Annotated in this window: 50 protein-coding genes and 3 pseudogenes; 1 reads left to right on the top strand and 52 read right to left on the bottom strand. The window is 34.2% G+C overall.

Features of this window, described 5'->3' with window-relative positions; all coding sequences use genetic code 11:
* Nucleotides 1-172: 172 nt before the first annotated feature.
* Both RT412_RS02565 and RT412_RS02560 read right to left on the bottom strand, forming a co-directional pair.
* Nucleotides 173-334 carry a hypothetical protein gene (locus RT412_RS02565; RefSeq protein WP_312578866.1) on the bottom strand — a complete coding sequence of 54 codons (162 nt, stop codon included), beginning with the start codon at nt 332-334 and terminating at the stop codon, nt 173-175.
* Between the two features lie 10 nt (nt 335-344).
* Nucleotides 345-605 carry a heavy-metal-associated domain-containing protein gene (locus RT412_RS02560; RefSeq protein ID WP_313371015.1) on the bottom strand — a complete coding sequence of 87 codons (261 nt, stop codon included), beginning with the start codon at nt 603-605 and terminating at the stop codon, nt 345-347.
* A gap of 191 nt (nt 606-796) precedes the next feature.
* Here RT412_RS02560 and RT412_RS02555 point away from each other — a divergent pair, with 191 nt between their 5' ends.
* A complete protein-coding gene (locus RT412_RS02555; RefSeq protein WP_312652578.1) occupies nt 797-1,573 on the top strand; it encodes an Mrp/NBP35 family ATP-binding protein in 777 nt (258 codons plus the stop codon).
* Between the two features lie 78 nt (nt 1,574-1,651).
* Here the strand turns inward: RT412_RS02555 and RT412_RS02550 are convergent, their stop codons facing one another.
* From RT412_RS02550 to RT412_RS02310, 50 genes and pseudogenes are all read right to left on the bottom strand, one after another.
* Nucleotides 1,652-3,007 (bottom strand): HAMP domain-containing sensor histidine kinase, encoded by a 1,356-nt coding sequence (locus tag RT412_RS02550; protein ID WP_313339965.1) that lies wholly within the window; start codon nt 3,005-3,007, stop codon nt 1,652-1,654.
* Between the two features lies 1 nt (nt 3,008).
* Nucleotides 3,009-3,698 carry a response regulator transcription factor gene (locus tag RT412_RS02545; protein ID WP_312578862.1) on the bottom strand — a complete coding sequence of 230 codons (690 nt, stop codon included), beginning with the start codon at nt 3,696-3,698 and terminating at the stop codon, nt 3,009-3,011.
* Nucleotides 3,699-3,968: 270 nt separating this feature from the next.
* On the bottom strand, nt 3,969-4,373 hold the full coding sequence (locus tag RT412_RS02540) for a NusG domain II-containing protein (protein ID WP_313371013.1): 405 nt from the start codon (nt 4,371-4,373) through the stop codon (nt 3,969-3,971).
* A gap of 358 nt (nt 4,374-4,731) precedes the next feature.
* The gene (locus RT412_RS02535; RefSeq protein ID WP_313339963.1) at nt 4,732-5,469 is read right to left on the bottom strand and encodes an amino acid ABC transporter ATP-binding protein; all 738 of its coding nucleotides are present in this window, start codon (nt 5,467-5,469) and stop codon (nt 4,732-4,734) included.
* A complete protein-coding gene (locus RT412_RS02530; protein WP_313339962.1) occupies nt 5,470-6,180 on the bottom strand; it encodes an amino acid ABC transporter permease in 711 nt (236 codons plus the stop codon). It abuts the gene before it with no gap.
* Nucleotides 6,181-6,196: 16 nt separating this feature from the next.
* Nucleotides 6,197-7,018 carry a transporter substrate-binding domain-containing protein gene (locus RT412_RS02525; RefSeq protein ID WP_313339961.1) on the bottom strand — a complete coding sequence of 274 codons (822 nt, stop codon included), beginning with the start codon at nt 7,016-7,018 and terminating at the stop codon, nt 6,197-6,199.
* 71 nt (nt 7,019-7,089) lie between these two features.
* Nucleotides 7,090-7,896 (bottom strand): SDR family oxidoreductase, encoded by an 807-nt coding sequence (locus RT412_RS02520; RefSeq protein WP_313339959.1) that lies wholly within the window; start codon nt 7,894-7,896, stop codon nt 7,090-7,092.
* Nucleotides 7,897-7,900: 4 nt separating this feature from the next.
* Nucleotides 7,901-8,425, bottom strand: coding sequence for a hypothetical protein (locus tag RT412_RS02515; RefSeq protein ID WP_313339957.1), 525 nt, complete (start codon nt 8,423-8,425; stop codon nt 7,901-7,903).
* A 262-nt stretch (nt 8,426-8,687) separates the two neighbouring features.
* A pseudogene (locus RT412_RS02510) lies at nt 8,688-8,906 on the bottom strand (sensor histidine kinase); the annotation flags it as partial.
* A 198-nt stretch (nt 8,907-9,104) separates the two neighbouring features.
* On the bottom strand, nt 9,105-9,362 hold the full coding sequence (locus RT412_RS02505; RefSeq protein WP_312578930.1) for a helix-turn-helix domain-containing protein: 258 nt from the start codon (nt 9,360-9,362) through the stop codon (nt 9,105-9,107).
* A gap of 14 nt (nt 9,363-9,376) precedes the next feature.
* Nucleotides 9,377-11,215, bottom strand: a complete 1,839-nt coding sequence (locus tag RT412_RS02500; protein WP_313339956.1) for a VirD4-like conjugal transfer protein, CD1115 family — start codon at nt 11,213-11,215, stop codon at nt 9,377-9,379.
* 55 nt (nt 11,216-11,270) lie between these two features.
* A complete protein-coding gene (locus RT412_RS02495) occupies nt 11,271-12,674 on the bottom strand; it encodes a DUF3991 and toprim domain-containing protein (protein WP_313339954.1) in 1,404 nt (467 codons plus the stop codon).
* 233 nt (nt 12,675-12,907) lie between these two features.
* On the bottom strand, nt 12,908-15,664 hold the full coding sequence (gene mobP3 / locus RT412_RS02490) for a MobP3 family relaxase (protein WP_313339952.1): 2,757 nt from the start codon (nt 15,662-15,664) through the stop codon (nt 12,908-12,910).
* Between the two features lie 20 nt (nt 15,665-15,684).
* Nucleotides 15,685-16,107, bottom strand: a complete 423-nt coding sequence (locus RT412_RS02485; protein WP_312578852.1) for a hypothetical protein — start codon at nt 16,105-16,107, stop codon at nt 15,685-15,687.
* Nucleotides 16,108-16,514: 407 nt separating this feature from the next.
* On the bottom strand, nt 16,515-16,769 hold the full coding sequence (locus tag RT412_RS02480; protein WP_313339951.1) for a DUF6103 family protein: 255 nt from the start codon (nt 16,767-16,769) through the stop codon (nt 16,515-16,517).
* A gap of 69 nt (nt 16,770-16,838) precedes the next feature.
* Complete coding sequence (locus tag RT412_RS02475; RefSeq protein WP_313339950.1) at nt 16,839-17,237, bottom strand: DUF6103 family protein; 399 nt, start codon at nt 17,235-17,237, stop codon at nt 16,839-16,841.
* Between the two features lie 12 nt (nt 17,238-17,249).
* Nucleotides 17,250-17,630 (bottom strand): DUF3846 domain-containing protein, encoded by a 381-nt coding sequence (locus tag RT412_RS02470; RefSeq protein WP_313339949.1) that lies wholly within the window; start codon nt 17,628-17,630, stop codon nt 17,250-17,252.
* Between the two features lie 12 nt (nt 17,631-17,642).
* Complete coding sequence (locus tag RT412_RS02465; protein ID WP_313339947.1) at nt 17,643-18,221, bottom strand: DUF6329 domain-containing protein; 579 nt, start codon at nt 18,219-18,221, stop codon at nt 17,643-17,645.
* Between the two features lie 12 nt (nt 18,222-18,233).
* On the bottom strand, nt 18,234-19,343 hold the full coding sequence (locus RT412_RS02460) for a C40 family peptidase (protein ID WP_313339945.1): 1,110 nt from the start codon (nt 19,341-19,343) through the stop codon (nt 18,234-18,236).
* A 6-nt stretch (nt 19,344-19,349) separates the two neighbouring features.
* Nucleotides 19,350-19,877, bottom strand: coding sequence for a gamma-glutamylcyclotransferase family protein (locus RT412_RS02455; RefSeq protein ID WP_312216773.1), 528 nt, complete (start codon nt 19,875-19,877; stop codon nt 19,350-19,352).
* Nucleotides 19,878-19,886: 9 nt separating this feature from the next.
* Complete coding sequence (locus tag RT412_RS02450; RefSeq protein ID WP_313339943.1) at nt 19,887-20,933, bottom strand: amidoligase family protein; 1,047 nt, start codon at nt 20,931-20,933, stop codon at nt 19,887-19,889.
* Nucleotides 20,934-20,945: 12 nt separating this feature from the next.
* Nucleotides 20,946-21,458 (bottom strand): hypothetical protein, encoded by a 513-nt coding sequence (locus RT412_RS02445; RefSeq protein WP_313339941.1) that lies wholly within the window; start codon nt 21,456-21,458, stop codon nt 20,946-20,948.
* Nucleotides 21,458-23,278, bottom strand: coding sequence for a helicase HerA domain-containing protein (locus RT412_RS02440; RefSeq protein ID WP_313339940.1), 1,821 nt, complete (start codon nt 23,276-23,278; stop codon nt 21,458-21,460). The genes RT412_RS02445 and RT412_RS02440 overlap by 1 nt, the downstream gene beginning before the upstream one ends.
* Before the next feature lie 213 nt (nt 23,279-23,491).
* Entirely contained in the window at nt 23,492-23,689 is a 198-nt protein-coding gene (locus RT412_RS02435; RefSeq protein ID WP_313339939.1) for a hypothetical protein, read from the bottom strand.
* 178 nt (nt 23,690-23,867) lie between these two features.
* Nucleotides 23,868-24,737, bottom strand: a complete 870-nt coding sequence (locus tag RT412_RS02430) for a hypothetical protein (protein WP_313339937.1) — start codon at nt 24,735-24,737, stop codon at nt 23,868-23,870.
* Nucleotides 24,738-25,100: 363 nt separating this feature from the next.
* Entirely contained in the window at nt 25,101-26,465 is a 1,365-nt protein-coding gene (locus tag RT412_RS02425; protein ID WP_313339935.1) for an SPFH domain-containing protein, read from the bottom strand.
* Nucleotides 26,466-26,636: 171 nt separating this feature from the next.
* The gene (locus RT412_RS02420) at nt 26,637-27,578 is read right to left on the bottom strand and encodes a zinc ribbon domain-containing protein (protein ID WP_313339933.1); all 942 of its coding nucleotides are present in this window, start codon (nt 27,576-27,578) and stop codon (nt 26,637-26,639) included.
* Nucleotides 27,579-27,591: 13 nt separating this feature from the next.
* Nucleotides 27,592-28,053, bottom strand: a complete 462-nt coding sequence (locus tag RT412_RS17150; protein WP_313370459.1) for a TM2 domain-containing protein — start codon at nt 28,051-28,053, stop codon at nt 27,592-27,594.
* A gap of 70 nt (nt 28,054-28,123) precedes the next feature.
* Entirely contained in the window at nt 28,124-28,474 is a 351-nt protein-coding gene (locus tag RT412_RS02410) for a hypothetical protein (protein WP_313413089.1), read from the bottom strand.
* Between the two features lie 79 nt (nt 28,475-28,553).
* Nucleotides 28,554-28,766, bottom strand: coding sequence for a helix-turn-helix transcriptional regulator (locus tag RT412_RS02405; RefSeq protein ID WP_313339929.1), 213 nt, complete (start codon nt 28,764-28,766; stop codon nt 28,554-28,556).
* A gap of 331 nt (nt 28,767-29,097) precedes the next feature.
* Nucleotides 29,098-29,688 (bottom strand): hypothetical protein, encoded by a 591-nt coding sequence (locus RT412_RS02400; protein WP_398438754.1) that lies wholly within the window; start codon nt 29,686-29,688, stop codon nt 29,098-29,100.
* Nucleotides 29,689-29,690: 2 nt separating this feature from the next.
* The gene (locus RT412_RS02395; RefSeq protein ID WP_313339925.1) at nt 29,691-29,948 is read right to left on the bottom strand and encodes a hypothetical protein; all 258 of its coding nucleotides are present in this window, start codon (nt 29,946-29,948) and stop codon (nt 29,691-29,693) included.
* A 2-nt stretch (nt 29,949-29,950) separates the two neighbouring features.
* Nucleotides 29,951-30,256: a DNA cytosine methyltransferase gene (locus RT412_RS17145; protein ID WP_398438766.1), complete on the bottom strand. Its 306-nt coding sequence runs from the start codon at nt 30,254-30,256 to the stop codon at nt 29,951-29,953.
* A gap of 9 nt (nt 30,257-30,265) precedes the next feature.
* Nucleotides 30,266-31,679, bottom strand: a pseudogene (locus RT412_RS02390) (DNA cytosine methyltransferase); the annotation flags it as partial.
* A gap of 5 nt (nt 31,680-31,684) precedes the next feature.
* Complete coding sequence (locus RT412_RS02385) at nt 31,685-32,041, bottom strand: DUF4406 domain-containing protein (protein WP_313339923.1); 357 nt, start codon at nt 32,039-32,041, stop codon at nt 31,685-31,687.
* A 20-nt stretch (nt 32,042-32,061) separates the two neighbouring features.
* Nucleotides 32,062-32,964, bottom strand: coding sequence for a conjugal transfer protein TrbL family protein (locus RT412_RS02380; protein ID WP_313339921.1), 903 nt, complete (start codon nt 32,962-32,964; stop codon nt 32,062-32,064).
* Between the two features lie 125 nt (nt 32,965-33,089).
* Nucleotides 33,090-34,367, bottom strand: a complete 1,278-nt coding sequence (locus RT412_RS02375; protein ID WP_313339919.1) for a PIN domain-containing protein — start codon at nt 34,365-34,367, stop codon at nt 33,090-33,092.
* Nucleotides 34,368-34,572: 205 nt separating this feature from the next.
* The gene (locus RT412_RS02370) at nt 34,573-34,914 is read right to left on the bottom strand and encodes a DUF3852 domain-containing protein (protein WP_313339917.1); all 342 of its coding nucleotides are present in this window, start codon (nt 34,912-34,914) and stop codon (nt 34,573-34,575) included.
* 28 nt (nt 34,915-34,942) lie between these two features.
* On the bottom strand, nt 34,943-36,634 hold the full coding sequence (locus RT412_RS02365) for a hypothetical protein (protein ID WP_313339916.1): 1,692 nt from the start codon (nt 36,632-36,634) through the stop codon (nt 34,943-34,945).
* Between the two features lie 63 nt (nt 36,635-36,697).
* Nucleotides 36,698-37,264 (bottom strand): DUF6550 family protein, encoded by a 567-nt coding sequence (locus RT412_RS02360; protein ID WP_313339915.1) that lies wholly within the window; start codon nt 37,262-37,264, stop codon nt 36,698-36,700.
* A gap of 96 nt (nt 37,265-37,360) precedes the next feature.
* Nucleotides 37,361-37,906 carry a hypothetical protein gene (locus tag RT412_RS02355; protein ID WP_313339991.1) on the bottom strand — a complete coding sequence of 182 codons (546 nt, stop codon included), beginning with the start codon at nt 37,904-37,906 and terminating at the stop codon, nt 37,361-37,363.
* 8 nt (nt 37,907-37,914) lie between these two features.
* Nucleotides 37,915-38,310 (bottom strand): DUF4320 family protein, encoded by a 396-nt coding sequence (locus tag RT412_RS02350; RefSeq protein ID WP_313339914.1) that lies wholly within the window; start codon nt 38,308-38,310, stop codon nt 37,915-37,917.
* A gap of 11 nt (nt 38,311-38,321) precedes the next feature.
* Complete coding sequence (locus RT412_RS02345; protein WP_313339913.1) at nt 38,322-39,194, bottom strand: secretion protein F; 873 nt, start codon at nt 39,192-39,194, stop codon at nt 38,322-38,324.
* A gap of 6 nt (nt 39,195-39,200) precedes the next feature.
* Nucleotides 39,201-40,130: a hypothetical protein gene (locus tag RT412_RS02340; RefSeq protein WP_313339912.1), complete on the bottom strand. Its 930-nt coding sequence runs from the start codon at nt 40,128-40,130 to the stop codon at nt 39,201-39,203.
* Complete coding sequence (locus RT412_RS02335; RefSeq protein WP_313339910.1) at nt 40,127-41,734, bottom strand: CpaF/VirB11 family protein; 1,608 nt, start codon at nt 41,732-41,734, stop codon at nt 40,127-40,129. The genes RT412_RS02340 and RT412_RS02335 overlap by 4 nt, the downstream gene beginning before the upstream one ends.
* Nucleotides 41,728-42,540 (bottom strand): AAA family ATPase, encoded by an 813-nt coding sequence (locus RT412_RS02330; protein WP_313339908.1) that lies wholly within the window; start codon nt 42,538-42,540, stop codon nt 41,728-41,730. Before RT412_RS02330 ends, RT412_RS02335 begins: the two co-directional genes overlap by 7 nt.
* 1 nt (nt 42,541) lies before the next feature.
* Complete coding sequence (locus RT412_RS02325) at nt 42,542-43,384, bottom strand: RcpC/CpaB family pilus assembly protein (protein WP_313339907.1); 843 nt, start codon at nt 43,382-43,384, stop codon at nt 42,542-42,544.
* A gap of 12 nt (nt 43,385-43,396) precedes the next feature.
* Nucleotides 43,397-43,825: an A24 family peptidase gene (locus tag RT412_RS02320; protein WP_313339905.1), complete on the bottom strand. Its 429-nt coding sequence runs from the start codon at nt 43,823-43,825 to the stop codon at nt 43,397-43,399.
* Nucleotides 43,815-44,045 (bottom strand): DUF6133 family protein, encoded by a 231-nt coding sequence (locus tag RT412_RS02315; protein WP_313339904.1) that lies wholly within the window; start codon nt 44,043-44,045, stop codon nt 43,815-43,817. Before RT412_RS02315 ends, RT412_RS02320 begins: the two co-directional genes overlap by 11 nt.
* Nucleotides 44,046-44,059: 14 nt before the next feature.
* Nucleotides 44,060-44,838: pseudogene (locus tag RT412_RS02310) on the bottom strand (S-layer homology domain-containing protein); the annotation flags it as partial.

The raw sequence follows: 44,838 nt of genomic DNA, 5'->3' as shown, positions 1-44,838 counted from the left end.
AAGTGACCTAAAATTAAATGACCTTTTGACCTAATTTTCAGTTGACAAATACAACTATCTTACTGTTTAAATAATTCTTAAGTTATTCCAGGGACTTAAGAATGATATCAAAAGCTTGTGGAGATACTGTGGAGAACAATTAAAAATATTTATTAAAATACAAATATCTGTTTTATTCAATCATTCGTATAATATTTTTTAGTCTAGCTAATTCATTTAAAGATTGTAATAATATGATTAATAACGTTAAATCTAGACTTAAAAGCAATCCAGTTAATTTATATCTGAATTTATCTTTATTTGAAATTGAACTATTTCCATTTCTATAATCCATAATGTATCCCCTAACTTTCTCTATAAGCTCTATTATCAATATATATTTTTTTGCCTACTTTTCCGTGTACTATTGAATCATTTATAATTTCTCGAATTACTTTTTTTGATAATTTATCATTTTCATAAGTAATCTTAACCAATTTTTTATCAAGATTTACATTTAATTCTTGTATACCTTCTATAAGGCTGAGAGCTTTAACTACATTTGTTAAACACCTGTTACAAAGCATATTACTTTGTTTTAATTTAACCGTATGAATAGTATTCAATATAAAACCTCCTTTACCACCCCACCTCTGCGGTGATATTTAAATACTAGCAAACAATTATGAAGATTGTATCAAGATTATTAAAAAATATATATATATATCTTTATAAGTTTTACTTCTCCATATAAATAACATAATTTTATGTTATTTATAAATATAGGTACAAAAATATCAAAAATAAGGAGTAAGTTATGAGTGTAAATAATAAAAAAATAGATTTTACCGAAAAGCCTCACGAACTAAGCAGTATCAAAAAAGTAATTGGTATAGTAAGCGGTAAAGGCGGTGTTGGCAAATCTCTTGTGACATCTATGATGGCTGTAACCATGAACAAAAGAGGTCATAACACAGCAATACTCGATGCTGATATAACCGGTCCTTCAATACCTAAAGCTTTTGGAATTAATACAAAAGCAGTGGCAAATGAAAATGGACTATTGCCTGTCACAAGCAAAACCGGTATTGATATAATGTCTATTAATTTAATATTGGAAAACGACACGGATCCAGTTATTTGGAGAGGACCCGTCTTAAATAATGTTGTTAAGCAATTTTGGAAAGAGGTAATTTGGCAAGATATTGATTATATGTTCATAGATATGCCTCCTGGAACCGGAGATGTTCCGCTTACAGTATTCCAATCTATACCCTTAGATGGAATTATAATTGTTACCTCCCCACAGGAACTAGTTTCAATGATTGTATCTAAAGCAGTTAAGATGGCAAAAATGATGGATGTTCCAATCATTGGCTTAATTGAGAATATGTCATATTTCAAATGTCCTGATTGCAATAAAGAATATCATATTTTTGGAGAAAGTCATATTGAAGAAATTGCTAATAAGCATGATATAAAGGTTTTGGCAAAGCTTCCAATTGACCATAAAATAGCTTTAGCTGTTGATAATGGATTAATTGAATTTTATGATAACAGTTTGTTTAATAATATAGCAAAAATACTGGAATAAAATACAAACAATAATACATCGGGCTAAAAAAATACCCCTTATAACTAATTTTGATTTATTAGTATAAGGGGTTATAATTTATCTATTAAATTCCACTATTACGTTAGTTCCCTTTCCAACTTCACTATCGATTTTAATAGTTCCTCCATGTGCTTCTACCAATGCCTTTGTAATTGTAAGTCCAATACCAGTTCCCCCGGTATGACGATTCCTTGATAAATCGCTTCTATAAAACCTTTCAAAAATATATTTTAAATCTTCTTTTGGGATTCCAATACCTGTGTCCTTTACAATTATTTTAATTTTATCTTTTATTTGCTCTAAAGAAACACTGACAGACCCATTTTCATTTGTATACTTAATTGCATTAGAAATAATATTAACGAAAATACGTTTTAGATAATCAATGTCTCCCATAAAATTAACATCATTTTGAATATTTTTATCTATATTAATATTTTTATCTAAAAACATAGGCTCATAGCTTTCTATTATATTATTCAATGTTGAAGATATATCTACATTGCTTAATTTCAGGTTTATCTCATCATCTTCCACAATTGATAATTCAGATAATTCATTAATTAATTTTGTTAACCTTATTATTTCTCCATGAATAACAGATAGCTTTTCATCATTAGGTTCCCATACTCCATCCAGAAAAGCTTCTATATGACTTCGAATTGCAGCCAAAGGTGTTCTCAGCTCATGAGCTATATCTGTAGTCATTCTTTTTCTTAGAGATTCTTGGCTATTCAACCTTTCTGCAAGTTCTTTAACTGATATGGATAATTCATATAACTCAACAGTGTTTGTTTCTACTTCCTTTAGGTTTTTATATTTTCCTTGTTCAATTAGTTTTGCATTTTCCTTAATAACATATATAGGATTTAAAAACTTCTTAGATATACTATTACTTGAACGAAAAGCAATAATCAATGTCAAAATTGATGCAATTGCAAAAATACTGTTTATTGTAATTAAAAACTTTTCATCTTCTATATTAGATATAATGCTTTTTGGTCGTCCAACATCTATAGTTCCTATTTGTGAGTTATTGTATGTCAAAGGATAACTTCTAAACGAAAATTTACCTTCATCACTGCTGTATTCATCTACCATCCCATACATTATTCCAAATGTACTACTGTTCCAACTTATATTATTATTCTTGTCCCTTATTTGAATTACAACATCTTCACTGAAAGCATAATGCATTATATTCATTAAAGAATGAGAATTTAATTCTTTATAATCGCTGAATACACGTTCCACATACTGAACTACTTTTAAATCATCTCTGCTTCTTGAATCCCTAATATAATCTGAAAAAAAATAATTTATACTAAGATTTGAAGTAATTGTAATAAATGCAATTGATAATATTGAAATTGTTACAAAATACTTTCGTAACTGTTCGCTTATTTTTATCATCTTATTCTCCCTCAAACTTATATCCGACACCATAAACAGTTACAATATATTTAGGTTCTTTTACATTATCCTCAATTTTTTGTCTCAAATTTTTAATATGAGTATCAACGGTACGATCAAATCCTTCAAAATCATAGCCAAAAGCTAAACTTACCAAATGACTTCTAGTGAAAACTTTCTGTGGATTTTGCGCTAGGGTCAATAATACCTTAAATTCATTTGGTGTTAAACTTACTTCTTGTCCTGCCTTTTTAACTATGTGTTTAGGAATATCAATAAACAAATCTTTATCATTAAATTCTAAAGCATCAGTTAATTCAGAATTGCCTTTAGTTCTTCTAAGAATTGCTCTTACTCTGCCAACCAGTTCTCTAGGACTGAAAGGCTTTGTCAAATAATCATCTGCGCCTATATATAAACCTGTAACTTTATCATCTTCACTGCTTTTTGCTGTTAACATTAAAATAGGCACATCCGATTCCTTTCTGATTAATTTGCATATTTCCTCGCCTGAAATATCCGGAAGCATTAAATCAAGAATTATAAAATCAGGTTCTATTTCATGAAATAGCTCTATAGCCTTATTTCCTCGGCTTGCAGTAAAAACTTCATAGGTTTCTCGCAAAAGATAATCTTTTATGACATTTAAAAGGTTAATCTCATCATCAACAACTAATATTTTCTCATTCATTTTTTTCACCTTATAATTTTCTTTTTAATCTAATATTTGATACTACCAAAATTATATGATATTTGGTTATATTATACACTATTATTTTAATAATAAATCATGTAGTTATTATGAAGAAAATTTATATGTTTAATGTGTTTTTCTTCATAATTTCTCCATAATTATTATGTACAATTAATTTAAGGATTTCGAATTGTTATAATTATTAAGCAATTTAGTCCCCCGTAAAGATATAACCAATGAAAAAATAAGACCTAAGAGGTCTTATTTTTATGCAATCACATCTATGTCGTTATCTTTTTCTTTATTTTCATTATTCTTTATGTTAACACTTATTCCATTGGGCATACAAACAATAGTTTCATACTCTTCCTTTATCCACCCCGTTTTTGAACATATACCTTCAGGGCATATGTCTTTATCCATTTCTAACATCCTTACTGCACCATCCTTAACTTCTATATACCCAGTGTTTTCTTCAAATTCAAAGCTGTAGATATTTGAAGTATCTTCAGTTAAAGATAATTTTTCTACCATATTTCCATATACTTTAATTTCAACAATTTTTGTTCCTTCTTTTGTATTAAATAATACAGATAAACCTAACCATGCAAAACTTATTATAATAAGTGAGCAGACTAATATTTTATCCCATAATGTCATTTTGCTTAACATCTTACTTTACCTTTCAATTTATTAAGTTATATAATTAACATGTAATATATAATAAAAATGTGGAGAACTTATGTAAGTTTTATATGATTATGATATAACAATTATATAAAAGGATAATGAGTATCTCTTCTTCCAAATCTGTACATATAATTAAGTTCTCTATCTAAAGAAATAGCAACATGAGTATATTCATCATAATCTGGATAAGCTTGGGCATAACATTATTGGTTCCTGTTAATAGAATAATAGAAAATTGAAAATTTCCAATTAAATAAAAAAGCTGACAATTGATATCTTAAATTACTTTATCAGCTTATAAATTTAATTCAATTAAAGGATAGTGTAAATATGAGGAGATTTAAACTCTTCTAAATCTTTCTAGAAACTGTTTTGTTCGTTCTTCTTTAGGTTTGTTAAAGAAATCTTTTGAGTTATTTTCTTCAACAATTACTCCGTCTGCCAGGAAAATAATCTTATCGGCCACATCCCTTGCAAATTCAAGCTCATGAGTTACAATTATCATGGTAATTTTTTCTTTTGCAACATTTTTTATAACCTGAAGTACTTCATCTACGAGTTCTGGATCTAATGCAGAAGTTGGTTCATCAAATAATATAACCTTTGGATTAATTGCTAGCGCTCTTGCAATAGCTACACGCTGCTGTTGTCCTCCAGATAATCCAGATGGAAAATGATCTGCTCTATCAGAGAGTCCAACTTTTTCTAACAATAATTCACTTTGTTTATATGCTTCCTTCTTAGATATCTTTTTTACTACAATTAAGGCTTCTGCTATATTTTCAAGTGCAGTTTTATTAGCAAATAAATTATAATTTTGAAAAACCATTCCTGTATTTTGCTGAACCTCATGTATACTCTGCTTAGTTATTTTATGTGCATTAACTACAATATCATCTAAATAGATTTCTCCGTCCGTTGGTGTTTCTAACAGATTAATACAACGAAGCAAAGTAGACTTTCCTGAGCCACTAGGGCCTATTAATGCTACTGTGCTACCTTCTTCAACCTTAAGATTAATATCTTTTAAAACATGATTCTTTTTGTAATATTTATTTAGGTTTTTTATTTCAATCATCTAAACACCTCTTTCAAACTTACGGAATCTATTTTCAAGATATACGAGCAATCTTTCGAAAACAATACAAATTCCCCAGTATATAAGTGCTGCAACGATGTAAACTTCAAAGAATTGTGAAGTTCTACCTGCAATTATCTTTGCTTGCCCTATAATTTCTGGAACAGAGGCTGCAAATGCTAAAGAACTATCTTTTAATAATGATACAAAATGGTTACCAATATTAGGCAAAGCAACTATTACTGCTTGTGGTAAAATTATTCGTCTTAAGCCTTGTGATGTTGTCATGCCTACTGAGTGACAAGCTTCCATCTGACCCTTATTAACCGCTTGTATAGCTGATCTAATAGTCTCTGAAAGGTATGCACCTGAATTTAGTGAGAAAGCAACATAAATAAAGTATATTGCTGGAATATAGGAAACATCCCAGTTGAGGCTATATCGAGAATTAATATAACGTATTACTAATGGAATGCCATAGTATGATAAAAATATTTGCACTAATAATGGGGTACCTCTTATAAATGATACATATAAGCTAGAAATTTGATATAGAACTGGCACGCGATAAATCTTAACTAATGCAACAAAGAGTCCAATAATAAGCCCTATAAAGAATGCAACCAAGGCTATGGCTAAGGAAATTGGAATTCCCTTAGCGATAGCAGGAATTGATTCTATCATATAAGAGAAGTCCAATAACTTATCCATTCACATCGCCCACTTTCTATTTTGTATAGTCTACTCCGAACCATTCAATTGATAATTCAGCTAAAGAACCATCGTCTATAATATTCTTTAATGCTGCATCTACTTTGTCTCTTAATTCTTTACCATCTTCATCTTTTCTAAATATAAAGTAAGTTGGATCTGCTGCTATTCTTTCTCCTACAGGTTCAACAGCCAATCCCTGAACCTTTGCTTTATCTCTTGCAACAATAGGATCATTTACTGTTGCATCAATTCTACCACTTACAAGATCCTGTAGAATTGTTTCAATACCTTGCTCATAGTAAACTATTGTTAAGATGTTGCCATTTGCTGTATTCCAATCTTCAACTAGTCTTGTGAAGGAATCTCCTACTGTAAGACCTATTTTCTTTCCTTCAAGGTCTTTTAAAGAATTTATTCCAGTCGTTCCTTGTCTAACAATGATTTCTGCAACACAAGTGAAGTATCTATTCTGAGTTAAGTAGTATTTAGCTTCTCTATCAGGGTTTGTGGTAATCTGGTTTGCTAGCATTTGAAACTTATTAGAATCTAAACCAACAAATAAGCTATCCCAAGGTGCTGCAACGAATTCAAATTTTAAACTACTATCTTGTTTTTCAAGTAGTCTTAAAACTTCTAAGTCATATCCTGTTAATTTTCCGTCTTTGTCTTCAAAACTAAATGGGTTATAAGTACCCATTGTACCTACTTTTATCGTTTCTGTTTTTTCAGTCTTATCTCCACTTACAACTTCTTTATTTTCAGTAGCGCAAGCGCTTAAAGCAAATGTTAATATTAATACTAGAATTATACTTAAGATACCTTTTTTATTTTTCATGTCTATCTTCCTCCAAAAATTATTGTCATTTTATTAGTGTTACATTTTATTTTTAATTGAGCATAAGGTTATTATCTTGTTAACAATCCCGCATCTAGTAGATATTGGCTTCCAGTTATATATCTTGCTTTATCACTTGCAAGGAATAATACCGAATTTGCCACATCTTCTACTTCAACCCAAGGTACTGGTATAAGGTTACCTGCAGACCTTTCGGCGATTTCTATTGGTGTAGATCCTTCCATTTCAGCTAAACCATCATTCATTGGTGTATTAACCCCAGTTGGATGAATTGTTAATACTCTCACTCCATGTGGAGCTAGTTCAATAGCTTGTGATTTAGCGAGTCCTACTAATGCATGTTTTGAAGCTGCATAGTGAGAAATACGATTCATTCCTCTTAAACCGGCAACTGATGAATTATATATAATAACTCCACTTTTTTGCTTTAAAAAATATGGAATTACATATTTTGATACTAGCCAGCTACCCTTTAGATTGATATCAATCATTGTATCCCATTCATTTTCTGTTAATTCATGGGATAGACCATAAGCACAGATACCTGCATTACTAAATAGGATATCAATTGTCCCAAAAGATTTCACACCATTTTCTACTGCATTTTGAACATCCTTAGCCTTTCTAACATCGCCTGCAAAGATTTCAATTTTACCTCCTAGTGCAATAACTTCTTCCTTTAGTACTTCAAGTTCTTCATTAGAAGATCTATTATAAGCTGGGTATTCAATCTTCTCTCCAAGATCAAAGGCAATAATATTTGCACCTTGTTTTGCAAATGCAAGTGCGACTCCTTTACCTTGCCCTTTTGCTGCTCCTGTTATAAATACTGTTTTATTTTCAAAATCTCTTGTCATGTCATTACCCCCTAGTATATGGAACTAAAATATCATCTAGTTCAACTTTTAAAGCTGTATTTATAAGATTTGTTGCGATCATCATGCTTCCAAAGGCTGTTAATAATACTATTTGCTCCTCTGTATATCTCTTTTTTAGTTTATCAAATAATTTATCTGGTATATTTCCTGGATCTTTTACTAAATACTGACCGTATTCAATAATATCGGACTCTTCTTCTGTAAATGAGAAGTTGTCAAAGTCTATATCTAAATCTTCTAAAATCTTACCAAAGAAAGTAGAGCAAATCAAACAGCTATTCTGTGTTGAAATTGCATAGCTATAGAAATTTACAGCTCTCTTACCTAAGAACTTTTCAACTTCTTCAGCTAGTGTATACCATTCCATTAATGTATGAAATGCTGGTAAGGAATGTAAAAGTGTCTTTTTCATGTTAGTAATTCTACCATGTCTCCTTATTTGATCATTAAATTGTTCTTTTACGTCTGGGGAAGCATTTTCATAATTTACTTGTGTAATATGTGCCATTTTGTTCGCTCCTTTAATTACATACTATTCATATATGTTTTATATATTTAACTCATTGTAATATCGTTTATTATATTTGTCAAAAAATTTTTTAATTATTATATTAAGTTTATACTTAGATGATTTGTACATTTAATCTGCACATAATAGCATCTTCACTATAAGAATTACAGATAGCTACAATGTATAGATAAAAAACAGAGTAGAAATAATTACATAGTGATTCTGTTTTACAAAGAATTTGTATAATATTAATAATAATTTATATATTAAATTCAACTATTACGTTAGTTCCCTTTCCAACTTCACTATGGATTTTAATAGTTCCTCCATGTACTTCTACCAATGCCTTTGTAATTGTAAGTCCAATACCGGTTCCCCCGGTTTGACGACTCCTTGATAAATCGCTTCTATAAAACCTTTCAAAAATATATTTTAAGTCTTCATTTGGGATTCCAATACCTGTGTCCTTTATAGTTATCTAAAATATATTTATTATTAACGCCAGAACAGGTAAACATATATAACAGATATATTATTATTTCTCTGTTGTTAAATAAATTATTAGAGTGATTCCTTCTGGTAAGTTCATAGTGAACTCCAACTCAGTCCACAAAAAAAGCATAATAGTACCTTGGCGGAAAACTATCCCTTCCACATAGACATTGTATACTCTTTTTTATTTTTTCAAAAAATATTGGTTTGAAGAATTACTGCCATTCTCCCGATAGCGTGATTCCTTTGTTAATAAACCGCAGTGTATTAAATCTGCTATGGCTCTTTTTACTGTACTCTTTGACAACGAAGTATCTTTTGCAATGGTTTTAATAGCCGGCCAACATTCTCCCTCTGCATTGCTTCTGTCTTTCAAATACATATAAACAATTTTTGCACGAGAAGGAAGTTCCTCTCGATATAAATTTCCAAAGAAACTCAAACTTCAACACCTCCCTATGTTCTTATCATTGTCTTGCGTTTAGAAATAGATTCTTTTGATTGCTCCATAGTAGTAGAATGTAACGTACCACCTCGTTTGCTTTCTTCTGCTGTTTCATCTTCTTCCTCTATTTCCAAAGCCATTGTTTGCCTCATAATGTTTTCTTCTAATTCCTCTTTATTAGCATAATAAACTTTACGATGTGATTTTTCTTCTGTTTCATATGGTTTTTCAAAGGTAATTCCCCAATCTAAAAACAATCTGAGTCTTGTTTTCATTGGATGTACACCTGTTTTCATCACTACAAAGTTACCTTTTGGAAGTGACTTGAGTTCATCTGCAGTAAGCAGTGGTCTTTCTATCATCTGTAAACTTTGTGATGGATCACTTTTCCCTCTACTGATACTTCCACTCATAACTGTTCTGCTACCAAGTGCTTTTGACAGTACCTGTGCAGTTTCAGAATTTGGAGCAAATCCTCCAAAGATTGTCAACTGACAATTATCAGTTATTATTTCGCTACCTTCCTTTCCATAATTTTTATCGAGCTGTGCAAAGGATTGAATAATCGGTATCACGGAAATTCTACGTGATCTACCTGCAGATAGCATCATTTCAAAAGATTCTATTTTAGGAATTGTTCCGATTTCATCTGCATAAATCATTACCCTATTAGGGAGCTTACCACCATTCTCGTCTGCCACAGTGAGCATTTCACGATATAACTGTTGTAAGAACAGTGATACCATAAAATACTTGGTGTTATCTTCCTCCGGGAGTATAAGAAAGATTGCAGACTTTTCTTTACAGAAAGTCTCCGCATCTATAGCAGTATCAAAACAAAGTATCTGCTCCATCTCGGAATCAAGAAAAGCATTAAGCCTAGAAAGCACTGTCGAAAGAACAGATGCCATTGCTTGTTCAGCAGAATTAAGAGCTGCTCCAGCAAACCACTTTGCCTTATGGTTAGGCGGAAGCTTATCCATCAATAATTGGAATTGACTTTTCCCTTTAATATTACTTGGTGCCATTAAATCTTGAACCATTTTAAAAACAGAAATAATGTGTCTTTTATCTACCACATGTCCATCCTCCTCTACTGGTGGAAGATATTCTGCAATTAAAAGAATCACCGCAGTAAGGAGTCCTTCGGCTGCATCATAGAAAAATGCATTTTGCCCCATCGCCGCATTATTTCCATCGGTTGAGATAATTGTTTTAGATATAATTTTTGCATATTTCTCGGCTTTTGCTTTTGCAGAAAAACTATTGTTATCTGCTCGGTATAAATCCATATATTTATTTACAAGATGCAAAAGATTATTTCCATCACTTCTTGTAGGGTTTCTTAAATCAATGACCGCAATATTGTATCCGTAATTCTCTTTTGCTATAGTTCCGTAATTTCTTGCAAGGTCACCCTTAGTATCAGTAGTAATAAAAGACATACCGCTTACGCAGGCATACTCAAGGTTTGGGTATAGAAAAAATGCTGTTTTTCCAACACCAGCAGCACCAATCATAAGGCAATGTACATCACCTGTGTCAATTAGTCCGGTAACAGATCCTTTATTTCCTTTACAGCCCACTACCAAGCCTTGTATCGCATTTCCTTTTTCATCTACAGGAAGATGCATTCCACTCCTCCAGGCTTTAACATCAAATGGAATGTGCTGATAAGTTTCTTCAATTTCTTTTTTTGTAGAAAATCTTGCAACACCATGTTGTCCATCTCCTACAGTCTTCGATTTAATTCCGTTTAGGGTATAATAATGAGCAAGCAAAGATAATCCTCCAATAACTGAAAACATAATAGCCGCAGCAGCCATTAACATATATACTTGTGAATTCATCTTACACGACCTTTCTATAAAATAAGGCACAGGAATATACCCTATGCCTCGTATGTTACGCCATTTTGAATGCCGGATTTTGGACTTGTTTTTGGTGTTCTAGTTCTAACCTGATAGTTGACTTTAAAAGTTCCAATGCTATCTTCTCATACTTTTTGGCAGTTAAAGCTTTATCTGATTCAGAAAAAATTCCATTTTGATTTTTGAATGTCGACAGTTCGGTTTCTACATCAAAAAGTGTTAAATAATACTTGCGCCTGTTTTGATATGCGCGAAACTCTTCACTCATTTTCTGAATAATTCCTTCCGAAGTCATAGTAATTCCAAGTTGTCTGAATTCTTTTAATGTAAGACATAAAAAAACAGCTGATGCCATTTTCATAGCTTCAGCCTGTAATACATTTGTTTTTTGAGTCTTTTGAAAAGCCTTTAAGCCATCCTCATACTTCAATTCAATCTTTTCTAATTCTTTTATAATTTTCAATATTTCATTACAAATTTCATCTTTTATAAGATGCTGTGGATGTTCTTCTGAAGGAATTGCAGTTAAATTTTGCCCTGCTTTCAAATCCTCATTCCAATCCTTTTGTTTGGAAAGTAATCTATTATAACCAACATTTTTTTCTTTCAACATATCTACTATTTTTTCACTTGCCTCAATTCCGGCAGTATCATGATCTAAGCATAAACTAACATGACTTAAATTAGGATTGATTTCAAGCATTTTAAATAATGCTTGCTCAGACACTCCACAAAGAGCAACATAGCTGTGCTTTTTCCAATCTTTATCTTTATGTATCGTAATAAAGGAAAGCATATCAATAGGTGCCTCAAATACATAGATTCTATCACTAATTCCGAGATAATGAAAACTATAACAAGGATTGCTACTGTTAATATTCCCTTTATAACTTTTTCCCTCTGTGTAAATACCTCTTTTATGGGCATGACAAGGAATACCATTTTCATCATAACCTACAAAAATGGCATTATGATACTCTTTGATTCTATCTTTTGATTGCTCTTTACTTTCATAGATGAGTTTTTCCTTTACAAAAAAGCTAACCACATCTCGATCAATGAGTCTGTGCTTAATCAAATAAGCAAACACTCTACGCATTTCATTGTTCTTAGGTGGTAATTCAAACGGTTTTCTGACTTCTTCTTTCTTCTTTACTATAGAATATACTTCTCCTTGTTCTCCGCCAAGTAGCATTGTTACTGCATCTGGGAAAGCTAATCCATAAAAACTCTGAACGAAATCAATAGCAAGACCACCTTCTTTTGTAGCATGGTCAAACCATTCGTTTCCTCGAATCGTAATACTATGATTACTTTTTAGTCTTTTTTCTCTGCCTGATGGAAGTAGTGTTTCACCCTGCATTCTTAGAAATTCTTCAAGATCAACACTATTTGCTTTTTCTTTTTGTTCCTTTGTAAAATGAATATATATACCCATATGCTTCCTCCTTATTGTTTTCTATTCCCAATACGATGAAATGCTGCCCTTTTGACAGGACAGCATTTCATATAAGGTTTAATATTCTGTTTTAAATTATATAAACTCTTTTTCTTAATAAAGTTTTTCTTCATAATGATATCCCTCATTTTTTGAATTTAGATATAAAAAACAGCCTTTCATTAATAGAATCGAAAGACTGCTTTTATTTAGAAATTTATAGGTTATTTTTATTAAAGAGTCATCCTCTCTTCATGATCATCTCTCTTATGTCCTTGAGCTATTTTCTTTCCTTTAAGCTTTCTAAGTAGTTTACTATCAATTTTTAATCCTACCTTAGATTTATTAAGCGGTATATTATCCTCAAATATTTTACTCATATGATGAAGCACTCGAGATGTACATAACCCTACTGATGGTTCTCGAAACTTATCTATGTTTTCAAGAAAAAATTTTGCATACTCATTTCCTTGCTCTGCCGATAGAGTAAAAAATTTTACTGCTGTTTCTTTATCTTTCGGAACATCCTTTCCAATCAGAAATAACTTTCCAAGAACATACTGAGCAAATTGATTTCCCTGTTCTGCTGACTTTGTAAGATACTCAATCGCTTTTTCGGTATCCTTGGGAATATCCACGCCCATCAAGTACAATTTTCCTAGCTGATAACTTGCCCATTCATTATTTTTTTCAGCTGATTGCGTTATAAATGCAATTGCTTTATTTATATCCTTTGTAACTTCTTCATCTTTTAAATAAATCATTCCTAACTTATATGCTGCAAACTCATTATCTTGTTCAGCCAATAAAGTTAATAATGTTATTGCTTTATTAATATCTTTCGCGGTATGTTTACCCTCCAGATAAATTCTACCGAGAGAGTATTGTGCGAACTTATTCCCACTGTTTGAAGCTATATGCATATAATCAATTGCTTTTTTCACTTCTTCATTAGTTGGTTTATCTTCTTCAAGTATTATCTTAGCTAATGAATAACAGGCAAAAATGTTTCCAAATTTTGCAGACTTACCAAAATACTCTTTTGCTTTTGCAATATCTCTATTTGTACCAATTCCATTTTGAAGCATCCATCCCAACCTGTATTGTATCTTATCATCACAACCTTGCTTTTCTAATTTTTCAAAACCTACAAAGGCTTTTTCAAAATAATGATTACTTTCATTTGCATCTTTATCAATACCAGTACCGTCACGATACATTTTAGCAACTTCAAAATCTGCATAAGGAAACCCTTGATTTGCTGATTTTAAATACAATGAAAAGGATGTTTGAAAATTTTGTTCCACTCCTTGCCCACGGTAATATAAACCACCAAGAGAATACTGAGCATACTTATATTTCTTTTCTGCAGATAAATTAAACCAATAAGCTGCTGTTTTTAAGTCTTTCTCTGTTCCAAGACCTTGCGCATACATCTTTCCAATACGATACTCTGTATATTCCCATGCTTTTTGTGATTCAACTTTTTGAAATCTAGAAAGAGCCTTTTTATAATAATTATTAGCTTTGTCCATATCGATTTCTACACCAAGACCATCCGAATAGATTCTACCAATATCAAACATCGCAAGAGCATTACCTTTTACTGATTCTTCCGTAAATAATTCTAGTGTTACTTTAAAATTCTGTTCTATTTCATCTGTACCAAACAAATACTCACGAGCCATTTTATACTCGTTAGTCCATTTCACATAAATGTGTCCTGTATCTAACCCGTCAGCATTGTTATCTTCCATTACCTCAAAATCTACAGTATCTTCAACAACTTCAGGGTTATCTGATTCTGCAAAATCATTGTTATAAAGAAAGGTATCAATATTCTCAATTTCAACAAAACTAATTTCTCCTTTGCTAAGTTTATCTGCCTCAGCAATAATTATATTTTTTATGGATTTAAATTCCTTCTGCTTTGATAATGGTAGTGGCTCTGAAGGTTCATCCATATAACTGTTCAGCACTTCGTTTCGCATTTCATACCACAGTTCATAAGCTTTAGACACTTTTTCTTCTTTGGAAAGTTCATCTGCAATTTCATCAACAATTGCTTTCACACTTGGTTGCAAATATCCATACACTCTTTTGCCTTTGGTATGTTTCAACCTCTCTGTCAAATTTAAAAATAATTTCTCTATTTGTGTATTCTGAATCGTTCCTATTTTCATCTCCTGAATAAGCTGTAAAAGCATTTCTTTACTCTCGGCTTTTACCCTATCTCGTCTTTGGCTCTGTTCAGCATAAATTAATTGCATCTCATTTTTGAAGATATTTTTTACAAGACCTGACTTCATTTTTTCAATGCCCTTTTTCGTTAGATATCCATCTATCGGGTTAACGGAATAGCAAATCATATGAATATGTGGATGGTGACTCTCATTATGAAAAGCTGCATACCACCTAAAGTTTTCAACAGGAATTTTCATACTTTCCGCAATCTCTGGTGCATAATAGGATAACATATTGTGCCAGGCTTCAGCGTTATCAAATCCTGTACGTATGGCATCATCTCGCCTTAATGAAATTATGGGAGTCCACACATTTCCTGTGTGATTAGCAACTTCTTCTGAAATTCTGCTTAGTACAATTTCATCATCGCCACCTGTAAACAAGCCATGCGTACCCATTCTTTCAACCCTTGGCCGGTTTGCAATATAATCGACATAGTTTTCTCGCTTATTAATTTTATCAAGGTTTTGTTCTAATGCAATTGAAATAAAATCCGATGCATTTTCAATGGTTCTGTTCTTAACATAATCTTCGTATTCAAATATGTTTTTGGTATTTGGAAATTCATTTATAATCTGATTTATAAGCTTCTCTTGCTTTTGAGTAAAAGGAAGATTTTTATTTTCCACAGTTAATTTTTTCACACCATTTCTGGTAGCCATATAAGTTACAAGATTGGATAGATGAGCTGAAGTTTTTTTCGTTCCACTTTTTAAGTACGGGCACTTCAGAATAATTCTTGCCATTTAAATCTTCCTTTCTGCTTTTATTCCACAATGCCTTGTTGAAATTTCACCGCATCCTCCATGTTGATTTTTCCTCTTGTCTTTTTCACTTCATTTATACATCTGCCACGAAGTTTTCTCAAATCATCATCACTAATTTCAAGACCTGCGGCAAGAATATTCATCATCATTGACATTTCAACAGATAAGCGAAAGAGATTACTTGAATTTCTGTTTTCTGTTTCTCTTAAAGTCCCTTGTATTGCAGATACTAAAACTTTTGAAAGATATCCTGTCGTATTTTCACTTGCCAGATATCCCATATAAAATTGCAGTGCTTTTTCTATGAATTCACTGCGACTTTTGGCATTATCCGTTTCAAGCATAGAATCCATTTGTTCAATGGTTTCCGGATAAAGCCATACTGCAGTTCTATCCTTTGCTTTATGCTGAATTTGTTTCATTTCATCACTCCAATTCCTTTAATATTGTATTTGATCACCTCTTAGACCACTTTCAAGCCTTGTAACAATGCATTTTTACATTATTACGACCACCTACTTGTCCCAAAACAGCTTTTTCGACCACCTAACGTAATTGAGAGAAACGCTCGGCACTGCCGGGCGATGTGGTCGAGAGGAGGTCGCGTGCGACCACCTCTCTTTATCCTGCACCAAAATCAATAGGGGGGTTCACTTACATTTTAGGCTCATATTTCTCCTAAAATCTAAGTATCTTAATGCTAAATCTGCTCTATTCATAAATCTCGGCAAATTCGCCCACAAATCGTTTTATCTATCGTTAATGATAACTTGTGCCACTCTCGTCCATACAATCCCACACAGGGGCAAATATCGCCCCAAAAATGGTTTTATTCCTGTTGTGTAGATTCAGAAGTAGCTGCACCAGTATTTTTAGCTACTTTTCTTGTCGTTTTAGCTTTACTTTCTTCCTCATTCTTTTCATCAATATATTCTCTAACATTGACTGGCACATGCTTCTCATAAAGCTTTTGTAGCTGTTCTGATAATTCATCTTGTACATCAATCTCTTTCTTCTCCATATATTTCTTAATTGCTCTTAACTTTTCAGCCTCAAGACTTACGCTAATAGTATCTTTTTTCATTCAAACATGCCTCCTTCATTTTATTAACTTTTTATGGTTTCCATTGCAAAAACAGAAAAGGAATAGTCACTACATACTCATGACCATTCCCTGATTTTCATCCTCTGTCTGCTCTTGAGACTCTTCAATTTCTTCTGCATTTGTAGTTTCTGTAGGAACTTCTGCCTGTTCACTTTGCACCCTTTCAGTCCTTCTTCTTCCACGATTAGAGGTAGTTCTTGGAGTAACTTCTGATGACCTTTCACTAATAGGGGCCGTTGTTTCCGTCTGGTTCTCCTGTTCATTATCATTTCTCTCTAGATATCTTCTAGTAGATGATGGAACATATTTTTCGTAGATACTACTAATATGTTTTTGCAATTCTCCCTCTACAGTCAGATCCTTTTCGTTCATATAAAACCTTAATGCTTCTAACTTTTCTTTTTGAAAAGTTATCTGTAAAGTTGCTTTTTCGGTTGATATACTCATACCTTTCCCTCCTTAAAAATTAAATCCAATAAACTCCATCCTTGGTTGTGCCTCTGGTTCTTCTCCAGTAAATTCTTGAATCTTTCCAAATTCTTGTGTGTATTTTTCTATTTGCTCATCTCTCAAGGATACAAATTCTCCATCTTGGCTATCCCCTACAATAAAAAAAGGACCAGCAATGATGTCATTACCAACCCTTCGATTTAGTTCCATCCCATTTAATTTTCCTTCTTCATTACATACTAAAATACAATTATCATCTAAATAAATACATTCAAATAATCCCTCAACCTCTCCTTGAATACCCTCCAAGTCATTAGCTATTTCTTTTTCATAAGGTAAGTTTTGTGGCTCAATCTTTATGATACGAATTGTCTTTTCTATATTATCCATTCTCTCATCCTCCTACATATTCATGTTTTGACTTGGTTTTATTTCTTCGTCTAAGTTACTACAATAGTCAAGATATATTGTCATGTCAAAGCAGTCATCGAGTACTTCAATTTCTGCGATTTCATCTCTGCTTGTTAGTTCATCTAAGAGTAAAGTTCCAATACCATTGTTTTCTTTTACAACTATTCCATAGGATTCTTCTATCTCATCAAAATAAATAGCCCAACTACCATTTGAAGTATTTTCAGCAGATTCCTTAATTATTTGCTCTGCAACAATAGAAATTTGCTTATCTATATACGGCTTAATGTTTGGCATAAATGCAACATATCTTGGATAATCATATCCTTGACTATCAATTAAAATCCCATCTCCACTTTCTATATTTAGTGCAAGCAGTCCATGGATTTGTCCTGTTGAATCTATATACATTTCTTCTTTTCTATCTGCAATAAAGATTCTGTCATCTAATAGATTGTTGCTAAATTCCTCAAATTCATTTTCATCCATTACTTCAATTCCATTAATCACACATACTTGTGCATCAAAAGCTGAAATCTTTCGTTCAAATATTGCTTTTGTAGTTAGCATAAGCTCCTCCTCTCATTTTAAAATATGCGGTCTGCCATACAGAACCTGTTTGTTTGAATCAAATAAATCTCTGTATACCACCTGTCCTTTCGAGTATGCGGCATCTATTACCTTTCCATTTCCAGCATAGACTCCTACATGTGTAATGTTCATAAATCTGCCGTTTGGCTTGTGACTCCAAAATACTAAATCTCCAGGAACTAAATCTTCTTTTGAAACAGTAAGATTATTATTAACACAAAATCTTCCTTGCTCTGCGGCAGTTCCAGGTATGATGATTCCAATCTGCCTATAGCTCCACATGGTCAAATAACTGCAATCAGTATAATTTCCTTGTCCTCTTCTTTCTTGTGAATAGGGGTCTCCAAGCCTTGTCATAGCAAGCTTTACTATCTCTGTTCCATTCTCTCCTACTGGTAAATCATGATACAACTTCTCTAATTCTTCTGGAGTAATGCTATGTGTCCAATCTCCCCATTCCCCAGAAGCATCTCCTTCACTTGGTGCTGGAACTCCATACTTAATTCGGTAATAGATTTCATTAGCATTGGCCATATCTTCATAAGTAGTTGCCTTTCCCATATTTGTTTCAATATTTGTATAGATTTCTGGGAGAGTATCAATTGGTATCGCTACTAGATATGTTTCTTCCACTTCATTTCCGTCTGCATCAATTATGGTTCTTGTCCGTTCCTCATAAATGACAAAGCAGTCAATATATTTACCTTGATCTACACCTGATGGCTGGTCAGAGGCGAAATACAGAGAATAAAAAATAGCCTTAACCCTTATAGAGTCCAGACTATCTCCATCTTCCATTTGACCATTTACATCCTCTATTCTTTCATCAAGTATTGTAAAGCTGTTACGCATTTCTTCTATCTGACCTCGATATTCTTCAGGAATATTTTCTGATATAGCACCTCCATAAAAGGACAATTCAATTGCTGTATTGTTATGATTTGCTGTTCCTGAAAGCAATCCACAGATAATAACAATGATTAAGATAAATAGAGATAGGATAGCTGCAATAGTCCACCCAATACCTTTCCTCAGCCTTTCATCTGATAATACTGATATAGCTGCTTTTGCAATAAGTCCTATGGTTGTAGGGTCTGCCATTTAATATCACCACCATTTCATCCCGAATAAGCTTCCCTGTTCTGCTTTTTCCTCCATACTATTTTCTATCCTACCTATAGTTTTATCTACTGCGTTCTGTATAATATCTGTATCAAATCCTGCATCCATATATCCTTCTTCAATGGATGTTTTGTAACGTTCTGATGGTATTCCAAGTTCATGACCAGGTGTCATCACATAAACCATTGCTGAAACAGTACTGCCATTTAACACAATCTCCATGTTTTCCTTTTCATAAAAATTAGGGTATCCTTCATACCTATCTAGTGATTTCTCATCTTCTGGTTGGATTCCCCACAACAGAACAGGAACTCTACTTCCCTCACAAGGTTCAATGGTTGCTACTGCACTATATCTTGAACCACGAAATACAAGCTCATAATCCTTTATTTCTGATGCTCCAATGACTCTTGCAGTAGGGCATCGTTGTTTCATTTGTGATAGATTTAAATTACTTCCATATGCGATATATAATATTTCTAGTCCTAACTCATTTAATTTATTATTTTTCATCCTGACCTCCTACTGATTCATAGACATAGTAAAAGCAGGAGATTCTACCTCCTGCTCATCTATTTCCATATCATTATTTTGTGTTTCTATTGTTTCTTCTTGTGGATTCGAAAGCTCAACTTCTCTCTTTTTCCTTAACCTTTCTTTCTGTGCTTCTGCCTGTTCAGGTGACTTCCATGCAATATTTCCTTCTAAATGGTCAAGGAGATGTTTCCTTGCTGTTTTAAATTCATCTCCTATTAAACCAAGTCTTAATAGCCATACTCTGAATGTATATTTTTCATTTTCTGATACAGTTTTTATTGGACTTGCTGACCTTTGGTTGTAGGCTTGAGCTGTAATAGCCATACAAAATTGCAGATATGCTTTCATCTTCCCAGCATGTAGGGAACCATTAAAGGCTCGAAACTCAATCGTTCCCTTTTGAAAGACAGAATGAAGATTCAAGCAATGGTATCTACTATCATGATAATGCTGGTGACTGCCATCACTACCTTTGTACCATAACTTTTGAATTCCACTCTTTGTTTTTGGTTTCTGTTTATTTAACTTCTCTAAAAAATCTGTATCTATCTTTTTGCAATACCGTCTTTCCCTATCTGAATCCACCTGTAATGCCTTGTATATCATATTTTCTTTTGCAGCCACAATATTAACAAGATTTCTTAATTGGTAGGCTTCAAAAGGTGCCGCATTAATGTGAATATGGATTCCACAGGACTTATTACTAAAAGCTCCAGCCTCTCTAAGTTTACGCACCATCTCCTGTATCTTTTCGATATCTCCATACTTACAAATAGGACTAACAAGTTCAACACTGTATTCTCTGTCAGCTATTTGCTTTCTATTTCTCACTTTTTTCTGACAGCTAATACTACCATCACTTACAAATTTCCACTTTCGGTTTTCATTATCCCTTACACTATAAGTGTCATAACCACCACCTTCATGTTCAGCTATCTCATTGAGATATTCGGCAACTACTTCAGCAGCTCTTCTTCTTGTTATGCCTGTCATCTCAATTTCAATTCCAAAGTTCTGATCTCTTAAATCCACAGCCTCACCACCTTACCATTGCTTTTTTGCTTCGATGATGTCCTCAGCTTTTTTAAATCCTGCATACCTAGAAGCAGTGACAATATATTCTGTAAGTCTTTCATTTCTCCAAGAGTCTATCAGCTGTCCACGGCATATATCATGGAGTTCATTTATCTTTAGTATAGTGCTTTCAATAATTCTAGATGCTTGCGTGGATTCTCCACCAGATAGCTTTAGCTTATTAATATATTCATTGAGTATATGGTCAAATTCTTCAATATGCCCCTCATCATAATGGTTATATGCTAGGAAGGGATTTTCATATTTTTCACCATTAATGCAATACTTTATTTGCTCCAATAATCTTGGCCTATTCTTTGTTTCTGCCTTTAAATACTGTTCCATAAAACAAAGCAAGTCATTATCCCTGTTTGGAGTATATCTAATGCATACCCTCAAATCATCTATAATGCCTTGCTTTTGTTCTCTATAGGATTCAATTTTTTCTTGTTTATTTACCCATTCAGCACTTTCAGTAGTCACTACCTCCCACCTGCCTTTCCAAATAACTTTTCTTTATATGCTGGAGCATGGACAGCTAAATTATAACGCTCATTACCACATTTATATAAGCACACCCCTCGCTGTGGAAATTTAATAAGATTATATTCTGATTCTTCAAGCTGTAAGGTATCCATATAAAACTGCTTATCAATATTTCCTGCATTAAATAAAAAAGCGTGTGCTGGGATAGAAAACAGCGGTTTCGTCAGCTCCTTAATGCCTTCAATATTGAAGTCCTCAAGGTTTTGACTGCTAAGTATTACCGCAGATTCTTTCTTTCGCACTCGCTTCATAAAATTACGGATATATTCTATTGCAGTAAGATTAGTAAGGAATAAATACAATTCATCAATTCCAGCTGCAGTATTTCCTTCCGTTAATAGTTTATCTGACATAAAGGATAACACATTAAATAGCAATGCATTCTTTACATTTTTACTGGCCTGCAATAACCCTTTTACACCAAATACAATAAATCGATTGGAAGTTATATTGGTATGTCCATTGAAGAACTTACTTTCTGCACCTTGACACATAGAATGAAGTCCAAGCAAGATTTCTTGTAGTAATTCTACTGTGTAAAGCTGATATTTCCCCTTGTCATAGCTTTTATATTCTTCCTCTATTAATGTATAAAGGTCTGAAAGGATAGGATAATCAACAGATTCTAATCGGCTGAAATTTGTACTGTCATTGATGTTACATTTGGTATAGAGTTTGCCAAGCATAATTTCAATGACATCAATATGCTTATCATCAAAATCTTTATAACATCTGAAGAAGTCTTTTAAAAAGCTAATGTGCTGACTTAGTTTGGTTGCTTGTCTAAATGCAAGAGGAGCATCTTTGTCTTGTGGACTTCCTCCCTCATCCCAAGTCTTTGGTTCTAGTGGATTTATCATATACTCTCCACTCATTAAATCTACAAAACATCCACCTATATTTTCTGCAAGTTCCACATACTCATGCTCTGGATCTAAGCATATAACATTCTTTCCTGATTCTAAGATATTGCATAATATTAGCTTTAATAAATAGCTTTTTCCTTGTCCTGAATTACCGAGAATAAGGATACAAGGATTTGTTTTATCATCATCTCTTTTATCAAAATCTACGAGAATATTAGAACCAAATTTATCTCTACCTAAATAAAATCCGTTGCTATCGGTCTTGCCTGAATAATTAAAGGGATATAGATTTGCAACTGAGGATGCTGGAAGTACTCTTTCATATTGACTACCAAATACATTTCTGCCTGTCGGACCAACACACAAAAAGCCTTGCTGTTGTCGTAGTATAAGTCTATCTACACTTAACTTAGAACGAACAAGCTCTGTTAATACATCGGTCTGTAGTAGTTTCAAGCTGTCATAATCACTTGCAGTAAGTTCAATATATACTGCACAATGAAGGAGTGGTTCTCTGTTCCTATGCATTGCCGATACAAGGGTGACAACATCTTGTAAATTGCTTTCTGCTGTTACGGTCTGCTGTAAATCATTTGTATTTGCCGTATTCATCCTGTTTTTATTGACTGCATTATGAATGATTTTCTTTTCCTCGTTTGAAGTTACTTGTCTTGTATAGATTCTAAGGGTAACCCCATCTTTTTCTCCTAAATGACGAAGGATTGCTTGTTCACTAGTACTTGTGGGGTATTCACGAAGTGCCCATACGCATCTATAGGTGTTGCCACAGATAAAATGATCTGTATTGAATTTAATGATGGATGGAGCAATCATATCTACAAAGGTTTTTATTTTTCCATCTTCAGTGATTGGTAATTTCTTTTTTACCATGATATCTACTTACCTCTCTTTCTTTTTTTACATTAAAAAAAGCCCTACATTTTTAGTGCAAGGCTTGGTTATATTAATTATTTATCAGTAGTTCAAACTGGAGTTTGTACACCATCTACTACTAATGATTTTAAATAAAGAAAAAGCGCTCTGCCAGAGCATAACGCCTTCCGCATGAACGCAAGATAAATAAATCTATTTATCTAGTATTCGCTACGCAGAGAGTTTGCTGTCCACCCAATCAATAAAACAATTTAAAAAGTAATCAACAGCATAGACCGCCAAATCCTTTGCAGGTTTTTTTGCACATTGTAAAGAATGGGTCACTGCAATCTGAAGCTGTTTCTTTGCCTCAGCTTTCAAATCCATTTTCTGCTGAGCAACAACAATTTCTGTGTTTTCATTTGTCATAAAAGTAGCCACCTTTCTATAAATCATGGTGCCAGATACTATGTCTGGCTCTCAAAACCACAATTCAGTAGCATATGCCAAATCACACTACTCTCTATTAAAAATATATCACAAAAACCAGTAACTAACAATACAGCAGAATCACACTATGTTACTATTCTTAATATCATCCAATATTCTAATCAAAGAAATTTTCATATTTATATTGCTTAAATAAATTAGTAATTTCTTTACTTATAAGATTTTCTACTCCTAAGCATTTGAACATTTTTCTATAAAAATCCTCAAGTACATAATTGGGTTCATAAACTGAATCTGGCGAACTTTCTTTATTTACGATAAATGCATATTTGAAATTGCCATCAACTATCGGAATTAACGATATTAACCACTCAAGAACTGGTTTTACCCCTTTATTGAATGCAATCAATAAAACTTCATCTTTCATTTCTCTTATTTCCTCATTTGCACATATAACAACATATTTCATGCTCAAATAATTTTTACCCTTTCTAACTTTAGATTCCTTTTTTAATTCCTCTAAAATACCTTTAAACTTCTCACTATTTTTTCGTTGATAATCATTCTTGAATTGAAAGCCCTCTTGAATTTCAATCACATCATCTAAATCCACAAAAATATCTTTACTTCCAGGGCAATAATCCTTAATAATTGTCGATTGATGAATAACCCTATTTCTATATTCACATACAAATCGATACCATTTTTTTTGTTGATAATAGTGCTCCGTTATTTTCTTTAACGGTGGGTCGTAGCTATTAACAAATTCTTTATAGCTGAATATAGAATTGACATAATTCAGCAAGAACTTATTAATCTTCCAAAATTCTTCGGTTTCATCAATTGAAACATTAACAAGTTCACTAGCACAAGATTCAATAATTCTATACATATCAACTAAATAAATAAATTTGTCCAATGCTTTTGACTGGGATATGAACTCATATTCAAATGTATCACTATACGAAACCTGTCCCGGAATCAATATAGGATTATTCGGATTATCACAAAATTCTAAAACAAACATACTACCACCACCTAATTCAAATTCTGTCACTAGGTGCTACCACACCTGATGACATTTATTATACCGTTTGGTGATCTAATCAGCTACTTCTTTCTCCCTCTTCTTCTTTACTTTCTGCTCTAGAATTTCTCCCATGGATATTAGTATTATAAACCTTCTACATGTCAGTATCTTTGCTAATTGTACAGTTATACCTGAACCAAAGCTTAATTTCTTCGGCTTTGTCAATGCGAGAAATTAGGCGTAACTGCTGCTTATCGAAAACAAAAAGGAAAGTGAATATTAAGATATATAATCGTGCCTGTATATGTTTCAAGTTCAAGGAGTATTGCACTGATTTCTTCACAAATATTATACTCTCCATTATTCTGTTGGAGGAATAGGAGGTATCACAGTAAATATATTTTTTAGTTCTCCAATCGTTCCTGCTTTTTCCCACTGCGTCATTCCCGCTTTCCACACTAAAATGTCTGAAGTTAATTGTCCATCATTAGCCATTTGAGTTAATGTGGTAAAGTCAAACGGCCCAGTTGCTTGACCATTTACAGCAACATGATAAGCTGTTGACGGAATCGGTGGAGGAACTGCTCCTGGTGTAGACTGAGTGTTTGTACCTGACATCATATTATTCATCGTTCCAGCTATGTTTTGACCTATAGCACCCCCGACTGCCATTCCTGCCATCATTGCGGCAGGATTGAAACCAGCACCACCTTCTCCGAGGTCAACTCCCCCGGCGCCGTTCGATCCCATTTGTCCCAACGCCTCAGCACCTGCAACACCCACTTGAGTCTGTGCCTCCGTCTGATATGCTGCAAAATTGGCAGTTTGCGTCTTCTTATGTTGCTCATATTGCCCCTCGTCACGTTGAATACGCAAGGTTTCCTGATAATTCTCAGCTTCGATACGCTGTTTGTCGTGGATATTTTTAATGCCTGCGTCCGTCTGAGCCTGTACAGTTGCAGTAGTAAGCTCTTTTGTGACTGCCATAAGCTGCGCATAGCCACCGCTCGATTTATCCAGCTCGATTGCCCCAATATCAACCCCCGAAACAGCAACTCCGAAGTTTTCTTTCAACCTTTCAGCAATGTCATATTCAATGACATCATTAATTTGGGCGGTCTTAGTCTCAATCTGGACTAATGGGATACTATTCGCTGATGGAGCATTTGCAACAGTATCTTTCACGTAACGGGTTACAGCATCCCGAATCTGCTTCTGAAAGTTATCAAGATTGAAACTGTTAAGTCTATGCAGTTTTATAAATTCCCGATAATCATCAATTTTGAAGCTAATTGTACCTCTGACAGCAACCGGAACACCAAAGTCATCGAAACGTGGATCATAGACATCGAAGAAAGGCACTCCGAATTTAACCTGAATGATACGGGCCAAATTGATGAAATAGACCTCTGCCTGAAAGGGCGTGCCGCCGTTATATGCCAACCCAATTATGCTTGCGATGACCGGAAAATTGTCTGTTTTGGTGATCCCATCGTAAGGCCCTTCAATGAAATCCTGTTTTGTTCCGTCTGGCTGATTATAAACAAATACAGCAACCTCTCCGTCCTTAACCCGGAGAGATGATCCCCAACGAATAGCATTTTCCCTGTTGTTATTACCCTGCTGTGAACCAGCAGGGTGCCATTTCCAAATTAAGTATGAAGGTTCGTCGCAACGAATTTCGTCCATGAATCCACTGGTTTTAAGTTTCCCAAATAAGCTCATATTTAATCTCCTTTCACCACATTATCTTTAGATAATACCCTGATTCTTCTCCGTTTGTGGTACAATCACATTTATTTATACTTTCTTTGATAGTATCCAACTTGGGTTGCATACCATCCTTAAGCCTATAACAAACCCCACTACTATCCCTGCATTAGATGACGAATCATACTATTCTTCTGCTTCTTCCGCGGGTGGAGTATAATACAGTTCAACACCGTGTTTCTCTGCTTCATGTAGGATTTCCTCGATTAGATATCTCTGGCGAACATCCCAGTAACTATCACGTTCCTTATTATAGCCATTATATTCCATCAATTCAGCATTCATCAATGCACGTTTGTATTCGCCTTTTCCCAATGCGTCATCGATTTCAATAACAATAGACTCTAATCTTGTTTCTTCCTTCTTGTAATCATTTTTTTGGTCGTTAGCTATTAAGATAAAGGGCCCAAAAATAAATAGTAAAATAAGTCCAATAAATCCAATCAAGTATATGATATTTTTCTTTTTATGTTTCTTTGCGTCAATATGATACGAGTTATACAAATCCTGTATTTTTGAGAAATCAGGATCGTCGATGTATGTATTTTTTGCTTTTGCGTACACTTGTTTTATTTTGGAGTCCCACGCCTTCGATATAGCTTTCTCAGTTACCTTACCATCTCCTATTAATGTGGATGTATATATATTAGAAGTCGCGAGAATCATAAATTCCAGCATATCCTCTTTAGTATTTGGAAAAGAAAAATTCTGGATGAGATTTATTTTTTGCTGGTCTGTTTTTGAAATCTCCAGTAGATGCCTATAATTAAACATCCCTGCTGGTTTCGTATGTTCTCTGTGAGCCTCTATCGCCTCCAGTTTAACTGCAAATTCCCTAACGGCACTGGTGGTTTTCGTACCTCGCAATTCAAATCCACAGGACGGACAATTGGTCACAAACGACTTTAAGATTTCACCGCAGTTTGGACATTTATAACTTTTTCCAGCGTATTCTTGCTGCCGTTGACTTTCGTGATTAGAAGATGTCTCATGAGTAGGAACACCGCATTTTTGGCAGAATTTAGCACCGTCAATTACTTTCTCTCCGCAATTATTACAAAATATCACAATAACACCTCCACTATTTAACTTGATATGGATTAGGCTTAAAAGATAACCGAATAATATCGACAAGCCAACCTATTCCAAATAACCCTAAAGTGAATAGGTATATTAGTCCTATAATCAATTTTCCTTCATAGAATTTATGTGCCCCTAACCACCCCAAGAAAATACATAGCAACAACGACACCCATTTATTTTTCCAAGTGCCATTCATCGTCTTTGCTCTATAAACGACTACGTTGAGATCCTCACTTGATCCTTTAGTAGCTATATTCTTGAAATGATATCCACACCCTAAACAATAAAACATATCTTCAGACATTAACTCGCCGCAACTGGGGCACTGTTTATGAACCGACTGGTTATTAAAACAAGAAAACGGATTATCTTGTTCTATGCGAGAAGTACATGTACCACACTCTGGGCAAAACTCAAATTCCTCGCTCAATTCCCTGCCACAATTTGTGCAAAATGACATTATCCCATTCCTCCAACATAGTTTATTTTTCTTGGACAGCTTTCATTAGCTTTTGAGGATTTCTTCTTAGCTACCACAGTTCTTTATTATGTCCTATCTTAAATATTGCACGGTTAGTTTTTATAAACTGATCGATTTCGCCCTTGGTGAATCCTTGTAGTTTCAAATATTGTTTCAATGATCGGATAGCTGATTTCCTCTTTTCCCAAACAAGGCAATCCTCAACATCCTCCATTCTAATTCTCCACTGCTCACTGAATATACGTAGAATTTCCTTGTCATCAACATTTGCCTCGTAAAGAGAATCAATGGTATTTTCGATTCCAATTTCAATCGCATCAGAAAATGCTATCTCTCCAACTTGATTAAGACTATCACCATAAATTTCAAAAGCTAAATCACCTAAAAACCCGCTTCCCAACTTCAAAAACTCCAATATGTCATCTTTTTTGATTTTTGAAGTCCATATCGTTCCCTTCTCTCAGCACAAAAGTACTAACTTAACCAATGTCTGTTCGTACAGCATCACAAATATCGCCTATATTACAGTCTAAATACTCGCATATACGTAAAAGGACAGAAAGAGCTACTTCCTCATTTCGACGAAGCTTCGTCATCGTTCCAGAAGCAATATTCAAATCCTTTCTGAGTGTGGCAGGTGAGATGTCTTTTTCAATGAGCATTATCCATAATTTCTTGTAGCTTATCTTCACGACATACACCCCTTGTATTCAAATTATATTTTTCCCTTTTATTATAATCATTAAATGTCATGATGTCAATGTTATTTAGCAAAATCAAGGATAATAATCTCAAGTTCTTGACGCATCATGCTAAGATATAGTTTTTAAATACTGAATTATAAAATGAATTTCTGATTACGTACATCTACTCACTAAATCTGTAGTGTTATCTCTTATCACTCAATTTTGCTGTTTCTTTTATTGCAGCATTATGACCAGTAAATGGAGCAAAAGGAGCAAACTAAGCAACTCTATCACCGACTGCCATCTAAGGTCAAATAAACTTACAGATTATTAACATTTACACATCCCCAAATACCACCCACCTCTCTCCATCATAATCTTCATATCTTTCCGTAGTTACATTCTGCTCATAATAAACACCAAGAAGTCTTTTTATATCCAAATTATCAGCTCTTCTAGTAGTAAATCCTTGGTCTTTTAAGCTCTTTTCAATCCTTGAAAGATAAGGAAATACATCTGATTCTTTTTCATTCTTAAGCCTAATAATAATTAGAAACTCACGAGCTGTAGCCATCTGAACTTGCATCCTATCAAGATTGGTACTGTCTTGCTGTAGTAGTTGCCGAATAACAGGATTTTGCTCTGTATCCATTCTTCTTTTTAAATACTGCTTGTTATCATCAAAGTTTTCTTTTGAATTAAGGCAAAGCATTTCAATTTCAGCAATCCCCTTAAGTACTGTCATAAGCGCATAGATCCTTGCACTTACACTTGATTCAGACAATACAGATATATTGGTTGGATGAATAATAAAATACACTAGCTCTCCATATGGAGTCTTTAGACTATAATCTGTGATTTCATCAATACCAATCAGTTCTCTAGTAGATTGCTTTTGTCTTTCTTTCTGTTTCTGTTTTCTTCCCAATTTTATAACCTCCATTCAAATACCTGTTGCTTTAAAAGAAAAAAGACACAGGCATAACGAATGAAATTCAGTATGCTTGTGTCTTCAAATTGTATAGTTAAAAAGCTATATACTGCTGTTATTACAATAGGTGGCATAAATCCAAGCTGTGCTAAGGAAAATACAGAAATAAGAAGACCGATTCCAATAATTCCTATATCTTTTAATTCCCATAGCCATAATGTTGCTTTGGCCTTTAAATTATCAGGATACATATACACTGTTATTCCTCCGTTTCTTCCTTAAATTTTCTTAAAAAACAAGCAATCCCCTGCATAATAAAATCTACACATGGGATTGCTACACTATTACCTAATGCCTTATATCTTGCACTATCGGATGACTTTTCTATTATAGTCCACCCATCTGGAAAGCCTTGAAGTCTTTCACATTCAAGTGGTGTTAGTCTGCGTACAAGATTCTTAGTAGTTACAAGGTTTTCACTTCCTCCTCCATTATCTCCACCCTCTGCTCGGAGTGTTGCACAACCTTCTTTGTAATTACCAAATTCTGATTGTCCAAACGTCATTTTTTCACAGTCTACAATGCATTTGTCTTGACTAACATATTGGTTACCATTGCCTTTTTCATCTCCCACACATATTGCTCCTACTGTATCTTGATAAGTTTTAGACGGATAGCAAACAGCATGAATATCGCTGGTAGTAAGAGTATAACTGATATTCTCTTGAAATCCACATCCATTTCCACCGTTATGATCTTGTCTATCAATCGTATTTCCCGCAATACAATAACTGTCTGAATCAATTGATTTTGATACTAATGGTTCATTATTTCCTCCTGTTCCATAGGTGGCCGATATGGTTGGTGCTACATTTAGTGGACCATTATATCTACAGTCTTTTGCATGATTATCAAATAGAACAGGTTGGTTGTTGCCGCTTGTTCCTGCTGCTGAAGTAATAGTAGGACAAAGGTCAACGCATATTTCTGCACCACCTTGCTGAGTTGCCATGACTATAGGTTGATTTCCTCCCATACTGGCTCGAAGTGTTGAAGTAATATTCTCTGTTATATCCATTCGTTCACCACCCTGATCATTCAGACATAGCATAGGTTCTGTGACAAATGTCTGCATCTGCCTATTTTGAGTTGCCATCAAGGCTCCTGAGATTCCATTTAGGTCTATACCCTCATTGCGTTGATTAATATGATATGCTTTATATTCGGTAACCATATTGTCATTAGAATTTTCCTCCGCCCCTTCAGCTTCTCCTTGAATTTCTAAAGCAATTTTTAATTGTTTAGGCAGTTCCTTTCCTCTTGCTCTAGCTCTTCTAAGTATTCCCAAACAAGCTGTCTTGCTCAAATAATATTTTGGGTGCGGTGTGTCCTCCAAAATCTGCGACAAGAAAGATTCTTTTACGTCTTTGGGGGACACCCCAGTATTGAGCATCAAGAACTCTCCAAGCAATGGTGAATTCATATCCCAATATGCACCCAACAGATTTCCATATCCCTCCCGGAGGTCTAGGTATAGATACGCTGCTGTCTGCAATTCTTGTGGTTTCTTCAAGGACCGCATTGAAGTCTTCTCCGTTTGTACTTGAGAATGCTCCAGGGACATTTTCCCAAACGAAGTATCGAGGTCGGATAAGGTGATTTGCCTTTCCTCTTCTTGCATCTGCCCACCTCATTTCTTTTGTTATTCTTATCTGCTCCATAAATAATCCTGAACGTTCACCAGCAAACCCTGCCCTTGCACCTGCAACAGATAAATCTTGGCATGGTGAACCACCTGTAATGATATCAACAGGGGGTAGATCTTCTCCTTTTAATTTTGTAATATCACCAACATGGAGCATATCAGGGAATCGTATTTTAGTCACCTCAATGGGAAAGGATTCAATTTCGCTTGCCCATATAGGAGTAATTCCATTATGAACAGCAGCAAGGGGAAATCCTCCAATCCCATCGAAAAGACTCCCCAAAGTAATCAACTATCCATCCTCATACAAATTGGAGCCTCTTCTTTTATTTCAAAATCTAGTTTCATAATTCTTTCTATAGGAATGCCTATCCCTCTAGCAAATTCAATTTCTTCAAACATTCCTTGAGAAATATGTTCACCAAATACCCATAGCTCATCGCATTTTGATAAAAACTCTTTTCCTATGTTGATTCCCAATTTTCTTTCTTCTGGATTATTATCATCTAAAATCTGGGGGTAGAGAAGATGGGGACAAAAAAAGGCATTGCCTTTGTTTAATACATATCGGCAAGCCTGTTTCGCATATTCTATATTCTTTTTTATATCTCCTTTATAGGGAGATGCAACATATATTAGTTTCATTAAATCCTCTCTTTCTATTTTTATTTTGGTACTGCTTGTACTATAGTTTTGGTTGTGTTCACAGCTGCCTGTGCTGTATAAACTGCACTCATTACATTTGCACGAGTTGATGTATCCAGTCCAAATGCACCAGCAATCCTTGGTACTTCTCCTGCTGATAACATTAATCCCAATCCGAGCAGTGCATGATCTTTTACTACCATAAGTCCTGCAGTTAGTATAGTCGCCTGAAGAAATGTAGTAAGGCACAATCCGATTATCTGCTTGCACCATTGAATAAAGCCATCAATGTAACCACGAGGGACAGAAAACATATATAGGCTTCCAACTGCTATCTGTATAAGTAGAATCCCACCTCTTTTTAGGTTTGCAAAAAATACTTTAATTACTGCATAACCCATTAGGACAATAATAAACAGAGCCATAAATGGACTCGTTATCATAGAAATGCCACCGAATATACCTGAACCACCTATGTTTGTAATATCACCTACATTATTTAACTCTCCAATAATAGATGTTGCAAGTACACCAATTCCACTCCCGTACCCTGTGATACCAGCAGTTAAACTTGCTTGTAAATTGACCGAGAACTTATATAGTTCTATAGGCACTGTAGTAAAAAGACTGACTGCCATAAATCCTTTAATTGCATTTAAAGCAGCATCTTTCATGTTGCCCCTACCATATTGATACTCAATTCCTGTTTCAAAGCAGGACACTACAAGTCCTGTTCCATAGAGTGACCATGCAAGATAGGAGAAGAACAGAACAATTGATTGAACCCAACTCATCTCAAAAAGTTCCACTCCCATATCTCCCATCTGGGCAAAGAAATCAGCAAGAAAACCTACAAGCTGACCATAAAACCAATCAATGATTTGATCCATTACATCCCCTAAGAGAAAATCCCAGATAAACATTTAACTATCGCCTCCCTTCCAATAAAAAAAGCACACCATTTTATGTGATGTGCCAGGATAATTAACCTTAACAAGTTGAAAATTAATTTTTCTTATATAAAATCAACTCCCAAAATTCCAACTTACTATATCTGTAGTATTTCTTCTGCTTTATAAGTATTTATAAAACCATCAGTAATAATTGAACCATTTGTTGCATTACAATATGGGCAGATTATATCTTCTCTATCCTTGCCTCCTTGTACATTCATGTCATTTACTTGATAAACAAATGTTTTATTACATTTACAGCATTTTTTCCAATTATGACCTTCTAATATTTCTTCATCCATTTTTTCATGCACCTTTAAGTATTCTTGCAAATTATCTCGAATCAAAAACAAATCACTTAATTTTGAAGAATAAAGATTTATTTCAGACCTACTATTTAACCATTGATATAACTTTAATTCACTTCTATTATCCCATGACACCATATTCCTACATTTTAATAATATAGTTTCTATTTCATTCAATACTCTTTTCCTTATATCTATTATATCTTTAGGCAAATCTTGAAGTTTACTTTCAAATAATTTATTAATCATTAAATTAATATCTTTTTCAATATTACAATATTCTTCTCTAACTTCATCATCTTCAAAATCCCACTCTGGATATCTTTTTTCAAATTCACTCCATTTCGTTTCTATTTCTTCCTTTGGAAGTCCAACATCAAAATTAGCGTTAATATATTTATAAAGTTGCTTCAAATTATACAATCCATATAATTTAGAATTAGGAATTTTAAATTTATTTTTTAAAATATTAAAACCTGCTACTTCTCCCTTAGCAAAGAAATCTTTTTTATCACCAGTAATAAAGAATAACAGATCATTATCATTCCATATTTGTTGCTTAAAATAACAATGAATACTTTCTATTATTAATGCATCATTTATTTGGCTATCAGTAATTAATCCAGCAATTTTCTTTTTATAACCTTCGCAAATTATATCAGGGGTTAATTCTATATGTTGTATATAATCCTTTGCAAAAAATGTCATTAACTTACTATACTCATTGATCCAATAATGAATTTTCTTGTCTTGTTCATCTTCAATTAGAGTTATAATTTTCTTTCCTACACCACGAATTTCACTCCATAAATTTGTAGAGTATTTATCTATGTAATCAATTAATTTAGAATACTCTCTTTTACAATCCACTTCAAATTTATTGTTAGCTTTTTGGAGTTCTAGTTTCACAACTTCCGGTATTAATACAGTAACAACACCTTCCTTACATAGAAGATTCAAGTCATCCAATTGAGTAGGTGCGTCATTTTGCCCTGTATCATCGGTATCCATCACTTCTGTGAGTAAGTTAATATATACATTTGTATCAATACATACATATATCATTGAATCACCTCTTTTTATTAAAAATTATCACTGTAGTTATTCTATTTCCATGCATCATTCTCAATAACCTTAATTATCTATTAGATATTTAAAGATTATTTCATGCAAATATAGTATCTTTAGATCGTCTGGCATCCAGTTTTCAGTTTAAATAATTATATCAAATTATCTATATCAAGACAATCTGATATAATTATTATATTTACTACATTCCAAGTATCGTCCATATATATGCTGGGGCTGTTAGTGTAAACACCAAACATGCAAACAGAATAGCTGGTGCCGCCCATTCAAATTGTCCATGCTTCCTATAATCAAAATAAGCAGTACCTAGTTTTGCAAAGAAGAATACTGCTAAAACAAGGTCAATTGCAGGGAACACAACCTTATTTACAACCGTTTTTATCTGTTCTGATGCATCACTCCAAGTATCTTCAATTGCCCCTGCAACATCTCCTGTACCTGAAGCTAATGTTGTAGTGCTGAACATCAATATACCAATCAGCACCATGCACATTGTTAGTGCTATTTTCTTGTTTATCTTCATAAAATCCACCTTTCTTTTTCTGTAGTGTTTAAGGATTTAAGGGTGCTATATGCCAGTCTTGCCACAAGTTTCCCTTTATTGTTAATGTATCTATAAGATTCATTGAGAGCATTCCATCAGGTGTCCATGCATCTATAAGCCAAGTATTTACTGTATATACACCATCCGGCATCCATATTGGGGTAAAATGTGTACGATTCTTATAAGTGGAATAATTGTTTTTCTTAAACTCAAACCTTGCATTTGAACCACTGGAAACACGCTCTAATAACCTCCAATAGGTTTCATATCCGAATTCAGGAAAATAGGAAACTGCATTTTGAACATAGGTTATTGCTGAACTTTGATTGCTACTCACATTTCCAGTCACTGTTTGATTGATTCCATATCCACTTTTAAAAGTACTTCCACTTGCAGTAGGATTCTTACTATCGTTTTTAATACTCATATCACTTGAAAGCCTCGCTGTATATTGTTCAAGATCAAACTCCCACCAACCATGGTCACACCAATATCCCGAGTCCTCTCCTGTACTATGCCACACCCAATATGCCCGCCACCAAGGACTCCATATGCTCCAATTTGCATTTGTTTTTTCTTCTCTGTTTGGAACAGAGGAATGAGAAAAAGAGTCATTTCTATCATCTGCTACAGGATTTGGTGGTGGATTTTTATCAAAATCAACAATCTTAACATTGATAATTGATTTACTAGTACTACCCGGTCCATTCACTATTACATCTATTACCATATCTTGTTCCGTATCAGGAGTTGTCCATTTCACCCATGCAAGCTGAGAGTCGCCACTTGGGTAATATACATTCCCGACATTATAAGTTCTTCCATCAATAATAAAGATTACACGAGTAGGACTGTCAGGGTCGGATTGTCCTCCACTAATCATAACAGAAGTGATTACCTCAGTATTTACTCTATATTCGTAATCATATGCACTTACCATTGGTGGTTCAGGTTGCTCTGTAAAACGCACGATACCAAGTCCAAGCGAAGATTTTATATCTGCATTTGAGGCCGCTTTTGTAGTACTGCCGCTCCATGCTGGGTATCCCAAATCTCCTACCTCTAGAAACATAGCAAGGGGCAAGTTTTTATGGGACAAAAATACCATCTTATTTCTAAGCAATCCACTTAATTGTTCATCATACATGGCAGCTTCTGTTGCAGTTGTAGCTATCATAACTCCTTGAAATGTGTAATATGCCATTGGCTCTAAGAGTAATTTGTAATCTCCACCAATTAGAATATCGAAATCCATTCCTGTTATTGATGCAATTGAGCGGATAACTTGCTCATCTGTAAAATAGCTCTTTATGGCTGCTATATTGCTACTACCATTCGTACTCACTATTCTTGGCATTGTTTGAGATGGATTAATGTAAGAATATGCACCTTGAATAGGAGATAAATTTCTTCCACCATTATATTGAATCTTAGATACCTTACCAAAGTGAAACATAGTAGATGGAGGTTGTTTATTTGTTAAATCAATAGGGGTAGTTACTGTGGCATGGTCACTTGCTCGAACTACAGTAACACGCACTCCATCGTAACCAGGAGACCACTTATCAGTACTCGTTCCATCTCCCATACCTCCACCACCCGAGTCAATATTTCCATCTCCAACTGCAAATACCACAATCGGCATCATTAAACTAAATAGCATTATAAATACTATCAAAATCTTTAATATTTTTTTCATCTGCTCTCCTTTCTACAACAAAAAACACTGCATCTCTGCAGTGTTCTTCATTACTATTTATATTTAATCCATATTTCCTATCTTATTTCCATTCTCATACATATCTTCATCTACAGTCCCTTGATTTTCTCCACTATTCTCTATCCACCCAAAACCAGGCAAGTAAGTTTTCCCTTGATTATTGGTATCTCCACCTTGTGGTACATCAATATTTTTCGGTGTTTCTGTAGGTTTCTCCACCTTGTCATGAGCTACAGGTTCAGGTGGTGTTTCCTCTTTCTCACCATTTGGTTTCTGTGTTGGATCTGTAAGCTGTTCTTCTGTAGGCTCTTTCGGTTTTTCTACATCTCCTTGAATGGTTTGCTCAGTGCCTGTATCTATCGCGCCATTATTTATCGTTTCCGTATCTGGAATCTCAATTTCTGGTACTATAATTTCATCTTCTTTTTCTGTAATTACAGGTTTTTCTACTATGATATCATTTTTTTCTATGCTTTGATTTGGCAGTACTGCATCCTCTATGGATTCTTTCTTAAACTGAGCACTTATTAAAACTATAAGTATTACACTGATTATTAAACCACTCGCTACAATCAGCCTTCTTTTTGTCTTATCATTTATATTGTTCATAGGTTTCTGCCTCCTTATTAATCTAAATTATCTGTTTCTTTCAAGCTACAAACTACCACAAGATTTCCTGAAAGTCTATTAAATTCTTCAAATCTTTTAAAACTTAGGTGTATAGCCTGCACTTGTCTTTATTTTCATCTTCATACTTGGAAGAAGTCTGCCTCCAAAGGATACTGGTACTTCAAGCATTAGACTACTATCTGCCTCAAATCTTGAATCTGGCCTATCCCCTGAAGCTAAAGGAGCATTCCTTATATCTACTTCTAAATTCCATATTTTAAACTCTATTTTTCCTTCTGATGTGGTCTTAACATGATATCCACTTTCCCTACTTAATCCAAGAATTGTATCTAGTCTATCATAAATCACTCCATAATCAATAGATTCTTCAAAGTCATCTGCCATAGGCTGGTATCCTCCTGAATACCCTTCACGAACTCCATGATATACATCATCATAATTGTCATTTACAGTAGAAATTACTGCATCTTGAACAGCATCACGCACACCTTGTGCTATGATCATCAGCCTAAAGTATTCTGATACTCCTGTAAAAATCATTACAAGACACAAAGTCACTGCAACAATCAACGGAAAAGAACTGCCTTTTTTATCGGTTAATATTCTTTTTATTTTATTCAAGATTTCACCTACTTCCAATATACTTCTGATTTCCCAGCAGCATCAGCTCTTAAGGTAACAGGAAAGGAACCAAATCCTCCAAAAAAACCTATATTTGTTTCAAAAGTAACAGTAACAATTACCTCTTCATTTAATTGAATTCTTCCTGTCTTCGACCATTTAACCGTTGGTGTAATACCTATCTTTTCTCGAAGTATAAGCTCCCTGTTTGTAGTTTCTGATCCTACCCTTCCTGCAATTTCTGCTTCCCTTACAAGCTCTGTAGCAAAGGTATCTACCTGTTGTTTTATAATAAAAGCTGGAAATACTCTCACTGCAAGAGCAATAACAAGCATGGCGCAAAGCACAAGAATTGCAACATCTATATATCCCTCTCCTTGTTTGGATTTTAAGATTTTTAACACATAGACACCTCCTAGAACATTCCACTAAGGGAACGTATAATTTCATATACAATAATAGCCATATAGGTCATTAAGAAACACATAAGCATTACAAAAGAAAACACTCGAATCTTAGGTGGTATTTTCATTGCCTGTGCCTTTAACCTTTGAAGCTCAAGTTGTTTCATATCATGGGAGAGCATTTGAAAATACATGGAACCATCATCTCCACGAAGAACACCAATTAACCCTCTCGTTATATCCGATAGCATCGGTGAATTAATCCTTGCCTCAAACCTTGTAAGTGCTGCTTCATAAGAAGAAGAGCGCATATCTGCTGTTAAGATATCCAATTCATCTGTAAAATCTTCTCCAGAATTTTTCTTAAAGTTCTCTAAGATAGATAATACATCTCTGCTTGCCTTTAACTCCTGAGTAATGGTTGCTACAAATCTTGGTAGCTCCACTTCAATTTTCTCTTTCTTTATCTTTAATATTTCATATGCTTTACGGATTTCTTTGAAATATATTATAATGCTTAAAAACATAAGTATCGGTGCAATAAGTGGAAGTATCATAAGGCAAGGGATAAATAGTAGAGCAATTATTCCCGACTTTAATATTGCTGATGAAATAAATTCTTCTGGAGTCAGGTTCATTCCAGCAGCATTTAATGTGTTTTTCATTCTGCTTTTTTTATACTCATCCATTGGAATATATTTAGCAATCCTTACTGCCCATCCCATAAGAAGTGTATCTACGGTTTTAGCTTTTTCTTTCCCTTGTTTACCAGAAGATAACATAGCCTTTTGTGTTGCAATGCTTGGCAATTTTAGCAAATCAGCAGAAATTAGAAATAGACCAATGGCAAGTAGTATGCCAAATGTAAATATTAAGAATGTCATATTCGGCTACCTCCTATACTCAATTGGTTGAGTTAATTTAATTACGAAAGCTGTTGATATAAAAATAGCCATAGCACAAATAGAAAGAATAATTTGTCCCAGAGATGTATGCATTAACGTTTGATACCAGTCTTTATTTAGAAAATACAAAAGAGGTATATTTCCAATGACTAATATAACCATGGTAATGAATTCTTTTCTTGGTTCAAAGACCATGTTTTCAAGTTCTCCATTTACTACACGCATATCCGATAGCTTACTTACAATAGGTGTTAAGGTTGTCTTTAAACTTCTATCAAGCTGACAGGCTATTAAAGCATCACACCATTCACGAAACACAGCGTTATTAATCTGTCCTTTCATAGCTTGCAAAGCTCCTATAATATCTGGATTTATTAGCTTTATCCTCGAAACGAAACCCTTAAATACAGACAATACAGGTGGATTTAAGTAGTTCATGTTTTCCTCAACTGCTGTAAGAATATCCTCGTTTCTTAAATAAGCTGTTGTTATAATACTCAGTGCTGTTTCAAGCTCTGCAGCAATATCCCTTTTAAAATAACTTTGAGTAAGCCTTACATACCAAAATGGCAGAAACATAAAGCCTATTGCCATAACTGGTACTAAGAAAAAATTATTAAGCATGATAGCAATAGACCCTCCAATGGCAAACAATAACAAGGATAAGGCACAAAGCATAGGAAACTTCTTTTCTCTCCCTGTTACTTTTAAAATCCCTTGCACTTCCATGATTTCACGTCTTAAAAAAGATACTTTCTTTCGTTTTGTAGTCTCATTAATCTCATCCTTTATGCTCCTTGGTTTACTCATCAGCTTTTTAAATATATCTTCCGTAAACTCAATGGGTGAAATTCCAAATAAAATAAAAAAACCTGTAATCATTCCGATACAGGCAATCAACAAGATGGTACTCATATAGTTTCCACCTCCTTTGTTTTCAATTTCTCTATGATATCAATTGGCATTCCATTTTCTAAGAATCTTTTACTAAGGCTATCTGAAATGCTATTGATCTGCTCATGGTAACCATTAATTATAAATTTCCCACCCTCCATACGATTTTCAGTAATCACATATTGATATAATGGACGGTAATTCCTTTTGCCATCTGGAAGGATCTCGCATTCCATTATCTCCATCATCTTTCTTTCCTTATTTTCAAGTTGTTTACAAAACACAACAATAGGATAAGCCTCTGTTACATATCCCATTAGGGTTTCATCTGACATATCTACTGCTCGCTTGCAAAGGGATACCATTCTGCGATAGGTTGCCTCACAAGAGTTTGAATGGATGGTAGTAAGAACAGCTACCCCTGTCCTCGCTGCCTCCTGTGCTGCATTAGCCTCTGCTCCACGCATTTCCCCTACTACAATAATATCTGGATTAAATCTTAAAGACATATCAAGCAAAGTAATCTGATCTACTCTTTGCCTTTCATTCTCACTGTCACGTGTTATGGTATGAATAACAGAATTAGTTACTCTTCCTTCTTGTTCACGAACTAAGGCAAGCTCACGTGAGCCGTTTTCAATAGTAAATATTCGCTTATTATCAGGAATGGTAGTAAGTAACCATCCAGCAATTGTTGTTTTACCAGAGCTGGTTGCTCCTGCCACACAGACAGAAATACCATAGCGAATACACTCTGATAAAAATTCAAGCATAGGATTTGTTGCTGTACCACCATCTACAAAGTCCTCTTTTTTCATACTTTGAGGATTTACAATACGAATAGAGGCTGAAATACCAACATCTTCATCCACTAAGGGAGTTTTAAGCACTGCAATACGAATGTTCTTTGTAAGATGACCAAGGACAGCTGGACTAGCATTATCAAGTACCATTCCTGAAACATGGAGCATTCTTCTTATTACATTAATTGCATGTTCAGGAGAATCAAAATTTTCTTTAAGTTTTTCATTTCTTCCATCAGAATACTGGACTTCAATGTCTTTCCATGAGTTAATGTCTATTTCTTCAATGCCCTCTCCATAAATATATTTTGTTAAAAAACCATACTCAGCCATTTCAGTATAAAGTGCATCTATTAATTCATTGCCACTCATACCTTTTACTGAGATTCTGCTGTCCTGAACGTATTTAGAGATATATCGTTTCATCTGCTCTTTAGAATCCTTCATAGTTCCATCAGTAATAAGAACAGAATAATTACTTGAAATATATTCTTGAACGTCCTTTAGAACAGTAGAAAAGTCCTTACCCTCTGTTTCAGGGGTAAAAAATAGGGAGTGAGTTCTATTTTCAGAACCTAACTCCCTTTGTGTTTCTTGAACTTCTTGCTCTACTTCCTGAACTTCCAGCATTTCAATTGCTCTTTTGAAGACTTTTGATTCTACTTTTGCCTCTGAAGTGTTTCCATTAGCTGCATTTAAATCTTTCACATTAGATATATGTCTCTCAGTTTCATCTTTTTCTGTATTTTCGTTTGGAAGTGCTACTTTCTGTTGCCCTTTTGTGTTTAGAAACACAGAACTATCTCTTTTTTTACCTAACATCCGAACACCTCCCTTGCTATCTTCTCTATTTCTTTACGAAAAGCTTTACTATCCTTCATGGATAATTCATCGAAGAGATTTCCAGCTAGGTATTGTTCCTCAAGTTCCTGTGAATGTGGAAGCTTAAAGGCTACACTTCCAAGTGCTTGACTCATATGGTCTACCCCTTGCTGTGGTTTAATGTTAGAGGCTATTTTATACTGCTTATCTGCATCCCACTTTCCATCACGAAGAAGAGGTAATTGACTTGATAAATAACTGATACTTTTCAAATCACAATTAACAAGTCTTAATACAGCATCAGACTCCATTAGGGCGACAGCAGATAGTACATCATTTGCGATATAACTGCCACAATCTATAATAATAAATGGTGCGATTTCACGAAGGCTATCAAACAGCTCTCTTGCCTGTATTTCTGAATAGGGCGGATAGGTATATTCGTTTTCTCCCTTTAACATACCAAGGATCGTAAGATATGACAGCTTTTTATGGGTAATCATATTGTGTTTTACTAGTGGCTCTGTGACATGGGTTGCAGCAAGGATACTTCCTAATGATTTTTCGCATTCAAGTTCTTGTGGCGGGCAGATGCATGAGAGCATTGGTGCTGTCATATCGCACAATACCAGCACTACATTCTTTTTCTTATCAGCAAGATATTTTGCAATCTTTGTGGCTACTGTTGTTTTTCCACTCCCGGGACTCCCCCAAACAGCTAAAACTCCGCCATGTAAGATTTCTTCTTTAATATTTTCATCCCTTGAACCACGAGTAAAAATACTGTTTTTCTTAAAGTTTAACATCTTACTCTCCCTCACTTCCTGTTTCTTCTACTCCTTCAGAGAATGTGTTTGAATTATCTATTACCTCATCTATTATTTCTTCTTCAGATACCTCTTCCGTTTGTTTTTCTGATACTGGATAATAGAGAGCTTCTATAATTTCTTCTTGCATATCAATAAATTTCTTTGTATTCTCTGGACTTCCACGATATACAAGTGATAGGTGTGATTTAGAATCCGCCTCTAATTCTGCTAGAATATTACCTTGTTCAGGGGTTACAAGGAGTGTTACTGTTGATGGAAGTTCTCTTTCATCTTCTGTTCCTTGTTCATTTGTATTAGCATCATATCCTGATGAGGCAGTAACAGAAATTACCTCTACATATTTAAGCTCTGCTGGAATAACTGTTGCACCTTGCTTTTTATAATCAGGGGCAATAACAGATACAATATCTCCACTTTGTAGCTTTCCTGAAAGACCATTTGCAAAGGTCTTAATAGTTATGGACATTGCCTGTTTACTTCCATCTAGATTATATAAATAGGTATTTTCAGCTGCTGGTATTTCTGATAATTTTGTACTTAAAATATAATCTCCAATTCCCAAATCTGAAGTTGCATATTTACCAATCACTGTTTCTTTGGTACGAATTACATTTTCAGGTAGATTAAATCCACCTACTTCTACTACTTGAACCATATCCTTTGTGATTTCATCACCTGATTTTATCTCCTTTGTCACACGCACAATTTCTGTCTTTTGACTGATCCCTTTATTAAATAATGGTGTAATACCAAAACATATAAGGAGCGACAATACGATACAAATCACTCCAACTACTGTTCTATTCCTAAAAAAACTCATAGTAAATTCCTCCTAATTTATAAAATACATCACTATAAAACCTATCCCTAAAAAAGGAGCAAGTGGCATAGATAAATTCTTTGCCACCTGCTTTTTTCTGATGATTGATGAAATTCTTAACATGATATAAAACAATATCAATAAGGTAAGCCCTATTATTAATCCATAGATTCCTTTCCAAAATCCAAGGACAAAACCTACTGTGGCAGTTAGCTTAATATCTCCGCCTCCAATACTTTTTTCTTTCAACATTGCTGCTATAAGAAAAGGCAAAGCAACAAATATTCCTAATAGATTTTGAAAACTAAATTTTAGAAATCCTGTTAATACAAGGAGTACGCAGATTGTATCTGGAATTTCTCTTCTTTTAATATCCGTATAAGATGCTACCAAAAGCAGAGAAGAAAAAAGCACCCCTTGTAGGATGCTACTAGCCTGCATAGTTAAACATTTCTTTGATTCGCTCTTCTAATGTCGGCATAACCACTTCACCGAATAATGCATACAGGCCAGCAAGGAGCAATGCTCCTAAGACTACGGCAATAAGGATTTTTACTGCAGTATCAATATACCCTTCTCCACGGTTATTTTTAATTGCAATCTTTACAGCCACTGCTTGTCTTACTAAAAAGTTTTTTGTTTTTATCATTATCTTATTCATAGTGATTCCTCCATTTATTCAAAGTGATAATTAACGGAATAGGTGATATTTGATTTGTTATACATACAGTTATGGTTGGTATAGTAATAAAATTCTAGTTTAGAATAAACACCAGCACCAAGAGTTCTACTAAATGTAATTCCATTGCTTGTAGTTCCATAATCAAGCTGATCCCACTGCTTTGTCAATACATTGTATCCTCGAACTCGGCCATGGTCACTTCCGCTATGTCCTGATACAGGTGGAACAGTAAAAGTATATTCTGTTATAGTTGCACCTTCTAATCCATTTTCTAAAATAACAGAATCTGGACCCGTCAAAATCATTCCTCCACCACCATTGGAATCTGCAACAAAGAATACAATTGCTGCCCAAGGAGATTCTGCACCTGTTGAATCTACTGCCTTAACACGAACTACATTTTTCCCTAACGGATATACCTGTTGTTCTGCATTACGCCCTTCCCAAATATAAGTGATTGGATCGTTATCTGCATCAGTACTACTAGCTGTAATAGTCACCTTTGTTCCAGGGGCAACACTATTTCCATTTGGAGTTCTACTAATTACAGGAGCCGTTGGAGCTGAGTTTACAATTGTAAAGCTTTTTTCTACCCATGGCGAATATGTTCCAACTATGTCCTTCGCTCGTACTCGGATGGTATGTGTACCTACTGAATAGTAGTTATCAGCTGTTGTTCCTTCATATTCCAAGGTAGTTGTATCCCCATCTGCATCATTATCAGCTACCTTAATATCAACAAAGAATTTGCCATTTTTAACTGTTCTAGTTG

The organism is Sedimentibacter sp., assembly GCF_032080165.1.
In the GTDB taxonomy this organism is placed as follows: domain Bacteria; phylum Bacillota; class Clostridia; order Tissierellales; family Sedimentibacteraceae; genus Sedimentibacter.
The sequence above is the reverse complement of the archived record's forward strand: the minus strand, read 5'-3'. Positions and strand labels throughout refer to the sequence as shown.

Excerpts from the sequence above, each read along its gene's own strand:
- RT412_RS02565 (WP_312578866.1), bottom strand. The coding sequence starts at position 334 with ATGGATTATAGAAATGGAAATAGTTCAATTTCAAATAAAGATAAATTC.
- RT412_RS02555 (WP_312652578.1), top strand. The coding sequence starts at position 797 with ATGAGTGTAAATAATAAAAAAATAGATTTTACCGAAAAGCCTCACGAA.
- RT412_RS02550 (WP_313339965.1), bottom strand. The coding sequence starts at position 3,007 with ATGATAAAAATAAGCGAACAGTTACGAAAGTATTTTGTAACAATTTCA.
- RT412_RS02545 (WP_312578862.1), bottom strand. The coding sequence starts at position 3,698 with ATGAATGAGAAAATATTAGTTGTTGATGATGAGATTAACCTTTTAAAT.
- RT412_RS02540 (WP_313371013.1), bottom strand. The coding sequence starts at position 4,373 with ATGTTAAGCAAAATGACATTATGGGATAAAATATTAGTCTGCTCACTT.
- RT412_RS02535 (WP_313339963.1), bottom strand. The coding sequence starts at position 5,469 with ATGATTGAAATAAAAAACCTAAATAAATATTACAAAAAGAATCATGTT.
- RT412_RS02530 (WP_313339962.1), bottom strand. The coding sequence starts at position 6,180 with ATGGATAAGTTATTGGACTTCTCTTATATGATAGAATCAATTCCTGCT.
- RT412_RS02525 (WP_313339961.1), bottom strand. The coding sequence starts at position 7,018 with ATGAAAAATAAAAAAGGTATCTTAAGTATAATTCTAGTATTAATATTA.
- RT412_RS02520 (WP_313339959.1), bottom strand. The coding sequence starts at position 7,896 with ATGACAAGAGATTTTGAAAATAAAACAGTATTTATAACAGGAGCAGCA.
- RT412_RS02515 (WP_313339957.1), bottom strand. The coding sequence starts at position 8,425 with ATGGCACATATTACACAAGTAAATTATGAAAATGCTTCCCCAGACGTA.
- RT412_RS02500 (WP_313339956.1), bottom strand. The coding sequence starts at position 11,215 with ATGAATTCACAAGTATATATGTTAATGGCTGCTGCGGCTATTATGTTT.
- RT412_RS02495 (WP_313339954.1), bottom strand. The coding sequence starts at position 12,674 with ATGGGTATATATATTCATTTTACAAAGGAACAAAAAGAAAAAGCAAAT.
- mobP3 (WP_313339952.1), bottom strand. The coding sequence starts at position 15,664 with ATGGCAAGAATTATTCTGAAGTGCCCGTACTTAAAAAGTGGAACGAAA.
- RT412_RS02485 (WP_312578852.1), bottom strand. The coding sequence starts at position 16,107 with ATGAAACAAATTCAGCATAAAGCAAAGGATAGAACTGCAGTATGGCTT.
- RT412_RS02480 (WP_313339951.1), bottom strand. The coding sequence starts at position 16,769 with ATGAAAAAAGATACTATTAGCGTAAGTCTTGAGGCTGAAAAGTTAAGA.
- RT412_RS02475 (WP_313339950.1), bottom strand. The coding sequence starts at position 17,237 with ATGAGTATATCAACCGAAAAAGCAACTTTACAGATAACTTTTCAAAAA.
- RT412_RS02470 (WP_313339949.1), bottom strand. The coding sequence starts at position 17,630 with ATGGATAATATAGAAAAGACAATTCGTATCATAAAGATTGAGCCACAA.
- RT412_RS02465 (WP_313339947.1), bottom strand. The coding sequence starts at position 18,221 with ATGCTAACTACAAAAGCAATATTTGAACGAAAGATTTCAGCTTTTGAT.
- RT412_RS02460 (WP_313339945.1), bottom strand. The coding sequence starts at position 19,343 with ATGGCAGACCCTACAACCATAGGACTTATTGCAAAAGCAGCTATATCA.
- RT412_RS02455 (WP_312216773.1), bottom strand. The coding sequence starts at position 19,877 with ATGAAAAATAATAAATTAAATGAGTTAGGACTAGAAATATTATATATC.
- RT412_RS02440 (WP_313339940.1), bottom strand. The coding sequence starts at position 23,278 with ATGGTAAAAAAGAAATTACCAATCACTGAAGATGGAAAAATAAAAACC.
- RT412_RS02435 (WP_313339939.1), bottom strand. The coding sequence starts at position 23,689 with ATGACAAATGAAAACACAGAAATTGTTGTTGCTCAGCAGAAAATGGAT.
- RT412_RS02430 (WP_313339937.1), bottom strand. The coding sequence starts at position 24,737 with ATGTTTGTTTTAGAATTTTGTGATAATCCGAATAATCCTATATTGATT.
- RT412_RS02425 (WP_313339935.1), bottom strand. The coding sequence starts at position 26,465 with ATGAGCTTATTTGGGAAACTTAAAACCAGTGGATTCATGGACGAAATT.
- RT412_RS17150 (WP_313370459.1), bottom strand. The coding sequence starts at position 28,053 with ATGTCATTTTGCACAAATTGTGGCAGGGAATTGAGCGAGGAATTTGAG.
- RT412_RS17145 (WP_398438766.1), bottom strand. The coding sequence starts at position 30,256 with ATGACGTTTGGACAATCAGAATTTGGTAATTACAAAGAAGGTTGTGCA.
- RT412_RS02385 (WP_313339923.1), bottom strand. The coding sequence starts at position 32,041 with ATGAAACTAATATATGTTGCATCTCCCTATAAAGGAGATATAAAAAAG.
- RT412_RS02380 (WP_313339921.1), bottom strand. The coding sequence starts at position 32,964 with ATGTTTATCTGGGATTTTCTCTTAGGGGATGTAATGGATCAAATCATT.
- RT412_RS02375 (WP_313339919.1), bottom strand. The coding sequence starts at position 34,367 with ATGATATATGTATGTATTGATACAAATGTATATATTAACTTACTCACA.
- RT412_RS02370 (WP_313339917.1), bottom strand. The coding sequence starts at position 34,914 with ATGAAGATAAACAAGAAAATAGCACTAACAATGTGCATGGTGCTGATT.
- RT412_RS02365 (WP_313339916.1), bottom strand. The coding sequence starts at position 36,634 with ATGAAAAAAATATTAAAGATTTTGATAGTATTTATAATGCTATTTAGT.
- RT412_RS02360 (WP_313339915.1), bottom strand. The coding sequence starts at position 37,264 with ATGAACAATATAAATGATAAGACAAAAAGAAGGCTGATTGTAGCGAGT.
- RT412_RS02345 (WP_313339913.1), bottom strand. The coding sequence starts at position 39,194 with ATGACATTCTTAATATTTACATTTGGCATACTACTTGCCATTGGTCTA.
- RT412_RS02340 (WP_313339912.1), bottom strand. The coding sequence starts at position 40,130 with ATGAGTACCATCTTGTTGATTGCCTGTATCGGAATGATTACAGGTTTT.
- RT412_RS02335 (WP_313339910.1), bottom strand. The coding sequence starts at position 41,734 with ATGTTAGGTAAAAAAAGAGATAGTTCTGTGTTTCTAAACACAAAAGGG.
- RT412_RS02330 (WP_313339908.1), bottom strand. The coding sequence starts at position 42,540 with ATGTTAAACTTTAAGAAAAACAGTATTTTTACTCGTGGTTCAAGGGAT.
- RT412_RS02325 (WP_313339907.1), bottom strand. The coding sequence starts at position 43,384 with ATGAGTTTTTTTAGGAATAGAACAGTAGTTGGAGTGATTTGTATCGTA.
- RT412_RS02320 (WP_313339905.1), bottom strand. The coding sequence starts at position 43,825 with ATGCAGGCTAGTAGCATCCTACAAGGGGTGCTTTTTTCTTCTCTGCTT.
- RT412_RS02315 (WP_313339904.1), bottom strand. The coding sequence starts at position 44,045 with ATGAATAAGATAATGATAAAAACAAAAAACTTTTTAGTAAGACAAGCA.